We start from the raw sequence: 56,522 nt of genomic DNA, 5'->3' as shown, positions 1-56,522 counted from the left end.
ATCTTTCCCCCTTGACAATGACCAATCGCTAACACGATGTTGCGACAGATGCAATACGATATCCTATAGGATTTCTGATGAGGGTTTTGCTCAAGGAGGCGATGGAGATTGCGCAGGCGCTGCTTCTGGCGACGGGCGCTCCCTTGCCCAATGCCAGGACCCAGGCCACGCACCTGCTGGACGCAGAACTGCGCGGTCACCCTTCGCATGGCCTGTTGCGCCTGCCGCGCTTGCTCGATCGCATAGCGCGCGGCCTCGTCGATCCGCGCTCGCAGGGTCAGAGCTTCTGGAACCGGTCGGGCGAATTGCGCGTCGATGGACAGCGTGGCCTCGGGCCAGTGGTGGCTTTTGCCGCCATAGATGCCCTGCTCGAGCGCGTCGGCGACACAGGAATTGCCTTCGCTGCAATCCGCAATACCAATCATCTGGGCATGCTGGCAGGCTATGTCGATGCAATCGCCCGGGCCGGAAAGATCGGCATTGCCCTTTCCACCAGCGAGGCGCTGGTCCATCCCTTTGGCGGCACCAAAGCAATGCTGGGTACCAATCCCATTGCCATCGGCCTGCCCACGGGCAGGGAGCCTTTCGTCCTCGATCTGGCAACGAGCCTCGTCTCCATGGGCAAAATTCACGACCACGCCTTGCGCGGCGCGCCGCTGCAACCAGGTTGGGCCCTGGACGCGGACGGACTGCCCACGCTCGACGCCGAGCGCGCCAAGTCTGGATCGATCGCTCCTTTCGGCGAGGCCAAAGGCTATGGGCTGGGTCTGGCCTTCGAATTGCTGGTCGCGAGCCTCGTCGGTTCTGCCCTTGCGCCCCAAGTGCGCGGCACGCTGGACGCCGAGCATGTTGCCAATAAGGGCGACCTCTTTATCGTCATTGATCCCTCACAAACACCCAGCACCGCCTCCGGCATCACGCCCTATCTCGACAGCCTCAGATCCAGCCCGCCGGCCGACCCGGCGCATCCGGTTTCGATTCCGGGTGACAGGGGGCGGGCCCGCGCGCGAGCTGCGGAGCGCGACGGCTTTGACATCAATCCCGGCTTGTGGTCCGCCCTTAACGACCGGCTGGCCACGTCTTCAAAAACAGCGACGTCCATTCAGGAACTTCAAACATGAGCCTATTCGCCGCCCTCAGATTGCCGCGCGAGGTGCTCTTCGGCGCAGGACAACGACATGCTCTGGGCAAGGTCGCTGCCGGCCTCGGCAGTCGCGCCCTGGTCTGCACCGATGCCCGACTGGCGGGCGAACCCGTCTTCGCCGACATGATGACCCTGCTCAGGGATGCGGGACTGACGATTCTGATCGATGCCAGCGTCGAGCCCGATGTGCCTCGCGCCTCCTGCAACCGCGTCGCCTTGGCCGCGAGCGATTTTACGCCGGACCTGGTCATCGGCATTGGCGGCGGGTCTTGCCTCGATCTGGCTAAGACCGTGTCATTGCTCCTTTCTCATGGTGGCTCGCCAGAGCACTATTATGGGGAGGGCAAGGTGCCTGGCCCGATCCTCCCCGTGATCGCGGTACCGACCACCGCCGGGACCGGTTCGGAGGTGACGCCGGTGGCCGTTCTGTCGGACCCCGATCGCGCCATGAAGGTGGGAATTTCGAGCGCTCACCTCATTCCCGCGGCCGCCATCTGCGATCCCGAGCTCACGCTAACCTGCCCCGCGAGCCTCACCGCCATTGCCGGGGCCGATGCACTCACCCATGCCATCGAGGCGTTTACGGCCACTCGTCGTCAACCTGCCCCGATGCTGGCGCAGGAACGGGTCTTTGTCGGCAAGAGCGCCCTGACCGATCATTTTGCCCTGCTCGCCATCGAAATGCTTGGGCGCAGTCTCGAACGCGCCTACCGAAACGGCAGCGATCTCAAGGCGCGCGCCGATGTTATGATGGGGGCGCTCAGTGCCGGCATGGCTTTTGGCACCGCCGGTACCGCCGCCGCCCATGCCATTCAATACCCCATCGGCACGCTGACCCATACCGCCCATGGTTTGGGGGTTGCCTGCATGTTGCCCTATGTGATGACCTATAATCGCTCCCATGCCATGGCCGAATTTGCCGCTATCGGTCGGGCCATGGGCGCCGAGGCAGCCGATGACGCCGCGCTTGCCGATGCAGCGATTGCCAAGGTGCAGGCGTTGTTCAAAACGATAGGCATTCCCGTCACGCTCGACGCGCTCGGGCTGGAGGCGGACAAGCTGGACTGGACCTGCGAGCAGGCCATGACCATTGCCCGCCTCATCGACAACAATCCGCGTCCGCTCGACGCCGCCGCCATGAAACGCCTGGTCAGCGCCGCCCATAGCGGCAATCTGCAGAACGCGTCCTGAGCGAGAAGGAACCGAAAATGAGCCAAGCCACCATCCTGCCCCTCGAACAGTCCGGTCTTGATTGCAGCCGCTATGCCAAGGGGCTCTTTATCGGTGGCAAATGGGTTCCGGGCGCCGGCATTGCCGTGATCGACCCCTCCACCGAGGCTGTGCTCGCCGAAGTCGCCGATGCCGATGAGGCCGCTGCCCGCGCCGCAGTGGACGCCGCCGACGCCGCTGCACCCGGCTGGCGCAGCACGCCGCCGCGTCAGCGCGCCGAAATCCTGCTGCGCTGCCACACACTGATGCTCGAGCGGCTCGATGAGCTCGCGACCCTCATTTCGCTCGAAAATGGCAAGGCGCTCACTGACGCGCGGGGCGAGATCACTTATGCGGCCGAGTTTTTCCGCTGGTATGCCGAAGAGGCGGTCCGGATTGCCGGCGAGTACCGGATGGCGCCCTCGGGCAGCAATCGCATCCTGGTCGACATGCAGCCGATCGGCATTGCCGTGCTGATCACGCCGTGGAATTTCCCCGCCGCCATGGCCACCCGCAAGATTGCCCCCGCCCTCGCCGCAGGCTGCACCGTGGTGTTGAAACCCGCCAGCGAAACTCCGCTTACCGCCTATGCGCTCGCCGATCTCTATGCCGAAGCCGGTGTGCCGGCAGGCGTCGTCAACGTCATCACCACCACGCGCCCCGGTCCGGTCACCGCGGCCATGCTCAACGATGCGCGGGTGCGAAAGCTCTCCTTCACCGGTTCGACCGGGGTCGGTCGAACCTTGCTTGCCGAGGCAGCAAAAACCGTCCTCAGCTGCTCCATGGAACTGGGCGGCAACGCCCCGTTCATCGTCTTCGACGATGCCGATATCGACGCTGCGCTCGACGGCGCCATGGTCGCCAAGATGCGCAATGCCGGGGAGGCCTGCACCGCGGCCAACCGCTTCCTGGTCCAGGATGGTGTTTACGAGCGATTTGCCGAGGCTCTGGGCAAACGCATGGCGGCGCTGCGCGTCGGCCCCGGCACAGATCCAGCCACGGCCTGCGGGCCCATGATCACGAGAAAAGCTGTCGACAAGATCGAAACCCTCGTGACCGACGCCACGAAGAGGGGCGCCAGGGTTCTGGTGGGTGGCACGCGGCTGGAGGGCAAGGGCTTTTTCTATCCACCCACCGTCCTCGCCGACGTTTCTCCCGATGCCGCCATGGCCAAGGACGAAATTTTCGGTCCCGTCGCGCCGCTCTACCGGTTCAGCACCGAGGACGAGGCGGTGCGTCTCGCCAATAACACCGAATATGGCCTGGCCGCCTATGTCTTCACCACCGACCTCAAGCGCGGCCTTGCGGTGGCTGGTCGTCTGGAAGCCGGAATGGTGGCGCTCAATCGGGGGCTGGTGTCCGATCCCGCAGCGCCCTTCGGCGGCGTCAAACAGAGCGGCCTCGGCCGCGAGGGGGGCGTGCATGGCATCGCCGAGTTCATGGAACCCAAATATATCGCGGCCAGCTTCTGATGGACGATCCCTTCCGCACCCGCGATCACGTAGCTGATTTTGATCGCTATGTAGCGCTCTATGCCGAGCGCAGCACCGCCTCACGCGCACGGCTGCGTTCACAGCTGGACCTTGCCTACGGGCCGGGCGCAGATGAAAAGCTCGACTTGTTCTTCCCCGATGCGCCGTCGGGCGCGGTGCACCTGTTCATTCATGGCGGCTACTGGCGCATGTTCGCGAAATCGGATTTTTCCTTCATCGCCGACACGGTTACGGCTGCGGGCGCTATCGCAGCGGTGACGGACTATTCGCTGATGCCGGCCGTGCGGATGGAGACAATTGTCGACCAGGTCGAGAGCGCGGCATTATGGCTTTCCAGCAATGCCAGAGAGTTCGGTGGGGATCGCCTGCGCCTCTCGGTCTCGGGACATTCGGCCGGTGCCCATCTTGGCGCCCTGCTGCTTGCCCGCCAGCCGGGTCTGTTCAGCGACAGTTTGCTCCTCAGCGGCATCTACGACCTCGCTCCGCTGCAGACCTCGTTCCTACAGTCCCAGATCGGTCTTACCGACGCGGAAGTGCAGCATTTTTCGCCGCTGACCCATCCACCTGCGCCCTCCGGCACCATCCGAATTCTGGTTGGTGAGCACGAAACTGCCCCGTTCCGGGAGCAGGCGGCCCGCCTCGCGCAACGGGTGGACAGCAGCGTCACCAGCATTGCTGACGGCAATCATATGAGCGTGGCGCTCGATCTGGGCGACCCCGCTTCCGACACCGGCAAAGCGCTGTTCGGCATCTGTGCCAAAACGCCCGCATTGGGGCCTACCCAACGAGCGGCCCAGCAACAACAGCAGCAATAGGCGCGTTTGGGCGGCGGACCGCTAGGCTACCTTGCGGGCGCGACTTCGTGCTGCCAGCACATCCGGCAATGCCGGGCGTTCCACGATGCTGTGCGGGGTCTTGAACCAGTAATATGGCCATATTGCCAGCTCGAACAGCGCGCGCAACGTCGCCCAGGCGATCAGCAACCAGTAGATCGGCACGCTCAGCTGGGTGACCCAGAGCGACTTCTGGCCGATACGGTGCAGGCCGACAATATTGGTAGCAATAGCAGCGGTTTGCCCGATCAGCAGCGTGGTGATGCAGAGGATCGCCCAGGCATCCATGCGTGGCCAGTCGAGCAGGCCGGTGCCGTAGAGCAGGGCCAGCCCAAGCAGAAAACCGCCATGCAGCAGGGGCGCCAGGATCATGCCCAGCAGGATCACCTGAAACATTAGGGTTTGCCGCCAGCCCAGATCCGCCAGCAGGTGCCGCGGCCTTCGGTTATGCACCAGATAGGTCTGCATCCAGCCCTTCATCCAGCGCGTGCGCTGCCCCATCCACGATTTCAGCGCCACCGGCGCGTCCTCGAGCGTGAAGCTGGTATTGACGGCGCTGCGCAGCCCGCGCCGTGCCAGGCGCGCGCCGAGATCGGCATCTTCAGTCACGTTGAACGCATCCCAGCCGCCGAGCTGTCGCAGGGTGGACAGGCGAAAATGGTTGGAGGTGCCTCCCAAGGGCATGAACAGCCCCCAGCGCGCCAGGGCGGGCAGGATGACGGCAAACAGCCCGGCATATTCGCCCGCAAACACCGCCGGAAGCCAGCCGCGCCGGCCATTGGCGATGACCAGCCGGGCCTGTATGCATTCGACCATCGGCTCGCGGCGGAATTGGGCGACGATATCCTTGAGTTGGCGGGGATGAGGCCGGTCCTCGGCATCGTAGACGACGACAAATTCGCCGCGGCAAAGCGGCAGCGCAAAATCCAGCGCCTTGGGCTTGGTGCGTGGCAAGGCGTCGGGGACGACCAGAAGGCCAAAGCGCGGATCGCCAAGTCGCCGCTCCACCGCGGCGACAGTTTCGGGCGAAGCGGCCTCAACTACAAAAAGGATATCGAGCTTTTCAGCCGGATAGTCGAGCCGGGACAGGGCGTTGGCCAGTTGATCGACCATATTGGCCTCGTCGCGCAGCGGCAAAAGGATCGAATAGGTCGGTAGCGCGGCCTCTTCGACGGCCGCTTGGGCGGAAGGCGGTCGCTCCGGCATTGCCAGGGCAAAGACCCGCAGCGCGGCGGGCGCAAGCACAAGCACGGCCCAGAGCGGGAAAAGCCAGGCCTGGCCCAGTATGGGCGCTATCAGCAACAGGGCCAGCAGCGCCAGGACGCCAAATGCAAAGGCCCAGCGCACAAGCGCCGTCAGCTCCAGTTGCGCCACCGCATAGGGCCAGCGCCGCGACAATTCCTGGCGCGCATGGGCGATAAGATTGGGCGCCGCGACGCTGGCCAGAAAACTGCGCAAGGCACTATAGGGCACAAGGCAGAGTTTTCGGCTGAGCCCATCCGGCCCCATTCTCGCCCGGCGGAGGCGAAGCACGCCGAAAAAATCAGGAGCGGCGAAGGCGACGCGAATATCGAGCACACCGAGCGTGATCACCTGCACGCTGCCTAGCCGCGCAACCTGGATGGAAGCAGCATCGAGACGTGAGTTGCGCGGTACCACATCGAGATAGGCCAGTTCCGCCCAATCGGCGGCGCGCTGCATTATTTCGACTTCCGACAGAGCCAGATGCACTGCGCACCAGCGCATGGGATCCACATTGGCGTCCAGCGCTTGCGCCAGCATTGCTGCCACCTCGGCGCGATCGGGTCCCTGCCCCACCAGAGCCTGCATTAACGCCAAGGCATCGGACATATCGACCTCGTCAGCTTATTGCACGGGCAGGCGGTCTCCCTGGCGCAACTGGCGATGGCAAATGTCCGGGGCGAGCACGAGGCTCACCCCGGCGGCCCGCCGCGATGTTGGCCGAACTGTTCTGACGGAGGACGACTGGAGAGCGCCACGGCGTGCAAGCCGCAGCGCGCCGGCGCCCCTGCCCGAGAAGAAAAAGGCTGCAGACACGGCTGTGCTCCGCTGGCAGTCGCGTCGATTGGTCCACGCATAAAAGCGTATCCGATCGGCCCCAAGCGAGTTGCCAGTGGGGATTGCTCCATGCACGGAGCCGTCATGTTTTGTCTGCAGCAAGTTCCGGAAAGCCAGGCCCTGGCCACGCAAAGCGGCATGCCCGGTGAATTTGCTGGAGTTACCGAAGCCAAAAGGCGATGACGACCCAAAGGCTGCCCTGCCCGCGGTAAGGCGGACGATGTCGAACATCATCGTATTGCCTCCCCACAGGCGTCGGTATTCATGCCGCATTAGGCATAAGCCTATGGTGTAAGGGAATTCGTAAAATTCACAATAGCCAAGCGAAAGCTCGGCCCGATGATGTTGGAAATCAAGAAAAATTCGGCGACCTGACTTGGCCGCGAAGCGCCCCGGCCGAGGCTAAATCGGCCGGGGCAAAGTGACTATTGGTGAAAGTGGTTGGGGTTGAAACGGTAGGCGGTCGAGCAGAATTCGCAGACGACCTCGATTTCACCATTCACTGCCATTTCCTGGCGCTCTTCATCGGAGAAGCTGTTGGCCAGCATGTCCTCGATGCGCTCGGCCGAACAGGTGCAACGCTCCACCAGGGCCTTGGGCGGGAAAACGCGGACGCCTGTCTCGTGGAACAGGCGGAACAGCAGGCGTTCCGGCGAGACATCGGGATCAACCAGTTCGAGATCTTCCACCGTGCCCAGCATGACCTTGGCCTCGGTCCAGCCATCGGCCTCCACGAAGTCGGGATCGCTCATGCGCGGATCGTCGAAATCGCCATTGCCCGGCAGGTCAGCCATAGCCGCACCGCCATGGGCAGGCAGATGCTGGATCAGCATGCCGCCGGCGCGCCAACGCGGGCGATGGTCACCCTTGGTGCTCATCTGCGCCACCGCCAGGCGAACCTGGGTGGGAATCTGCTCGGACTGCTGGAAATAGGTGAGGGCCACCATTTCCAGCGACTTGCCGTCCAGTGCCACAATGCCCTGATAGCGTTCGGTATGCGGCCCCTGGTCAATGGTCATGGCCAGATGGCCATTGCCAAGCAGATCAGCCGAGCTGGTCTTGCCGGCCTCGGCCGCCTTGACCAGGGCATCCTGGTCGAAACGAGCATAGCCGCGCATGCCATCGGGCGCGTCGAAGTCGACGACGATCAGGTTCACCGGCCCGTCGGTCTGGGTCTGCAGAATGAAGCGGCCATCGAATTTGAGCGAGGACCCGATCAGGGCAGCCAGCACCACGGCCTCGCCCAAGAGCCGCGCCACCGGCACGGGGTAATCGTGGCGGCTGAGAATGGTGTCGAGCGCATGGCCCAGCCGGACGACCCGCCCGCGGCTGTCCAGCTTTTCGAGCGTGAACGGCACCACGGCGTCATCACCGGTCTCGGGGCGATCAAGGCCCATGGAGGAGAGCAGGTTCTCGGTCATTGTCGGTTCCGTGGTCATATCTTGGTCTTTCCTTAGGCTAAACCCTCGGAATGAAACGCGCCACAGCCCGGCCCATCCACGGCGTCATTCCCGCAGCAACCAGATCCTCGCCTGGGCGAGGAAACTGATGTTGCGGGCATGACCCGATCGCGATGGAACAGGCTCTTAGTTCGTATCGACCCCAAAGGCCCAGCACAGAACGGCTTTCTGGGCGTGGAGGCGGTTTTCGGCCTCGTCGAACACCACCGACTGGGGACCGTCGATCACCTCGTCGGTCACCTCGTCGCCGCGATGGGCGGGCAGGCAGTGCATGAACAGGGCGTCTTTGTTCGCCAAGGCCATTAGATTGTTGTTCACTTGGTAGGGTTTCAAGACCCGGCGGCGCTCGGCGGCATCGACGTCGCCCATCGACACCCAGGTGTCGGTAATGACGAGATCGGCACCCTCGACGGCTTCGCGCGGGTCCTCGATCAGCTTGGCGTACTTCCCGGCGCGGGTGATGTCCTGCATCAGGTCCTTTTCCGGGCTATATTCGTCCGGCACCGCAATGGTCAGTTCGCATTCGAACAGCTCGGCGGCGTTGACCCAGGAATGCAGCACATTGTTGCTATCGCCCACCCAGGCGACCTTGGCGCCGCGGATGTCACCCCGATGCTCTTCAAAAGTCATGAGGTCGGCCATGATCTGGCACGGATGGGCGCGACGGGTCAGCCCGTTGATCACCGGCACCGTCGCATTTTCCGCCAGGTCGAGCAGGTCGGCATGGCTGAGAATGCGGATCATGATGGCGTCGACATAACGGCTCATCACCTGGGCCGTGTCGGCCAGGGTCTCTTCGCGCGACAGCTGCATTTCCTGGCCGGATAGCATGATGGTCTCGCCGCCAAGCTGGCGCATGCCGACATCGAAGGAAACACGGGTGCGGGTGGACTGGCGCTCGAAGATCATCGCCAGGACCTTGTCCTTGAGCAGTTGCGGGCGATCGCCGTCCTTCAGGCGCTGCTTGAGCGCACCTGCCTGATTGAGCATGCCACGCAGTTCGGCGTAGGAGAAATCATCGATGGAAAGAAAATGCCTTGCGGTGCCGGTCGTCATTGGCCGGACTCCTTTTATTGACGCTGCATTGAATGGAGAACGCGCCGTCACCATGACTGATGACGGCTAACAAACCATGTCAGCGTCCTCGCCGCCGGCCGAAGTGATAAAAAGTCAGATACATCAGGACCCCGCAGCCGGCGTTGCCGCCTCGGCATCGATAGCGTCGAAAGCGGCGGCAATCTTGGCCATGGCCTCTTCGATATCGGCTTCCGACACGATCAGCGGCGGCAACAGGCGCAAGACGTTGTCGCCGGCGCTCATGGTGAGGATCTGATGATCGTCACGCAGCCGCGTGACCATGTCGCGCACCGGCGTCGCGATCTTGATGCCGGAGAGCAGGCCCTTGCCGCGCAGTTCGAGCACGTGGTCGGGATATTTCTGCGCCAGCTGCTGCAGGTTCCAGGCCAGCTTCTGGCCCATGGCATTGACCTGATCGAGGAAGCCGGGTGCCAGGACGCGGTCGAGCACGGCATTGCCGACGGCCGTTGCCAGCGGATTGCCGCCATAGGTCGAGCCGTGGGTGCCAGGCACCATCGAGGCCGCGACATCGCCCTTGGCCAGGCAAGCGCCCAGCGGGAAACCGCCACCGATGGCCTTGGCCACCGCGACGATATCGGGCGTGATCCCCGACCACTCATAAGCGAAAAAGCGCCCGGTCCGGCCGAAACCGCACTGCACTTCGTCGAGAATGAGCAGCATGTCATGCTCGTCACAGAGCGCGCGCAGCCCCTGCATGAACTCGTTGCTCATGGCCGTTACCCCGCCCTCGCCCTGCACCGGCTCGATGAGGATGGCGCAGGTCTGCGGGGAGATCAGCGCCTTGACGCTGTCGAGGTCGCCGGGCTTGGCATGCTTGAAACCGGGCGTCGCGGGCCCAAAACCCTGCAGATAATCGGGATTGCCGCCAGCGGCGATCGTCCCAAGCGTGCGGCCGTGGAAAGAACCGGTGAAGGCAATCACCTCATAGCGGTCCTGCTGGCCCTTGGCCCAGAAATAGTGCCGCGCCGTCTTGATGGCGCATTCAAGCGCCTCGGCGCCCGAATTGGTGAAGAAGACGCTGTCGGCAAAAGTGGCGTCGACAAGCCGCTGGCCCAGCCGTTCCTGCTCGGGAATGGTGAAGGTATTGGCCGTGTGCCAGACCTTGTCGGCGGCGGCCTTGAGGGCACCAACCAGATGCGGATCGCCATGACCCAGCGCATTCACCGCAACGCCGGAATGGAAGTCGAGATAATCTCGGCCATGCTGGTCGTATAGGCGCATGCCCTCACCCCGCTCGAAAGCGAGATCAGACCGGGCATAGGTGCCATAGAGCGCAGACATGGTGGACATCCTTCTGGTGTCGGGGTCAAAAATTCAATGTGACGGCGGGGCGTGGCAAAGCTGCCACAAAAACCAAAAACGCGCCGGGTCGGCAGCGCGTTTGGCCACGAGAATTAGTCGAAAAATGCGCGCCAAGTCAATGTTCTCCGGCCAAGCCCCTGATTTGACTCAAGGTTTGTTAGGACAATCTTAACCAATGAATAAACGGGGAAAATCCCGACCGACTCTTGATCCCGATTCCCGCGATGGCATAATCTGCGAGGCGTTGGGGACACGATATCTCGTGCGGCGGACCCGCTCAACATACGAGCTGTAGAGTCGAAAGGCTGCCAGGCCATTTTGGCGGCGCAATGAAGGATTCTGTTTTGACGATGGTTTCAGGAGCACAACCGGCGGGCTGGACTGACGAGCGCGTCGACCTTCTAAAGAAGCTTTGGATGGAAGGCCTGAGCGCCAGCCAGATCGCGGGCGAGCTCGGCGAAGGGGTGACCCGTAACGCGGTGATCGGCAAGGTGCATCGGCTCAAGCTGTCTGCCCGCGCCAAGCCGACCAACACCACGCCGCGCGCCCGACCGGCAGCGCCGCGTCCCGCGGCCCCGCGCCGTGTCGCCGGCCCTGCGCCCAGCATGAGCGCCAGCGCCTCCATCAACAAGCCACGGCCGTCCATGCCGCGGCCGCAGGTGATGGGCGCAACGGCGCTCGCCATGACCCCGGACATGCAGGCCGAGCTTTACGTGGCGCCCGCGACCTCCGAGCTGTTCATTCCCGAGGACAAGCGCCTCAGCCTCCTGCAGCTCAACGAACATACCTGCAAGTGGCCGATCGGCGACCCGCTGACCAAGGATTTTTATTTCTGCGGCCAGCACAGCCTGGAATCCGGTCCCTATTGCGAATTCCATTCGCGTAAGGCCTATCACCAGCTCGACAAAAAGCGCCGCTAGGGGTTGGCGACTTTGATGTAAAGAGGGCGTCCACGGCGCCCTTTTTCGTTTTTGACCTTGAGCCCGGACCAGGCGATGTCGGCACGCGATGGCAGACCATCCAGATTGAGACGCCTGACGGCCCTGGCCGAACAGGCGGCCTCGCGCGAACATATTCTCGAGCGTCTCAAGTCGGGCAGCATGCATGCCCTGCTCAGCGTTACTGCGGCGGTCGTCGCCTATATTCCGCCGAGTTCGCTGGGGCTACAGGAAGGTTTCTGGGCCGCCATCACCGCCCTTGCGGTCACCCAGGCGGAGTTGTCGGCAACCCATTCGACCGCGCGTGACCAGTTTCTGGGTGCTGCCATTGGCGGCGCAGTGGGCGCTGGATTCGCCTATATGCTCGGCCATAGCCTGCCGGTCTTTGCGCTGGCTGCCTTTATTGCGCTGGTGCTGGCCTGGCTTACAAATGTCCCTTCGGCAGCGCGGCTGGCCGGCATCACCGTCACCATCATCATGCTGGTGCCGCACAAGACAAGTGACCTGACGATGCTGGCCTCCCGCTTCGGCGAGGTCACCTGGGGGATCGTGGCGGCATTGATCGTCGCCACCCCGGTCAGCATGCTGCGCGCCCACCTCGAAGCCCGGCACCGTGAGGCCAGCGAGCGGCAGGCGGATTGACGCGCTTGCCCAAACCTTATGGCAGCAGCACTTCCACCCGCAGCCCTTCGCCGGCCCGGGCCCGCGACTTGATGACGATCTGGCCGCGATGGCGCTGGACGATGTGCTTGACAATGGCCAGGCCCAGGCCCGTGCCCTTCTTCTTGCGGCTGGTCTCCGCATCGATGCGATAAAAGCGCTCGGTCATGCGCGGCACGTGTTCGGGCTCGACGCCGGGCCCGTGATCGACGACGCTCAACTGATAGTGCAGTCCGGAGCGGTCGATCTCCACCAGGCTCACATCGACGCTTTTGCCGGTGGCGCCATATTTTATGGCGTTTTCGATAAGGTTTTCGGCCACCTCGTAAAGCTGCCCTCGATCGCCTGTCACCACCGCCGGCTTGGCCGGCAGGTCGAGAACGATCTCGAACTCGGCCGCCTTGGCCAGGCTCTGCAGGCTTTCCCGCACTTCCCGCAGGAGCCCCGAAAGATCCACGGAGCCGGTGGGCCGGACATGCTGGTGCATTTCGATCCGCGATAGGCTCAACATGTCGTCGATCAGCCGGCTCATGCGCTCGGCCTGGCCCCGCATGATGCCGAGGAATTTTTCGCGCGCCGCCGCGTCCTTGGCCGCCGGGCCCAGCAAGGTATCGATAAAGCCCATGAGCGAAGCCAGGGGTGTGCGCAGCTCATGGCTGGCATTGGCGATGAAATCGGATCGCAGCGCATCGACGCGCTTGAGCTCGGTGAGGCTCTGGACGGTCACCAGCAGGTTGCGATCCTCGTCATCGGCCCAGTCGCGGCACGAGCGACGCAAAGGAGACACCGCCACCCGGTTCCAGGTTTCCGAGGGCAGCGTTTCGTGCAACTCGAAGCTGCGCCCTTCGCCGGTACGCAGGGCCGTTTCCACCGAAGCAATCAGTTCCGGGTTACGCAGCGCCATGGTCAGCACCTTGCCCACCGCCAGATTGGGGAAATCCCGAAGCGCAGCAGCATTGCGATAGATCACCACGCCGCGCCGATCGAGAACCAGGCTAGGGTCGGCCAGGGCCTCGACGAAAGTGCCGATATCGTCATCCGAAGTCGCTTGCGGCGCAATGGGCAGGGGCGCGGGCGGCGGAGCCGCGATCGTCACCGTCGGCAGCGGCAAAGCGAGCACGAAGCCGCAAATGAGGATGAAGCCGAGAATGGCCAGATCCAAGCGCAAACCGCCCAGCAGCACGAAGCCGATGACAACCCCGACAAGCCCGGCCAAAAGCGGGGCATAGGCAACCAGCCGCCCCAATATTGCCTGAGAGCGCGTCAATGCAGGGTGGGCGTGTGCATCGTCCATTTCTGGCTGCCGACTCAACCGGTTACCCCGCCTCTTGCGCGGGAGGCGACTTCATAGCACGCTCATTATGACAGCGGAGAGACAGCGTGACCGACCCCATTGATGGCTTCGACATAGACAATCCGGACCTGCCCAAAGCCATCCGCAAGGCGGCGCTGGGTTCGGGTGAGTTCCCCTATGCGGAAAAGCTCGACGACGACGATTATGACACGCAGATGTATGGCTTGCAAAAGCAGCTTGTCGCCCACCAGGCCCATATGGCCAAGGCGGGCACGCGCGTTGTCATCATCTTCGAAGGCCGCGACGCCGCCGGCAAGGGCGGCACCATCAAGCGCTTCCTCGAAAATCTCAACCCGCGCTACAACATGATCGCGGCGCTGCCAAAGCCCAATGATCGCGAGCGCACCCAATGGTATTTCCAGCGCTATATCGACTGGCTGCCGGCCGCCGGCGAAATGGTGCTGTTCGACCGCTCCTGGTACAATCGCGCCGGCGTCGAACCGGTCATGGGGTTTTGCACGCCGGAGCAGACCGAACTGTTCCTCGATGAGGCGCCGGAATTCGAAAAGCGCCTGACCAATGACGGTATTCAGATCTTCAAGCTGTGGCTATCGATTGGTCGCGAAATGCAGCTCAAGCGCTTTCACGACCGTCGGCACGATCCGCTCAAGACCTGGAAACTCTCACCCATCGACCTGCAGGCGCTCGACAAATGGGATGCCTATTCTGAAGCGCGAGACCGCATGCTGGAGCGGACCGACAAAAAACATGCCCCCTGGACCGTGCTGCGCGCCAATGACAAGAACCGCCTGCGCCTCAACGCCATTCGCACCGTGCTGCACGCCCTGGACTATGAAGGCAAGAACGCCGACGAACTGGGCCAGATCGACCACAAGATCGTCCTCAGCGCCGACGAATTCATGAAGATCGACGGGGAGTAGAGGCGGCTAGCTCTGGCGCCGCACCTGCCTCCACCTGCCCGTCACCACCCGGCTTGACCGGGTGGTCCATTGATGCCGTCACGAATGGATTGCCCGGTCAAGCCGGGCAATGACGATCATAAGGGGCCAGCTGCGCGTGTTCCCTCATAATGAGCATCAAAACGCCCATTCGCCCCGGCGCATGACCGGCTCGGTCGTGCCGTCGGCGTGGATGCCGTCGATGTCGACCTGGTCGGAGCCGATCATCCAGTCGATATGGATGAGGCTCTTATTGCCGCCCTGGGCAAAAATCTGGTCGGGGGTCAGCGTCTTGCCGTTCTCGAAACAGTCGGCATAGCACTGGCCCATGGCGATGTGGCAGGAAGCGTTCTCGTCGTAGAGCGTATTGTAGAACAGGATGCCCGAGGCCGAAATCGGCGAGGAGTGCGGCACCAGTGCCACTTCACCCAGACGGCGGGCGCCTTCATCGGTGTCGAGCACCTTGTTGAAGACGTTCTCGCCCTTGGTGGCCTTGAGCTCGACCAGCCGGCCCTCCTCGAAGCGCGCCTGGATGTTCTCGATCAGCGTGCCGTTGTGGCTGAGCGGCTTGGTGGCGGCCACGGTGCCTTCGACGCGCAGGCGGTGCGGGGTGGTGAACACTTCCTCGGTGGGAATATTGGGATTGCAGGTGATGCCGTTCTTGGCCTCGGACGCGCCACCCTTCCAGCGGTGGCCATCAGCCAGACCGATGGTGAGGTCGGTGCCGGGCCCCTTATATTTGAGCGCGGCGAATTTCTTGCCGTTGAGCCAGGTCCAGCGGGCCTTGAGATTGGCATTGTGCGCCTTCCAGGCGGCGATCGGATCGTCCTGATCGACGCGCGAGGCCTTGAAGATGGCGTCGGCCAGCTTGGCGATGGCGACATCTTCGGGATCGTTGGGGAAGACCAGCTTGGCCCAGTTCGGGGTCGGATAGGAGACGATGTTCCAGTTGATATCGAAACCGGTGATCAGCTCCAGCGCCGGACGATAGGCGGCGGAATTGGCGCGGTTGGCGCGCGAGACCTTGTCCGGATCTTCATTGGCCAGCATCATCGGGTTGTCGCCGGAGATGGCCAGGCGAGCGGCATTATTCTTGAAGGCCTCGGCCATGCCGGCATGGAGCCAGCCGGCAGCCCGGTCAAAACTGGCATCCTTGGCATAGCGGAAGCGCGCGAGGGTGGCTTCCTCATCCGAGTAAATCGTGCTGACGAGACCCGCGCCGGCCTTATAGGCATGCTCGGTGATACGGCGCACCAGCGGTGCCGCGGTCATCGGCGCGGTGATGATCAGGTCCTGGCCCTCGGCCAGCTGCAGGCCGACCTTGATGGCGACTTCGCCGAGTTTATCGAGCTTGACCGGATCGATGGGGGAATTGCTCATGGGGCAATGCCTTCTTGTTCTTGAATCGCTGCGGCGGAGCCTATCGCTCCCGTTCGCACTATGCCACCCGGCCAATTCGCAAAAACGGTTGACCTAGGTCAAAGCTTCCCGACGCGGCAGGTGGGACAGAAAAGCCAGCAATTCTGGAGGCTTTCATGTCCACGACATTCATCCTTGCCCTCATCCTCTTCATCTTCGGCACCTTCGGCGCCGCCCTCGCCTATGCGCAGATCGTCGCGCATGGGATTGTGGCGCCGGGCGGCCGCAAGCCAGACTGATGGCGTGAGACGCACCGGGCATTCTGTGTCCGGGCGCCTGTGACCCAACTGCATCATTGACCGCCATCGGCGCATTTCCGCCATTGGCAAAGACGGACGGTTTGGCTACAAACCGTCCGTCGCTTCATTTTCGAGACACAGGGAGGCGTTGCATGACAGCATTTATAGACGTCCCCCACATGGACAAGCCGCGACCTTAACGCGCTTGCCCCCGTGGCCCTCCCGGGCAGGACCCGTGGACCCGCCACCAGCGGTTTTCCGTTTCCCAGGCAGTTACGCTTTCGTCGAGGGCCCCGTTGTCCTCCCGTGCTGCCTCCCCTTTAGTCCTTTTCAAGGAACCGGACGCCGGAGAACGGCGCCGGCCAGTCTTATGAGTCGCAAAAAGCTCGATTTTCGTGCCGATGCCTTCCGCAATGTGCTCGGCTTCACCTTCCGCCACTGGCAGAAGCAACCCGTCCGCATCGTCGCCATCGCTCTGCTGGTGCTCGGCGCTACCCTCGCCGAAGCCGCCAGTCCTATTTTCGCCGGCCGGCTGGTTGACGCGGTGGCCACCGGCACCACCAGCTGGGACGCTGCCATTGCCGCCTTCTGGCTGATGTCGGCACTCTATCTGGCTTCGGTGACCTTGCGGCAGCTGGTGTTTCTCAACATCATTCCGCTGACCCTCAAGATGATGAGCGATATCGCGGCAGACGGTTTCCACCGCGTGCAACGCTTTTCCACCGACTGGCATGCCAATAGCTTCGCCGGCTCTACCGTGCGCAAGATCACGCGCGGTATGTGGGCGCTCGACCTGCTCAACGACACGCTGCTATTGGCACTGTTCCCCTCGGTGGTGATGCTGCTCGGCGCCACGCTGATCCTGGGTTCGTCCTGGCCGGTGATGGGACTGGTGGTGGGCCTGGGCTCGCTCATCTATATCTCCGTTACCGTCTGGCTGTCGGTCGGCTTCGTGGCGCCGGCCGCAACGCTCTCCAATGCCTGGGACACCAAGGTGGGCGGGGCACTGGCCGATGCGGTGAGCTGCAACAGCGTGGTCAAGGCCTTTGGCGCCGAAACGCGCGAAGACGGGCTGATCGCCAAGGTGGTGGGCAAGTGGCGCAAGCGCACGCGTCGGACCTGGCGGCGCGGTACCTTCAATGGTGGCGTGCAGGGCGTGATGATGGTGGCCATGCAGACCGCCATTCTGGGCACGGCATTGCTGCTGTGGCAGAGCGGGGCGGCCACGGCCGGCGACATCACTTTCGTGCTCACCATGTTCTTCCTGCTGCAGGGGCACCTGCGCGACGTGGGTCAACACATCCGCAACCTGCAGAAGTCGGTCAACGACATGGAAGAGCTGGTGGGTCTGCATGCCCAGCCCCTCGGCATCGAGGACAAGAAGGGGGCTCAGCCGATCGCGATCAGCGATGGCGGCATCCGGTTCGACAATGTGACCTTCCAGTACGGATCACACCTGACCCCGCTCTATCGGGATTTCTCCGTGACCATCAAGCCGGGTGAACGCATTGGCCTTGTAGGGCACTCCGGCTCAGGCAAGACCACCTTCGTCAAGCTGATCCAGCGCCTCTATGACATCAATGGCGGAGCGATCACCATTGATGGGCAGAACATTGCCGATGTGCAGCAATCCTCGCTGCGCAACCAGCTCGCCATCGTGCAGCAGGAGCCCATTCTGTTCCACCGTACGCTGGCGGAGAACATCGCCTATGCAAGGCCCGGCGCCAGCCGTGCCGAAATCATCGAGGCGGCCAAACAGGCCAATGCGCATGATTTCATCGTCGCTCTGCCCAAGGGCTACGAAACGCTGGTGGGCGAACGCGGCGTCAAGCTTTCGGGTGGTGAACGCCAGCGCGTGGCCATCGCCCGGGCCTTCCTGGCCGACGCACCAATCCTCATTCTCGACGAGGCAACCTCGAGCCTCGACAGCGAGAGCGAGGTGATGATCCAGGAAGCCATGGAGCGGCTGATGGAAGGGCGCACCACGCTGGTCATCGCCCATCGTCTTTCCACCGTGCGGGCGCTTGATCGGCTCCTGGTGTTCGACAAGGGCAAGATCGTCGAGGAAGGCGATCACGACGCCCTGATCCGGCTCAGCGGCGGCATCTACCGGCGCCTGTTCGAACGCCAGGCGCTCGAACTGACCAAGGGGCTGGTGGCCTAAAAAGCAAAAACCTCCGGACGCGAGTCCGGAGGTTTTTCTTAGATACAGTTCTTCTCAGGTACTCGACGCCTTGGCATTGGCCTGGGCGACCAGCTCGTCGGGAATGTCGTCGAAGCTGGCATAGTTCATGTTGTAGAGCTTGGAATAGAGCCCGCCCAGCGCCATCAACTGGTCATGGTTGCCCTCTTCGATCTTCTCGCCGTTCTGCAGAACGATGATGCGGTCGGCCCCGCGAATGGTGGCGAGCCGGTGGGCAATGACCAGACCGGTGCGGCCGTCGAGCAGGATTTCGAGCGCCTTCTGGATCTGCCGTTCGGTATAGCTGTCGATATTGGCCGTGGCCTCGTCCAGCACCAGAATCTTGGCGTCGGCCACTAGCGCCCGGGCGAAGCTCAGCAATTGCCGCTGGCCCAGCGACAGGTTCGAACCGCGCTGTTCGAGCTGGCTGTCATAACCCTGCGGCAGCCGCTCGATGAATTCATGCGCGCCCACCGCCTTGGCAGCGGCGATGACATCCTCGCGGGTGGCGGACGCCTTGTTGTAGCGGATATTGTCGAACACCGAGCCGGTGAACAGGAACGGTTCCTGCAGCACCATGGCCACCTGTTCACCCAGGCTCTCCTGGGTGACGTTGCGCACATCGTGCCCACCCACCAAAACGGCGCCGCCCTGCACTTCGTAAAAGCGATGCACCAGGGCCATGGCGCTGGTCTTGCCCGAACCGGTGGGACCGACCAGAGCCACGGTCTCGCCCGGATTGACGCGGAACGAGACATTCTTGAGCACCGGCCGGTTCGGATCATAGCCGAAGACCACGTCGTGAAAGGCCACCGAGCCGTCCATGTCGCTGGTCAGCGTCACGGCATTGGGCTTGTCGGTAATGGTCACCGGCAGGTCCAGCACCTCGGTGATGCGGCGGCCCGAGGTCATGGCCCGCTGCATGATCGAATATTGCATGGTCAGCGAGCGGATGGGGTCGAAGAAGCGCTGGATGTAGAACAGGAAGGCGACGATGACACCCACCTGCAGCGAACCATTGAGCACCAGCGAGCCACCGACCAGAACCACCGTGGCCATGGCAATACCGGTCAGGGTGTCGACGATCGGGACCATGACCTGGGCATATTTCGAGCCGGTGAGCTGGGTACGCAGATTGTGGTAGGCCTTGTCGTCGTAGAGGTCGAAATTGACCTTTTGGCGATCGAGATTCTGCACCGTGCGCACGCCATTGATACCTTCGGCCATGGCGCCATTGGTCACCGAATTGCTTTCATGCGCCGCCCAGAAGGCCCGCTTGGCCGGGGGCAGCCAGAAAATGCGGACGATGAACAGCACCGGCATGGTCAATAGCGTCAGCACGCCCAGCCATGGGTCGAGCGTCAGCAAGACGATGACGATGCCGAACAGCAGCACGATATCGCCCACCGAGATCACCGAGGTCTCGAGGAATTCCTGCATGGAATTGACGTCGCCTTGCAGCCGGCTCATCAGCCGGCCGACTTCGGTCTTGTCCATGAAACTCAGCGAGACGCGCTGCAATTGCGCGAACATGGCGCGCCGCATGTCGAACAGCACATTTTCGGCCACCTCGCCCACTTGTGTTTCCTGCACATAGGAGGCGCCGAAATTAAACAGCACCGCCACCGCAAAGGCGAATATCGCCCAGGTGAGATTGGTCAGATTGCCGCCGGCAGCCATGCCTTGGTCGATGGCCCAGCCGATGATCAGCGGAATGGCCAGCTGAGTGGCGGTGAACACCAGAACGGCGACCACCGAGAGATAGATTTTGTGCCGATAGGGGTGCACATAGGCCCAGATGCGCCGCACGGTCTGCGGGTCATAGGCCTTGCCGAACACCTCTTCCTCGACCCTGTGGCTTCCCACCGAGGCGCGTGGCGGACGCTGTCCCGGAAAGGCGGCGCTGTCGCGTTCCTCGTCGTCCATGACGCTCATTGCGCGGCCCTTTCGATATCGGTTTCGTCAGTCGGCCGGGTCTGGAGATGATAGAGCGCGGCATAGCGCCCACCCAGCGCCAGCAGCTCCTCATGGCTGCCGCTTTCCACGATATGCCCATCCTCGAGGAACAGGATCTTGTCGGCATCCATCAGCGAAGACAGCCTATGGGCGATGACGATGGTCACCCGATCCTTGGCGTAGCGGCGGATGGCACTGCGGATGCGGTGCTCGGTGCCGGCATCGATGGCGGCCGTCGAGTCGTCGAACACCATGACCGCCGGCTTCAGTACCAGGCTGCGAGCGATGGAGAGGCGCTGGCGCTGCCCGCCGGACAGCGACACGCCGCGTTCACCCACAACCGTGTCGTAATCTGAGGGCAGGCCCATGATGTAATTGTGCAATTGGGCGCTTTCTGCGGCCTTCTCGATCTTGGTTTCCTTGGCCCATGGATCGCCATAGGCGATGTTGTTCTCGATGGTAGTGGTGAAGAGAAACCCGTCCTGCTGCACCACGGCCACCGCCCGCCGCAGCGATTGCAGCGTCACATCGCGAATATCCTGTCCATCGAGCGTGATCCGCCCGGATGTCACGTCGTAAAAGCGCGGGAGCAAATGGGCGATGGTCGACTTGCCGCTGCCGGGGGCGCCGACAATGCCGATGGTTTCGCCCGCCCGACCTTCGAAGCTGATGCCATCAAGGGTGGGATGGGTGGCGCCGGGATAGGTGAAGCCGACATTTTCAAAGCGCATCACGCCATCGGTCAGCTTGAGCGGTACCGCGCCGGGCTTGTCCTCGATCTCGACGGGTTCGTCGATAAAGGCATAGAAGCGTTCCCCGCAGGTGGAGGCACGCGCGAAGGAATTGACCATCAGGCCGAGCTGGCGCACCGGCATCTGCAGGATGGTCATAAAGGTGAGGAAAGAGGCGAGCGTGCCAACGCTCATTTCCCCGGCGATCACCTTATTGCCCCCGACCCAGAGCACCAGCCCCATGGCGGCGAAGAACGAGAAGGTCATCATCGAGGTGGCGCGCACGCGAATGCCGACGCGCTCATGGGCGAGTTTCAGCGCATCCTGGGAGGCGCCTTCGAACTTGCCGAGCTCGAACTTCTGGCCCGAAAAGGCGCGCACCACGCGAATACCGCCGAGATTTTCCTCCATCACCCGGGTGAGAATGGAGAGCTTGTTCTGCAAAACCAGCCAGGTAGCCCGCAGCGCCAGTTGCGCGGTGGAGGAGCGCCAGGCGACGAAGGGCACGAAGCTCAAGGCCAGAAATGCCAGCAGGGCATCGGTGGTGAACAGCAAATAGGCGCCGACGCCGATCAGCACCGACAGCAGCACCACACGGATCAAGCCGGTGGCAAAGAACATGCGGACGCCATCGAGATCGAGCAGGCCGACAGTGATCAGATCGCCCGAATGCACGCGGTCATGATAGGAATAGGAGAGGCGCTGCACCTTGTCGTAGAAGGCCAGCCGCAGCTCGTAGCCCACATGATGGCCCACCGATTCCGAAAAGTAGTTCTGCACCAGCGTGAAGAAGCCGCGCGCCACCGACACGGCGAGCAGCGTCATCGCGGTCCAGAACAGCGCCTGCTCGGCCCCCTCGGCTGCGACGCTGAGCACATTCTGCGCCTGGTCCACTGCATGACCCAATAGGCGCGGGATCGACAATTGCAGCACCGAGGCGATGATGGTCGCGCCTATGGCGAAACCGGCCTGCCAGGAATGGCGGAGGGAATAAAGCGTGATGCGCATGATCGGGCCGAGACCTTTGCCCGCATGCGCGGCGGCCACGTGAGCCCGAGCATCGCCGCGTGCACGATCGCGGCCAGCCTTGAGGGAAACCAAGGGAGTATCCAGACGTCAATAAGTGGGACCCGAAGGGGCGCGGAAACCGGCGACCGGGAATCGGGCAAATTAAACCTACGCCGCCTATAAAATGCGCATTTCACCTACCATTCAAGACGCAATCTGTAGAAAAACGCAGATATGACGCCCAGCCTCCAGGCATGGGCCCATGCCGAAGCGGCGCTGGCTCGGAGACGCCGTTTGGCCCATCCAGAGACATGGAGGCATCGCCATGACAAGTCTTGGACTGGGCATCACAGTTGCTATAGCCGTCCTGCTGACATCGACCCTTTCGGGCATATTCGGCATGGCGGGCGGCCTGGTGCTGCTGGCGGTATTGCTGACCCTGCTTCCGGTGGCAACAGCCATCGCGGTGCAGGGCGCGATCCAGATCGTCGCCAACGGCTCGCGGGCCTGGTTCTCGCGCGAATTCATCGATTGGCGCATTCTCGGCATGATCTGCATCGGCCTTTTGGGCGCAGCCGTCCTTCTCTATCTCGTGCGCTACATTCCCGACCTGGCCACGGTGTGCATCGCCATTGGCCTCATGCCGATCCTGGTGTGGATTCCCAAGCATTGGCTGGCGCTCGATGCCAGCAAGCCGCTGCATGCCCTGCTCTGCGGCTTCTTCGGCGGCGGACTCAACCTCGCGGTCGGCGTCTCCGGCCCCACCGTCGACATCTTCTTCATCCGCACCCAGATGGACCGCCGCAAGTGATCGCCACCAAGGCCGCCACCCAGGTGGTCTCGCACGCGTCCAAGGTGGTGTTTTACGGCTCCACCGCCTCGGCCATGGTCGCGGGCGACTGGATGCTGGTGCTGATCGCCGCGCCCTTCGCCATCGCCGGCACCAATCTGGGCTACCATATTCTCCAGCGTATGACCGACGACAATTTCCGCCGCTGGACGCGCTGGGTGGTCACCGCCATCGGCATTTTTTATCTCCTGCGCGGCTTGTCCTTGCTCCTGGGCTGGTGATCGCTATGGTGCCGGTGGGAGACGACATGGCACCTTTCGACAGCGTAACTGCACGCCTCATTCTGCTTTTGGCCGAGACCGGCTCGATCGGCCGCGCCGCCGAGCGCGAAGGCATTGCTTCATCGGCCGTCAGCCGGCGGGTATCCGATCTCGAGGCCCGGCTGGGCGTGGTCCTGTTCGACCGCTCCGCCCATGGCGTCAAGCTGACACCAGCCGGCGAAGCCTATGCCGAAGGTTGCCGCACCGTGCTGCGCGCCATTGCCGATCTCGATGCCGTCATGGCCGATTTCGGCTCGGGCCATCGCGGCAGCCTGCGCCTGGCCTGCACCAGTTCGGCTCTCACCGGCCGCCTGCCGGAGCTGCTGGCCCGCTATGCCGGCAAGTATCCGGGCATCGATATCGCCATTGCCGAAATGGGCGCGGCCAAGGCATTGCTGGCGCTCGACGAAGGCCGTGCCGATGTCGCTATCGTCTCGGATAATTACGACTTCACCCGCTTCGACATCCGCCCCTTCGAAGACGAGCGAATCTGGGTGCTGGCCCCACCGGATCATCCGCTCTCCGCCCAGATCGAACCGCGCAAATCGCTGTCGTTTGATGCGGTCACGCCCCATGCCATAGTCGGCGTGCATCACAGCGGCTCGCTCGATCGGCTGCTGGCGGAAGCGGCAGCCAAGGCGGGGCGCCCGCTCGACGAAGCCCTGCGGGTCGAGAGTTTTCCGGCGCTGGTGCGCATGGTTGAGGCCGGCTTCGGCATCGGCTTCCTGCGCTCGACGAGCCTCCATCTCCTCGCCGGCACCGACCTTGTCTGCGCACCCCTGGCCGAGACTTGGGCCATGCGCCAGCTTCTGGTGGCCCGACGCAAGTCGAGCCCCCTGTCGGCGGCGATGAAGAGCTTTATCCAGCTCTGCGACGAGACCTATCTGCCCTCCGCCTGAGCGCAGGCAACCTGGGATCAGGCGATCCGCGTCTCGATGAGTTCGCGCTCGAGTTCGAGACCGGTCCATTCATGCGGATGCTCGGCGTCGAAGATCAGCGTGTAGGGGCCCTTGTAGCCGGCCTCTTCGGCCGCCTGCACGCAGAGGCCATAGTCGAGCTCATCGAGCTGGCCATCGACGAAATTGGCCTTGGCATGGCAGAGCGAGGCCCGCGGGAAGATCGAGCGCAGCGCCTCATATTTGTCTTCGCCGGACCAGTTGCCGAAATCGGCCAGTAGCCCGATCTGACCCTCGGTCTGGTCGAGCAGGGCATGCACCGCCTCGGGATTGATCAAGAGCTTACCCCAGTTCTCGGTGACGAGACGCACCGAAGAGCCGGCATTCCCAGCCGCAAGCTGACGGAGCGCCGTGGCGGAACGGGCAATGGTCTCCGGGGTCGGCGCCTGCTGGCCGGCGATGATGCGGGCATTCTCGGCGCCCAGCTGATTTGCCACCTCGATCCAGCCGGCAATCCAGCGCGTGTCGCGCGCGCCGTTGACGGGATCGGTGATGTCGCCGGCATCGATCAGTAGCGTCTGCAGGTTCACCCCCGCGACGTCGAGCTGGTTGCGCAATTCGCCCAGATAGATCGGGTCGCGACTGCGCAGGTGGAAGGAGACGATTTCGAGCCGCTTATAGCCGTGATTGGCCAGCACCGAAGGCAGGCCGAGCAGCGATTCGCTGCCTTCGCCATAGGTCTCGACCATCTCGCCCACCGCATCGGTGGTGAGATCGTGCGGATAGGTCGAGCCCAGCAGGCGGTGCAACGACCAGGTGGATACGGCGATGCGTTCTTCAGACTCGGCCATGCTAAACTCCTCTAGAAACTAAGATTTTCACTGCGGATTTGGGGTGTCAAGCTCGGGATAGATCAGCGCCGAGCATTGACGATTATTGGCTTCGAGCTTGGCCTGGTCGCCGGCGGAGATGAGGCCGGTAAAGACCGGCTCCCACAGATCGTCGCGCTTGATCCCCTCTAGCCCGCACTGGCAATAGTTGGCGCAGAGCGCTGCGGTGGTGTCGGTGGCTTCGCAGGTGGCCTGGCAGGAGGAGAGGAATTGTACCTCCTGGCTTTGCTGCTGCACCCCGGTCACCCCGGCAAGCGGGGCGATGATCCCGAGCAAAATCGGCTGATGCACCAGATAGATAACCAGGCTCCAACGGCCCATGAAGCCGAGGATTCTGGCCGGCAGATTGTGCGGCTGTATGGTGGCGAGGCGCTCGAACAGGCCCATTTTCCTGGCCAGACGAGCGGCCAGAATCCCCAGCAGCGCCACGCCGAACCAGGGAAAGACCGGCACCAGATCATTGGCCGGCGGCGGCACGTCCCAGAAGCCGAGCCAGGACAGTGCCTTCTGGTTGAACGCACTATGAACGAAAAATAACGGCGGCAGGATCAGCGCCAGTGCAGCGAGCCCCGTCGCCCAGAGCGGCGTGAACAGAAAGGGCAGGCCGAACAGGCTGAACAGCGCGATGGCATGCAGCACGCCGAAATAGACGAAGCTGTCCGGGAAAGTGACATAGGTGCCGATGGAAATCAGCACCGCCCCGCCCGCGACCAGCAACCAGCGTCGCCAGAAGGGCCGCCAGCGTATGCCTTCGCCATGGCCGAGCACGAGCCCGACGCCGGCAAGGAAGATGAAGGCGAAGAGGATGGAGCGGGCGAAGAACACCCAGCGCGGATCAAAGCCCACATCGGCAGTGATGAAGCCGAAATACCAGAGGTCCCAGCACAGGTGATAGGCCATCATGGCGATAATGGCGACGCCCCGGACGATATCGATCACCGGCATGCGCGGGCGCCTGGCCCGCTGTTCTGTCATTTCAGGGGCCATGCCGGACATGTTCAGCCTTCGAAATTGCGCACGACGGTGAGGAAATCGTCGCCATAGCGGTCGAGCTTGCCCTGCCCCACGCCCGGCAGGTTCAGCATGTCGTGCGGATGGGTGGGCCGGGCCAGCGCCATGGCCTTGAGCGTATTGTCATGAAAGATGACATAGGGCGGCACGCCCTGCGCCTTGGCCAGACGCGTGCGCTCGACACGCAAAGCCTCGAACAGTGGCCGTGCATGCTCGGGCACATCGACCGAGCGCGCCAGGGCCCGCCTGATCTCGATGGACTTCTTCGGCCGATCCTTGCGCAGGGTCACCCGGCGCTCATGCTTGAACACCGCGCGGGCGCCTTCGCCGAGCGTGAGCGCGCCATGATTGGCGTGATCGACCACGATCAGCCCCATGGCCGTCAATTGCCGGACCACCGACTGCCAGGCCTTGGCATCGAGATCGCGACCTTCGCCAAAGACCTTCTGGTGCTGATGGCCAAAGCGCAGCACCTTTTCTGTTTCCTTGCCCACCAGCACGTCGATGACATGGGCCGCGCCGAAGCGCATGCCGGTGCGGTAGATCGCGGCCAATGCCTTGATTGCCGCCTCGGTGCCGTCCCAGCTTTCCACCGGCGAGCGGCAGGTGTCGCAATTGCCGCAAGGCTGGGGATAGACCTCGCCGAAATGAGCCAGGATAGCCTGGCGACGGCAGGAGGCCGTCTCGCAGACGCCCAGCAGCGCATTGAGCTTGCCGTGTTCGAGCCGCTTGATCTCGTCGGGGGCATTGCCCTCGTCGATCATGCGGCGGCGCTGCACCACATCGGCCATGCCATAGCTCATCCAGGCATCGGCGGGCTGGCCATCGCGCCCGGCGCGACCGGTTTCCTGGTAATAGGCCTCGATCGAGGAGGGCAGGTCCATATGGGCGACATAGCGCACATCGGGCTTGTCGATGCCCATGCCGAAGGCCACGGTCGCGACGAGGCAAAGCCCTTCTTCCTTGAGAAAGGCATCCTGGTTGGCGCTGCGCAATTCGGCCGACATGCCCGCATGGTAAGGCAGCGCGCGAATACCCTTGCCACTCAGCCAGTCGGCGATGTCCTCGACCTTGGCGCGGGAAAGGCAATAGACGATGCCGCTATCGCCCTTGTGGCCGGCCAGGAAATCCAGCAATTGCTCGCGCGGCTTGTCGCGCTCGACGATGGAATAGGAAATATTGGGGCGGTCGAAGCTGGTGGTGAAGACCCGCGCCTGTTCCAGCCCCAGGCGTTCGATAATGTCTTCGCGCGTCGTGGGATCGGCAGTAGCGGTGAGGGCGACACGCGGCACGCCGGGATAGAGCTCAACCAGATGGATGAGCTCGCGATATTCGGGGCGGAAATCATGGCCCCACTGGCTCACGCAATGGGCCTCGTCGATGGCAAAGAGCGCGATCTCGATGCCGGAAAGCATATTGGCAAAGCCGGGGGTCGCCACCCGTTCCGGCGCCACATAGAGCAGGTCGAGTTCGCCATTGCGCAATTGCCGGCGCACCTCGGCCGATTCCTGCGGCGAGAGCGAGGAATTGAGCGCAGCGGCCGCCACGCCCGCCTGTTTCAGCGCCTCGACCTGGTCGCGCATCAGCGCAATCAGCGGCGACACCACGATACCAACGCCAGGCCGACAGATGGCCGGTATCTGGAAGCACATGGACTTGCCCGCGCCGGTGGGAAACAGCACGACCGCATCCCCGCCGCCGACCAGGTGATCGACGACATCGGCCTGCTGGCCGCGAAAGCTGCGATGACCAAAGATATCGCGCAGCACCATGAGCGGCGAGGGCCGTTCGTGGCGATGGGGCGAGAACAGATCTAGAGACTCAATGGCTTCCACGCGCCTGTTGAATCATGGCGGGGCGAGTGTGGCAACCGGGCGCCCCTGTGACGATTGTTACAATTTGCATCAAATCGCTTTGGTATCGGCACTTTTCAGCTAACCGATCCGGCCTATTTCTTGAGCCATGGAACGCCGTCGTCAAAACCGCGAAATCGTCCGCATCGCCGCCACCGCTGTCTCGGATAGTGGGCTGGAGCGCATGCCGCTCACCATTACCAATCTGACCCGTTCGGGCGCGATGGTGGAATGGAATGGCGGCCATCTGCCCAGCCAGTTCTATGTGCTGTTCGGCCACTCGATGGAGCCCTGCCGCGTCGTGTGGCAGCAGGGACAGCGCGCCGGTCTGGCCTTCGCCTGATCTTAATTTCCAGCGCCTTCAACGCAAGGGGCGACTGAGGAACGGCGATCCCTGAAGCACGAAGCGCCAGGGCGTCTCGGCGCCCTTGGTGATGCCGATGCGCGCGCCCACCCCGATAGCGTGTTCCTGCTCCGCTGCCCGGATTTCGAAGGGAAAGGCGTCGAGCGGCATTCCGTTATGACCGAGACCGATGCCCAGCGCCTGCGCGAGCTTTCCGGGGCCGGAGCAAAGTTGCTTCTCGCCCATCAGCCCGCGCCGCTCCACCATCGTCCCGACACCCTCGCTGGGCTCGAGGGCGCGGATCAACACAGCGCTGCCCTTTTGGCAAACGATGTTGAGACAGAAATGGATACCGTAGATCTTGTAGACATAGGCATGCCCCGCCGGACCGAACATGGCGGCATTGCGCGGGGTGGGGCCGCGAAAACTGTGCGACGCAGGATCGGTGGCGTCATAGGCCTCGACCTCTACGATCCGCCCGCCCACGCCGGCGACGAAAAGACCGGCGCCGATCAGTTCGCGCGCGATATCGGTCACCGGCCGATCGAAATAGGAACGGGGCAAGGACACTACGATATCGGCTCCAATGGGTCGGGCGGCATCATAAAGGCGGGCGGCACGCTCATGCATTATCACATTCGGCCCAGCTTGCGCGGCGGCGTTGGATCGATAGTAATTGGCGCATCAGGGAGTTCTGCATGTCCGATAGCGTCGAGATCATTTCCCCCGTCGATGGCCGGGTCTATGCCACGCGCCAGCTGGCTAGCCCACCCGAAATCGACAGCGCCATGACCCGCGCCCGCTCGGCACAACGTGCCTGGCGCGCCGTGCCTGTCGCCGAGCGCGTCGCCGCCGTCGGCCGCATGGTCGATGCGCTTTTGGCCATGAATGACGAGATCGTGCCCGAACTGGCCTGGCAGATGGGTCGCCCGGTGCGCTTCGGCGGCGAAAAGCGCGGGGTGGAAGAACGCTCGCGCCACATGCTGGCTATCGCCGAGGCCTCGCTGGCGCCTTCGATGCGCCCCGACAAGCCGGGCTTTACGCGCTATATCAGCCGCGAGCCGATGGGCGTCGTCATGGTAATCGCGCCCTGGAACTACCCGTTCCTCACCGCCGCCAATTCCATCGTGCCGGGGTTGGTCGCCGGCAATGCGGTGGTGCTGAAACATGCCAGCCAGACCCTGCTCGCCGGGGAGCGCTTTGCCCAGGCCGCCGCGGCCGCGGGGCTACCTGCAGGCCTCTTCCAGAACCTGGTGCTCGGCCATGCCGATACCGAAAAGCTGATTGGCTCGGGCCAGATCGACCACATCAACTTCACCGGTTCGGTGGAAGGCGGGCGGCGCATCGAAAAGGCCGCCGCCGGCACCTTTGCCACGCTGGGGCTGGAACTGGGCGGCAAGGACCCCGCCTATGTGCGCGCCGATGCCGATCTTGATTATGCGGCGGAAAACCTCGTCGATGGCAGCTTCTTCAATTCCGGGCAGTCCTGCTGCGGGGTCGAGCGCATCTATGTGCATGAGGACGCCTATGACGGCTTCGTCGAGCGCTTCATTGCCCAGGCCAAAGGCTGGACGCTGGGCGATCCGCTCGATCCCGACACCATTGTCGGGCCAATGGCGCGCGGCAATTTCGCCGATCTGGTGCGCCAGCAGACCGAGGAGGCCGTGCGCGGCGGCGCCACACGGCACCTCAACACGCGGCACGCCAAAGACCAGGCCGGCTCGCCCTGGCTGGCGCCGGAAGTGCTGACCGGGGTCAACCACCAGATGAGCGTCATGCGCGAGGAGAGTTTCGGACCGGTGGTCGGCATCATGAAGGTGGCCGACGACGCCGAGGCCGTGACCTTGATGAATGACAGCCCCTATGGCCTCACCGCCTCGGTCTGGACCGCCGATCTCGATGCTGCGGCCCGCCTCTGCACCGAAATCGAGACCGGCACGGTCTTTGCCAATCGTTGCGATTACCTCGATCCGGCGCTGGTCTGGACCGGGGTCAAGGACACCGGCAAGGGCGGGGCGCTGAGCGAAATCGGCTATGCCAATTTGACCCAGCCCAAAAGCTTTCACCTCAAGGCTCAATGAGAGACGGCACAAAATGACAAAAGCCAACTGGAATTACCCAACCGCCGTCAAATTCGGCCCCGGCCGCATCGCCGAATTGCCCGAGGCGCTGAAGTCTGCCGGGATCAGCAAGCCGCTCCTGGTCACCGATGCGGGGCTGGCCAATCTGCCGGTGACGCAGAACACGCTGGCACTGCTGCGCAATGCCGGCGTCGATGTCGGGCTGTTTGCCGAGGTCAAGCCGAACCCGATTTCGGCCAATGTCGAAGCCGGCATCAAGGTATTGCGCGAGGGCGGCTATGACGGGGTCATCGCCTTTGGCGGCGGGTCCGGTCTCGACACCGCCAAGGTCATCGCCTTCATGGCCGGGCAGACGCGGCCAATGTGGGATTTCGAGGATATCGGGGACTGGTGGACCCGCGCCGATCCCAAGGGCATCCTACCCATCATTGCCGTACCCACGACCGCCGGCACCGGCTCCGAAGTGGGCCGCGCCGGGGTGATCACCGACGAGACCACCCATACCAAGAAGGTCATCTTTCATCCGCTGATGATGCCCAAGATCGTCATCGCCGATCCTGAACTGACCGTGGGCATGCCGCGCTTCATCACCGTGGGCACCGGCATGGATGCCCTGGCTCATTGCCTCGAGGCCTATTGCGCGCCCGGCTATCACCCGATGGCCGATGGCATCGCAGTCGAAGGCATTCGCCTCGTTTTTGAGAACCTGCCCAAGGTGGCGGCTAATCCCAATGACGTGGAGGCGCGCGGCCATATGATGAGCGCGGCGGCCATGGGCGCGACAGCGTTCCAGAAGGGGCTCGGGGCCATTCACGCCCTGAGCCATCCGGTGGGCGCGCTCTACGACACCCATCACGGCATGACCAATGCGGTGTTCATGCCCTATGTTCTGGTGGTCAACCAGTCTGCCATCGAAGGGCGGATCGCCCGGCTTGCGGCCTATCTTGGCCTCGCCCCCAATTTCGACGCTTTCCTGCACGCTGTGATCGGGCTGCGTTTGCGGCTCGAGGTTCCGCATACTTTGCGGGACTTCAAGGTGGACGACAGCAAGCGCGACAAGATCGGCGACATGGCCATTGTCGATCCGACGGCGGGCGGCAATCCCATCGAGCTGACCAAGGCGCGCGCACTCGACATCTTCGACCGGGCGCTGGAGGGGCGCGTCTAGCCCATGGTCTTGCCGAAACTGACGACTGTCGTGGCCGCGCTCATCCTGGCGGTGGGCGCGGGACCGGCGCTGGCGCGCGATATCTGCACGCTGGTGGCCGATCCGGTCAGCCGCACCGTGCTCTTGGCGGATGGCGATTGCGAGAGCCGGGTCACGCCGGCCTCGACCTTCAAGATTCCGCTGGCGGTGATAGGGTTCGACGCAGGCCTGCTGCTCTCTCGCAGCGAACCGGTGATGACCTTCAAGCCCGGCGAGCCCGATTGGGGCGGCGCGCCCTGGAAGGGCGATGTCGATCCTGCAGGCTGGATGCGCCATTCGGTGGTCTGGTATTCGCAGCGGCTGACGCGGCAGCTCGGTGCGGAACGGCTCAGCGACTATTTGAGCAAGCTGGGTTTCGGCAATGCCGATTTCTCCGGCGATCCCGGCTTCGACAATGGCCTCGAACGCGCCTGGATTTCCTCCTCGCTCAAGATTTCACCGCTGGAACAGGCGGGGTTCACCGCCGCGCTGATCGAGGGGCAATTGCCGGTATCAGCGGCAGCGATGAGCGGTGCGATCAGTCTGGTTGAAAGCGCTGGCACGGAGGCGGACTGGACGCTGTGGGGCAAGACCGGCTCGGCCTATCCGCGCCGCGCCGACCGCAGTTTCGATTATGCCAAGGGCTGGGGCTGGTATGTCGGCTGGGCAGAAAAGGACGGCAAGCGCCTGGTCTTTGCGCGGCTGGCCCAGGACGAGGCCCGGCACGAAAAAAGCGGAGGCCTTCGCGCCCGCGACGCTCTCCTAGCCCAATGGCCTGCTCTCGTGGCGCGGCTGGGGCTCTAGTTGCAGCCGCGCGACTTTTCGACCTCGGCAATAGTGGCCACGTTCTTGCGCTCATAGACATTGAGCTTGACCGCACCCTGATCGTTGATCCAGCAGCCGGCATTGCTGAACACCTTGCGGGCACGATCGCTTTGGAAGCAATAGCCGTTCTGCTGGTAGATCATGTTGCGCACTTCCCACAGCGACTGGCAGGACAACTGGCGCAGCTGCGGCTTGGAGAAATAGGCGCTGTCGTCGCAGCCCAGGCCCTCATAGCAATTGGCCATGGCAGCGCCGGTACCGGCGAGCAGTGCCAGCGTCAGAACAAAACCCCTGAGCATCACAGAGTCTCCTCGTTTGCAGGCGCCAGCAAATCACGAAATCGCTGCGCCGGATAGGGGCGTCCTTCCGCCGCGCGCAAGCGGGAAGACGGGGAACAAAGGCCGTCCCCGGCGCTTTACAGCTTGGGCTGCCGCCTCCAAGGTGGCGCCGATTTTACTGTCAGCGGAGAGCGTCATGCAGGGACCGGAAAACTTCATCGCATTCTGGTTTGTCGATCACGGCTACGAAGACTGGTTCGGCGGCGAGCCCGCCTTCGACGCCAAATGTGCCGAGCGCTTCGGCGAACTGCATGGCCAGGTGGCGCGCGGCGAAGCCTGGGAATGGCGCGCCACGCCCGAAGGTCGCCTCGCCGAAATCGTCGTGCTCGACCAGCTGTCGCGGCAATTGCATCGCAACAGCCCCGTCGCCTTCGCCCAGGACAAGATGGCGCTGGCACTGGCGCAGGAAGCGGTGGCGATGGGCGCCGATGACGCGGTGGAGCGCGATTGGGCGACCTTCTTCTACATGCCCTACATGCATGCGGAATCGCTGGTGGTCCAGAACGAGGGCGTACGGCTGTTCGAGTTGCACGGCGACGAGAAATCGCTGGAGTTCATGATCGCCCATCGCGACACCATTGCCCGCTTCGGCCGCTTCCCCTTCCGCAATGCCGCTTTGGGTCGCGACAGTACGTCCGAAGAAATCGCCTATATGCAGGAACAGGAAGGCCGCGTGTTCTGAGGCCTAGAGATCTTCCACCGCGCGCATGCGTTTGCTCGCGGTGGACCAGGACTGTTCCGTCACCCGCGCGATCAGCGCCTCGACCACGCCGAACAAAGCCCCATTGGCATCCCAGGCGCGACCGGTCTGGGTGTGGCAGGGCAGCACATAGCGCGCATGGCGGGCCGCCGGGCTCAGCCATTCATCGGTGATCAGCACGATATCGACGCGGTGGCGCGCCAGCACCGCCGCCACATCGGCTACCGCCGGATCATAGCGGCGGACGTCGAACAGTATCGCCATATCCCCGGCGCGCACATCGAGTAATTGATCGGCGCGGGTGGCGGGGCGGCCATCGAAACGGCGCAGGCCGGGGCGGATGACCCGCATATGGGCCTCGAAATAGCCGGCGAGAAAATCGGTAAACCGCCCACCCATCATGTAGCAGGCACCCTTGCCGCTCGCTAGACGCATGGCCACCGCCTCGAATTCGGATTCGGGAATATGGCGGAGCGTATCGGCCAGCCGGGTCTGCGCCTGATGCAGATAGCGCGCAAGGAATGCCCCATCGCTAGGCTCGCCCTCGGGCGCCGCGCCGCGCTGAAGCGGTGATTTCGAGCGCTGCTCCAATTCGTCGCGCAGGGCGCGCTGGAATTCGGGATAAGACCTGAACCCCAGTTGCGCCACGAAGCGCACAATGCTGGCGGCGCTCACGCCTGCCGCCTCGGCGAACTCGGCGACCGGCGCCAGCCCGAGCAGCGGATAGTTCCCCAACAGCCCCCGCGCCGCCTTGCGGCCTGATGCCGTCAACTGGTCATTGAGATCGTGAATGCGGCCTGCAACGCTCTTGCCGTCCATCGCGGCTCCTGAATGTTTCGTTTCAGCATTGACAGATTTCGCGCTTATGCAACTACTGTTACAGAAGTTAACGCTTGGGGGCCATCGGCAAATGGACGCGGCAGGGGAGCCGGCAGTGATCGTCAGCAACAGGGAGGGCATCTCGCCCTTCGTGCTGGTCTGCGATCACGCCTCCAACCGCATCCCGCCCCAATATGGCGATCTCGGCCTCACCGATGCCGAACGGGCGAGCCACATCGCCTGGGACCCCGGTGCCCTGCCGCTCAGCCAAGCATTGCGCGATCTACTCGATGCGCCCCTGGTGGAATCGACGGTGTCGCGCCTGATCATCGACGCCAATCGCGATCACGACGCGCCCGACCTGATCTGGACGCTATCGGAAGCCACCCGCATCGCCGCCAATGAAAATCTCTCTGCATCCGAGCGGCAGTTTCGAATTGCGAACTACCACCAGCCCTATCACGCCGCCATCGACGCGGTGCTGACCGAACGCCAACAGGCTGGTCGCGAGACGATCCTGGTCTGCGTTCATTCCTTCACCCCGGTCTATCTCGGCAAGGCCCGCCCCTGGCCGATCGGGCTGATCCACGGCACCGATCAGCGCTTCACCCGCGCCCTGTTCGAGGCGCTCAAAGGCGAAGCGCCGGAGATGAATGTGGGCTGGAACGAGCCCTATGCGGCACTCAACGGGGTGACGCTCACCCTTGAAAAACACGGTGATATCAGGGGGCTCGACGCCACCATGATCGAGCTGCGCAATGACGAAATCCAGACCCCCGATGGGGTGGCGCAATGGGCCGAACGGCTCGGCCGCTGCCTCGCTCGGGCCCGGCAGGCCCTCAGGCAGGGATAGAGGCGCAATGACCATAAGCCCGCGACAAGGACGTAGCCCATGCCGAAAGTGATCCGGCTCTATGTGCACTTGGTCGATCGGGTGAACCGGGCCATCGGCCGCGTCGCCATGTATCTGCTGTTCGTCATGGGCGGCATCCAGCTCTATTCCACCTTTTCGCGCCTGCTGACCGGCATGCCGGTCAATTGGGCACTGGAGATGACTCAGTTCCTCCTGGCCACCTATTTCCTCATCGGCGCCGCCTATTCCATGCAGGAAAACGCCCATGTGCGCATGGACCTGCTCTATGGCCAGCTGCGGCCGCAGCGGCAGGCCATGGTGGATGTCATCACCATCCTGTTCGTCATCTTCTATCTCGTGGTGATGGTGCGCGGCGGCTGGTCGAGCACCGAATACGCCATCACCTATAACCAGAAGAACTATTCGTCCTGGTCGCCGCCCATGTGGCCGGTGAAGCTGTTGATGACCATCGGCATCTTCCTGATGCTGCTGCAGGCTATCTCCAATCTCTTCAAAGACATCGCTATCGCCCGCGGGAAGCCGATCGCATGAGCTCGGAACTGATCACGTTCTTCATGTTCGCCTCGATGCTGCTGCTGATGATGACGGGGCAGCGGGTGTTCGGGGTCATCGGCTTTGTCGGCTCTGCCGCGGCGCTCTGGCTCTGGGGCAATGGCGCAGCGGAAATGCCATTCAACGCCGCCATCCAGGTGATGAACTGGTTCCCGCTGATCACCGTGCCCTTCTTCGTCTTCATGGGCTATATGCTGTCGGAAACCGGCATCGCTTCCAATCTCTACCGCATGTTCCACGTCTGGTTCGGGCCGATGCGGGGCGGTCTCGCCATCGGCACGGTGGGGCTGATGGTGATGATTTCCTGCATGAACGGGCTTTCGGTCGCCGGCATGGCCATCGGTGCCACCGTCGCCCTGCCCGAGCTCTTGCGCCGCGGCTATGACAAGGTGATGGTGACAGGCGTCATCCAGGCCGGCTCGTCGCTCGGCATTCTTATTCCGCCCAGCGTGGTGCTGGTGCTCTATGCGATGATCGCGCGCCAGCCGGTGATGCAGCTCTGGCTGGCCGGCATTCTGCCCGGCCTGATGATGGCGGCGCTGTTCGCGCTTTACATCTATATTCGGTGCCGCATTCAGCCCGAGCTCGCCCCTGCTTTGCCCGAAGAAGAACGCCGGGCCCTGTCGACGTCGGAAAAGCTGGTGCTATTGCGCGAGGGCCTGCTGCCGGTCGGCATTTTCGGCGCCATGATGGGCCTGTTTCTCACCGGCATTACCAGCCTGGTCGAAAGCTCGGCGGTTGGCGCCTTGCTCGCGACGCTGGCGGCGCTGTTCACCCGTAGGCTCAACTGGAAAATCCTGGAATCGGCGACGCGCAACACGCTTCTGGTGTCGTGCATGTTCCTCTGGATCATCATGGCGGCGCTGTGCTTTTCCTCGGTCTATGACGGGCTGGGAGCGATCAAGGCGATCAGCAATCTCCTGCTCAACACCTGGGAGCTCGATCCCTGGGGCATCCTGATCGTCATGCTTTTGAGCTTCGTCGTGCTGGGCATTTTTCTCGACGATACCGCCATGCTGGTGATCGTCGCGCCGCTCTATATTCCGCTGGTCATCTCGCTGGGCTTCAACCCGATCTGGTTCGGCATCCTCTACACGATCACCTGCCAGATCGCCTATATCACCCCGCCCTTCGGCTATAACCTGTTCCTGATGCGCGCCATGGCGCCGCCCGAGATCAGCCTGATGGATATCTATCGCTCGATCTGGCCCTTCTTTCTTCTGATGGTGCTCTCGATGATCATCGTCATGATCTTCCCCGAAATCGCGCTCTGGTTGCCCCGCTTGGTGACGGGCCGCTGAGACAGACAGCAAAGGAGCTGACCACCTATTGCGAGTGGGTACACCGCCGGGAGGGACACGGTCGCTGAGGGGCGCCGTCCGGCACATTTCAATGAAAGGGAACGACTGAAATGAGCGATACCACCAAGATCAACAAACGCGAATTCTTCAAGCGGGCGGGCCTTGCCACCGCCGGCGCCGTCGGCGCCACTACCCTGGCCATGCCGCATGTGCGGGCCCAGGCGCCCATTCGCTGGCGCCTGCAGACCTATGCCGGACCGGCGCTGGCCGAGCATGTGGTGGCCAATGCCATCGAATGGTTCAACACCGCCGCCAATGGCGAGATGGAAATCGAACTCTATACCGCCGACCAGCTGGTGCCGCATGGCGAGCTGTTCCGCGCCGTCCAGCAGGGCACCATCGACGCCGCCCAGTCGGACGACGACTCAGCCGCTGCCCCGGTGGACGTAAAAGTATTCGGTGCCTATTTCCCGCTCGCCTCGCGCTACTCGCTCGACGTGCCGGCGCTCTGGCATTGGCGCGGCCTCAAGGAAATCTGGGAAGAAGCCTATGCCGAAATCCCCGGCGTCACCTGGCTGTCGACCGGCGCCTGGGACCCATGCAATTTCGGCACCACCAAGCCCATCAATTCGCTGGCGGATCTGCGCGGCTTGCGCGTCTATACCTTCCCCACCGCCGGGCAGTTCCTGTCGCGCTACGGCGTCATTCCGGTGTCGCTGCCCTATGAAGACGTGGAGCCGGCGCTGCAGACCGGTGAACTCGACGGTATTTGCTGGTGCGGCATTACCGAATTGCACACGGTGGGCTGGGCCAATGTGCTGAAATACTACCTGACCAATCCGCTCTCGGGCGCCTGGGCCGGGTCCTATTTCGTCAATTCCGACAAGTGGAATGCGCTGCCGCCGCATCTGCAGCAGCTCTACCGCATGATGATCGACAGCTCCCACTATTACCGCCAGCACTGGTACTGGGCCGGTGAAGCCAGCTACCGCATCAACGGCAATCTCGAATTGACCACCATCCCGGCAGCGGAGTGGAAGCAGGTCGAAACCGACGCCGTCGCCTTCTGGGACGAAATCGCCGCCCAGTCCGAGCGCAGCGCGCGCGTGGTCGAAATCATCAAGCAATATAATGCCGACATGGAAAAGGCCGGCGCGCCCTATCGCTACTGATCCTCCTCCCCGAGCCGCCCGGCCGCGTCCGCGCGACCGGGCACAGCAGGACCAAAAAACACAAGAAGAAGTGGACTGACCGATGGGCGCCTATTCGCTGGAAAAATTGCGGGAGGATGTTGAGGCCGGGCGGATCGACACCGTTCTGGTGGCGTTCCCCGACATGCAGGGGCGCCTGATCGGCAAACGGTTCCTGGCGCAATTCTTCCTCGAGGGCGCGCTGGAAGAAACCCATGGCTGCAACTACCTGCTCGCCGACGATATCGACATGGAGCCGGTGCCCGGTTACGAGGCCGCCAATTGGGGCAAGGGCTATGGCGATTTCGTCATGAAGCCAGACCTCTCCACGCTGATGCAATGCACCTGGCTCGAGGGCACGGCGCTGGTCATCGCCGATCTGCTCGACCATCACGACCACACCCCCATTCCGCATGCCCCGCGCAATGTGCTGAAAAAACAGCTGGCCCGGCTCGAGGCCATGGGGCTCAGCGCCAATATGGCGAGCGAGCTCGAATTCTATCTGTTCGACGACAGCTTCCGCACCGCCTTCGACAAAGGCTATCGCGACCTCAAGACCGCTGGCTACTATATCGAGGATTACCACATCTTCCAGACCACCAAGGAAGAGGATGTGATGCGCGACCTGCGCAACAAGCTGCACACCTCCGGCATTCCGATCGAGAATTCCAAGGGGGAATGGGGTCCGGGCCAGGAAGAGATCAATGTGCGCTATGCCGAGAGCCTGGTCATGGCCGACCGGCATGTGGTGCTGAAGAACGCCACCAAGGAAATCGCCTTCGCCCATGGCAAGGCGGTGACCTTCATGTCCAAATGGGCCTATGACCTGGCCGGTTCATCGAGCCATATCCATATGTCGCTGGCCAGGGACGGCAAGAACCAGTTCATCGACGAGAGCGACGAATTCGGCATGTCCGAGCTGATGAAACAGTTCATGGCGGGCCTGCTGACCTATGCCGGCGACATCACCTATTTCCTCGCGCCCTACATCAATTCCTACAAACGCTTCCAGGTCGGGACTTTCGCGCCGACCAAGGCGATCTGGAGCCGCGACAACCGCACGGCCGGCTTCCGCCTTTGCGGAGAAAACACCAAGGGCATCCGCGTCGAATGCCGTATCGGCGGCGCCGACCTCAATCCCTATCTCGCCTTTGCCGCGCTGCTTGCCGCCGGGATCAAGGGCATCGAGGACAAGCTGACGCTCGAACCGGCCTTTGCCGGCGATGCCTATTCGGGCGAAAAACTTCGCGAAGTGCACAAGACCCTGCGCGATGCCACCGCGGCGCTCAAATCCAGCACCATGCTGGCCGAAGCCTTTGGGCAGGACGTAGTCAACCACTACGCCCACACCGCCGACTGGGAACAATTCGAATATGACCGCCGCGTCACCGACTGGGAACTCAAACGCGGCTTCGAGCGGAGCTAATCCACCCGTCCCCGCGCCGCCACCGGCACGGTCTCGACCAGTTCCGTGCCGCGCACCAGATTGACGACATCGAAGAGATTGCTGACCGGGCAGCAATGGTTGGGGATGATGCGGATTGTGTCGCCGATATTGGGCTTGCTCGCCGAGGCCGAGAAATCGAGCGTGCCGTGTTCCTCGCTGAGGTCGACAATGCGCGCCTCGGGATAGCCGAGCACATAGCCGTGGCCGGTCAGCCCCAGCAGGTCGCTGGTCAGCGTCTTGGAGCCGGCATCGATGATGATGCGGTTTTCCGTGGGGCGGGAAACAACGGTCGCCAGCACGGTGAGGGCGCAATCATCATAGCTGGCGGCCCCGGCGGCGACCTGCGAGCGGTCCATATAGATATAGGTACCGGGCCGATATTCGGTCGCGACCCCGGCTTCGTCTGCGTGCCAGATATCGGGCGTGCCGCCGGTGGTGATCTCGGGCAGAACGATGCCCTCGCGGTCGAACAGCGCCTTGGCGTCGGCCAGCCATTGCGCGGATTCGCGATATTTTCCAGCAGCCGGATAGGTCATCAGCCCGGCCAGCTTCAGGCCCGGCGCGGCCAGCACCCGGCGTGCCAGGTCCAGCGCACCCTCGGGCGATTGCACGCCACAGCGCCCCATGCCGGTGTCGCATTCGATGAACACGCCGAGCGGATGGGATGGGTCGGTGAAAGCAGCGGCAAGCCCATCGACGGAAGCAGCACTATCGGCCACGACGCGGATGGTCACCCGCTGATGCAACGCCTTGAGGCGCGCCAGCTTTGCAGCGCCGATAATGTTGAAGGTGAGGAGAATATCGTCAATGCCGGCATCGGCCATCACCTCGGCCTCGCCCAGCTTCTGCACGGTGATCCCCACAGCGCCCAGCTCCAGCTGCCGCTTGGCGAAGCGCGGCAGCTTGTGGGTCTTGATATGGGGCCGCAGTTTCAGCCCGGCAGCGTCGGCAAAGGCCTGCGCCTTTTTGAGATTGGCCTCGACCCGGTCGAGATCGATGAGCACGCAGGGCGTTTCGAGATCGGCGATAGCGGTCATTTTCCCCTCAGGACGTCATCGACAAAGCGCAGATTGCCGGCGGTCAGGCCGGCATCGACCGGCAGTACCGTGCCGGTAATACCAGAGGCGGCGTCCGAGCACAGGAACAGAGCCGCATTGGCCACCTCGACAGGCGTCACCATGCGCCCCAGCGGATAATGCGGCAGCACGTTGTCGAGAAGGCTCGGATCGGCCGCCAGGCGATGATCCCAGGCCGGAGTGCGCACCGAACCGGGCGCCACCACATTGGCACGCACGCCCTCGCCGCCCCGCTCGACCGCGATCGCCTTGGCATAGGCGACGAGCCCGGCCTTTGCCGCCGCATAGGCGGGATTGCCGAAATGCTGCAGCGCATTGACCGAGGAAATGAACACCACGCTGCCCCGCCCGCGCGCCGCCATGGCGTTGACGATCGGGTCGGTCAGCGCATAGGCGCCGTTGAGATTGATGGCCATTTCCGATGCCCAGACCGCATCATCGACCTGGCCGAAATGCTCGGCGCGGGTGAAGCCGGCATTGGAGACCACCGCATCGACCACGCCATGGGCGGCGATATCGGCGGCAATGGCAGCGCGTGTCGCCGCGCTATCGGCCTGATCGAACAGGACCTGCCGGACCAGCGACAATCCCTCGAGCATGGACGCTTTCCGGTCGGCACCAACCACAGCCGCGCCGGCGGCCTGGAAGGCGGCGACCAGTGAGCGGCCGATGCCACCCCCGGCGCCAGTGATCAGCACGGTCTTGCCATCGAGGCGAAAAGGGGAGTTCTGGCTCATTGCGCGGTCTCGCTGCTTGTCTCGGCCTTACGGCCCCTTATAGGCCACAAGGTCGATCTCGACCTTGCAATCGACCATCATGCGGCTCTGTACGCAGGCGCGGGCCGGCGGATGTTCGCCAAAATAGCTCTTGTAGATGCCGTTAAAGCTCCAGAAATCGCGGGGATCGTCGAGCCAGACGCCGACACGCACCACATGTTCGAGCCCGTAATCAGCCTCTTCGAGAATGGCGAGCACGTTCTTAATCGTCAGATGCGTCTCATCAACGATGCTGCCCTTGACGATCTCGCCATCCTTCATCGCCACCTGGCCGGAAACATAGAGCCAGCCACCGGCTTCCACGGCGCGGGCGAAAGGCAGGTTCTGGCCACCGGCTCCCGACTTTTCGGCTCCGTAACGCTTGATCGGCATGGGCTCACTCCTGATATTTTGAAAGTCAGTTTCTTAAATCACCGCAAGAATAGCTTATTTCAGGGTGAATTGGGCGAAATCTGCGCGGCACAATGTAAATTTCTTACGTGAATGCGCCATGGAGTTTTGCTAGCGTGGTGTCGGCGCCCCGCTTGGCGTCCGCCCTTGCCTTGAGCTCCGGAAATCCTGCCGTGCGCATCTTCACTGCCGCCCTCGCCACCGAAACCAACACCTTTTCGCCCATTGCCATCGACAGGCAGGCATTTGAGGCCTCCCTCTATGCGCGCCCCGGCGAACACCCGGCGACCCCGACGCTGTGCACGGCGCCGATCACGGTGGGACGCACAGTGTGCGCGCGCGAAGGCTGGACGCTGATCGAGGGCAGCGCCAGTTGGGCCGATCCGGCGGGCCTTGTTGCCAAGGCGACCTATGAAGAGCTGCGCGATGAAATTCTCGGCCAGTTGCGCCAGGCGCTGCCCGTGGATGCGGTGGTGATGGGGCTGCATGGGGCCATGGTGGCGCAGGGTTATGACGATCCCGAGGGGGACCTGCTGACCCGGATACGCGATATTGTTGGACCAGACATCCTGGTCTGCGCCGAGCTCGACCCCCACAGCCATCTGACCGCCAAGCGCGCTGCGGCGGCCAATTTCTTCGTCTATTTCAAGGAATTCCCACATACCGATTTCGTTGATCGGGCATACGATCTCTGGGATATTGCGGTGCGCACGCTCAAGGGCGAGGTCAAGCCGGTCATGAGCATTTTCGATTGCCGCATGATCGACGTGTTTCCCACCTCCAAGCAGCCGATGCGCGGTTTCGTCGATCAGTTGATGGCGCTTGAGGCCAGCGAGCCCGACGTCTTGTCGCTGTCGGTAGTGCACGGCTTCATGGCTGGCGACGTGCCCGAAATGGGCACCAAGCTGGTCGCCGTCACCAATGACCGCGCCGCCAAGGGTGCTGCCCTGGCCGAGCGGCTGGGCCGTGAACTCTATGCCATGCGCGGCACCTTCATGGTCAGCCAGGTGGACGAAAGAACCGCCGTCGATGTCGCCCTAGCCGCGACCAAAGGCCCGGTCGTCATCGCCGATGTCTGGGACAATCCCGGCGGCGGCACGGCGGGCGACGCCACCGTCATTCTCGCCGAACTGATCGCGCGCGGTGCCACCGACGTGGCAGTCGGCACCATCTGGGACCCCATCGCGGTACAGATCTGTTTCGCCGCCGGCGTCGGCGCACAGATCCCGCTGCGCTTCGGTGCCAAGTCGGCACCTGACACCGGCAACCCAATCGACAAGATCGTCACCATCAAGGCGCTGAAAAAGAACGCCGAGATGAAATTCGGCGCCAGCTTCGCCCCGTTCGGCGATGCGGCCTGGATTTATTTCGACGGCATCGACGTCATCCTCAACTCCACCCGGGCGCAGAGTTTCGACCCCAGCCTGTTCTCGGCCCTGGGCATTGATCCGACCAGCCGCAAGGTGCTGCTGATCAAGTCGACCAACCATTTCTACGATTCGTTCTCCAAGATCGCCTCGGAAATCGTCTATTGCTCGGCGGGAAAGCCCTATCCCAACCGCCCGGCGGAAACCAATTACCGCAAGGCCCGCAAGGACATCTGGCCGATGGTGGAAAATCCCTGGTTTTGAGCCAGATCGAAGTCACCCCACCCGGCCTCCCCCTGAAAAAGGGGGAGGAGTAGAAGGGTATCGCTGAGGGCTTTGGTGCGCTGGATCGGCCCCTCCCCCTTTTTCAGGGGGAGGTTAGGTGGGGGTGCCTCAGTTGCCCTCAGATAGCCTGCTCGACGTTTCCATACATGATCGGCATGAGCCCAACGAGCGCCTTGAAGCGCTCCCAGCTCTTGCGCTCGGGCAGGGTCCAGCCGGCTTCGGCCACGGCCGAGAGACGCGGGAAGACCAGACGGTCGAAGATGGCGCGATCGGTCATGCTTTCGGACCAGATACAGGACTGGACGCCGATCAGGTGCTTCAGCCCCGCTTCCGAGAAACCCGCCCTCGCCTCGAACTCATAGGTTTCCTGCGGGCCCGACCAGCCGGCCCAGCCAGCGCCCGGCTCGGCCCAGGAGACCGAATTGGCCATGTCGAGATAATAGCGCTGGCCCGGCGACACCACGATGTCGAAGCCGCGTTCGGCCAGGGCGGCATTGATCTCCACATTGCGCCAGCCGATGACATAGGACTTGTCCTTATCAACGGCATCGCCATGCGCCGCCTCTTCCCAGCCGCCGGTAATGGCGCCCTTGGAGGTGATATAGGCATGCACGCGCTTGATGAACTCGGCCTGCAGGATCGCGGTGGGCGAGCCTTCGATTTCATCGGCGCCGTGGTGATTGCCGAGCTGGTTATACTGCGCCTCGTGCTTCTTACGCATCGCCGGACCGGCCATGGTCTCGATCATGTCGAGCGCCAGCGGCGACCCGGACCAGGCGGCCAGCGGCACTTCGTCGGCACCCAGGTGGAAAATGCCGGCGGGGAACAGTTCCAGCGTCTCGTCGATTACCGTCTCGACGAATTTGTAGACCGGCTCATGCGCGGGATTGAGGCTGTTATTGGGAAAGCCCTGCACCGACTGATATTCGCCAGTCTCATTGGGATCGCGCAGTTCCGGCAGCGCCTGCAGCGCCGCGTAGAAGTGGCCGGGCATGTCGATTTCGGGGATGACGGCAATGGCCAGGTCATCGGCCAGCGCCACGATGTCGCGCACCACGGCCTTGGAATAATAGCCGCCGGCCGGCTGCGGGCCCGAGCCGAGCAGCGGCGGCAGCGCCTTGCCGTGGCCGCGCCAGGCGGCGATTTCGGTGAGCGCAGGATAGGCGTCGATCTCGAGCCGCCAGGCCTCGTCCTCGGTGAGATGCCAGTGGAACTTGTTGAGCTTGTTCCAGGCCATGATGCGGATCAGGCGGCTGACTTCCGCTCCGGTATAGAACTGGCGCGCCACGTCGAGATGGGTGCCGCGAAAGGCAAAGCCGGGTTCATCATTGATGGTGCCGCCGGTCGGCCAGGTGAAGGTCGCCGGATAGTGCCGTGCGCCGCGCAGCATGTGGCCGAGGGTCACTAGGCCATAAAACAGCCCGGCATGGGTGGAGGCGGAGACCCCGGCGCTATTGTCGCTGAAGGCGATTTCGTAGGCCTCGCCGCCCAGCCCGGCCTTTTCGGTGACATAGACGGTCATGCCGCCCTCGGCGGCCGGGCGGACAATGGCTTCGACCGGGAACAATTCGGCGGTGAGGTCGGCAAAGGCGTCGGCGGCGCGGATCGCCAGATCGCCTTCCGGCTGGAGGTCGAAACCCACCGGGGCAATGCGATTACCGCTGGTGTCGACATGTTTGGGCCAGGGGATGATCGAATGGCTGACCGGCGCTTTGGCGGGAACCGGGAAGCGCGCCGCGCCCTTGAGCAGCGGAGCATTATGCCCCTTGCCCTTGGTCGGGGCCGTCGGAATGGCAACCAGGCTACCATCATCGAGCACAACATAAGCCGAATTGGCGCCGTCGCTCCAATGGCGCAGGCCATAGGAGAGGCCGCGCGCCGTCGCCGTCCAGGTCTGGCCGGGTTCGAGCACAAAGCCCTCGGGCGGCGCGATCAGCGTGTGGTTGGAGAGGCGCTTCAGCAGTCTGCCGTTTTCGAGCGTTGCATGCGGATCGATACGCGCCGGCCCCGAAAAGCCCAGCTGGAAATTGCTGACCGGCTTGTCGCCGGTATTGGTCAGCTCGATGCCATAACCGAGCGGTTCGCCGTCCGTTGCGGGCGTCCAGGTGGTGACGAGGGTAAAAGACATTACAGGGGTCCTAACAGTGCGAATTTTTGCCCCCACCTAACCTCCCCCTACAGGAGGGGGAGGAACCGATCGCGTGCATTGCAAAATCGGCGTCAGGCACAATGCCGTCCCTCCCCCTTCTTCAGGGGGAGGCTAGGTGGGGGTGATGGATGTTTATGACTGGCATCAATCCCCCAGCGGCTGGCCGTCTTCGCCGTCGCGATTGACGACAAGCTGGTGCTTGATGCGCCGCATGCTGGTGATGGCGCTGGCGCCAAGGCGGGTGGCGATGGTTTGCGAGAGAATGTCGAGGGTGGCGAGAAAGGCGTAGCGGCCCGGCGTGGGCCGAAGGATGTCCTGGTTTTCGCGCCAGTGGATAGGCAAAAGAATATCGGCCTGTTCGGCCAGCAGCGAGCCGGGACGGGTGACGACGATACGGGTAATGCCATATTCGCCCGCCACATCCAGCGCCTTGGCCATGGGCAGATTATTGCCCGAGAGCGAAAAGGCCATGACCACGCTGCCGACGGGGGCGGCGGCGGCGCGCATCATCTGCACCTGATGATCGGTGGAGGAAGAGACCTTGAGGCCGAGCCGGAACAGGCGCGCTTCGGCTTCGGTCGCCATCATCGACGACGACCCGCCCGAACCGAAGGTCAGCACGAAACTGGCATGGCCCAATGCATCGGCGGCGCGCTCGATGGCGTCGAGATCCAGCCGTTCGAAGGTCTCGTAAATGGTGGACTGGATGCCGTTGACCACGCCCTGGGCAATCTCGCGCACGCTGGAAGGGCCAGTGGTAGGCGCCAGATAACGCTGGCCGACAAAACGCGACTGGGCCAGGCGCACCTTGAAATCGGCGTAACTGTCGCAGCCAAGGCGCCGACAGAACCGCGTGACCGTGGGCGGCGACACATCGGCCTGCGAGGCGAGGTCGACGATCGACATTTTCAGCACGCTGTCCACGTCGGCCAGCACGATCTCCGTCAAGGCCCGCTCGGAGCGGGTGAACGCCTCTTTTTCAGATTGCAGCAGTCCAACCAGATCGAGCATTGCGTGTCCCCTCGCGCGCCAATGGCGCGTTAATACACGGCGAGACCCTTGGCGTCGAACAGGTGCACCCGGCTCTTGGCAAAGCTCATGCGCACCGGCTTGCCTTCCACCAAGTCGGGATTGCCCTCGAACAGCGCGGTAAAATGCTCGCCGCCCGGCAGCGTGGAATAGGTGATGGTGTGGATGCCCAGCTGTTCGACAATGTTGGGCGTGGTTTCGAGCGCGAAATCACCCTCACCGAGCGTCAGATGCTCGGGACGAATACCCAGCGTCACGTCCTGACCGGCAATGGCGGTGCTGCTGCGCGGCAATTCGATGGTGCCGAGCGAGCCCAGATCGACCACCGCCCGCGTCCCGTCGGCACTGCGCACCTTGCCGGAGATGAAATTCATCTTGGGCGAGCCGATAAAGCCGGCGACGAAGAGATTGTCGGGCTTGTGATAGAGGTCGAGGGGCGAGCCCACCTGGGCGATGGTGCCGGCATCGAGCACCACGATCTTGTCGGCCATGGTCATGGCTTCGACCTGGTCGTGGGTCACATAGATCATGGTCGAGCCGAGCCGCTTGTGCAGCTCCATCAGCTCGATGCGCATTTCCGAGCGCAGGGCGGCGTCGAGGTTCGACAAGGGTTCATCGAACAAAAAGATCTTGGGCTGGCGCACGATGGCGCGGCCAATGGCGACACGCTGGCGCTGGCCGCCGGACAATTGGCCGGGGCGGTGCTGCAAACGGCTTTCCAGCTGGAGCACCTTGGCGGCGGCGGAAACGCGCTTGTCGACCTCGGCCTGGGGCAGTTTTTCGACGCGCAGCGGGAAGGCGATGTTCTCGTAGACGCTCATATGCGGGTAGAGCGCATAGGACTGGAACACCATGGCAATGCCGCGCTGCACCGGGGGCAGGTCGTTGACAGCCTTGCCGCCGATTTCGATCTGGCCGGACGAGACATCCTCGAGCCCGGCGATCATGCGCAACAGGGTGGACTTGCCGCAGCCGGAGGGTCCGACAAAGACAACGAATTCGCCTTCGGACACTTCAAGGTCGATGCCTTTGATGATGCGCGCTTCGTTGAAAGACTTTTCGAGGCGCTTGAGGCTCAATTGCGACATGGTTCGCGTCTCCGGCGAGATGGGGTCGGGGTGGTTGCCGCCTCCCGAAGGAGACGGCAACCCGGTCAGGGGAGGACCTTACTTGTACTGCTCGAGTTCGGCGGCAGCCTTTTCGAGGGCAGCCTGAGGCTCGGCAGCGCCGGTCACGACCGACTGAACCATTTCGATCATGGTGTTCTGCAGACCGATATAGTCGTTGAACAGCGGCTCGGGGCCACCGAATTCGATACCGTCGAGGAAGGGCTTCCAATAGGGCTTCTCAGCCAGAAGTTCACCAGTCTGCGGCTCAAGCGGACGCAGCGGGGTGAGGCCCTGGGCCATTTCGGCATCCCACTGGCGCTGGCCGTCGGTGAGGAACTTGGCAAGGCTGATGGCCTGGTCTTCGACGCCGGTGCCCTTGAAGACAGCGAGCGCGTCGGTGATCAGCAGTGTGCCGGGACCCTTGGCATCGGGGCCGAGCGGCAGGTTGGCAACGCCCCAGTTCATGCCGGCTTCTTCGGCGCGGATGGCAGCACCCGGAGAGGCTTCGATCATGGCAACGCCGCCATCGAGCCAGATGGCGCGCACTTCGTTCTGTTCGTAGGCGGTCGGGCCTTCTTCGGAATAGGGCACGATGTCCTTGAGCGCGGTCAGAGCGGCCAGGACCTGCGGCGAATTCAGGGTGATGTTGCCATCGGCATCGATGACCAGACCGTCATTGGTGTAAACCCAATGCAGGAACTGGTGCATGGTGTTGTCGAAGGTCTTGGCGACGAGGCCATAGCCGGCGGCATCGGTCTTTTCGGTGATCTGCTTGGCAAAAGCGATCTTTTCTTCCCAGGTCTTGGGCGGGGTTTCCGGATCGAGGCCAGCGGCTTCGAACAGGTCCTTGTTCCAGAACAGGGCCTTGGTGGAGAAAGCCACCGGAACGCCCCACTGGGTGCCGTCGAAGGTGACGGTTTCGGGCACGTAGTTATAATAGGCGGCCTTTTCCTCGTCGGTCATCGGCACCGGAACGATCAGGTCGTTCTGAGCAAACTGCTTGAGGGTGCGCGAACCGACATAGGCCAGGGCAACCGGGGTGCCGGCGGCAGCGAGCGTGGTCACCTTATCCTGACACTGGCCCCAGCCGACGATCTCGGGAACCACCTTGAAGCCGGGATTGGCCGCTTCCCACTCGGCGAAGCTCTCGGCATAGCCTTCGGTCAGGCTGTCGCCGCAATTGATGAAGCTGATTTCCTTGTCCTGCGCGAACGCCGCCGGGGTCGCGATGGCGAGTGTCAGCATGGACACGGCAACCAGACCAATAGTCTTTTGCATGGTAGTCTCCCTTGATGCGGGCCCCCTCGGGCCCTTTCCGGTGCCGTTCCGCCTTGCGAACCGAACGGCTCCAAACCTTGTTTTCAGCGCCGTCGCCCTGGGCACGAGGCCTGGGGCGGCCGCGCTTGCCTACTGCTTCACGGCGCCTGCGGTCAGACCGGCGACGAGATAGCGCTGCAGGAACACGATCACGATCATGACCGGCAGGATTCCGACGAAAGACGCCGCCATCAGCTCGTTCCAGATCACCTCCTGCTTGCCGAAGAAGGCGAAGAGCCCGATCGGCAGCGGCATGAATTCGGTCTTGGAGTTGAAGGTCAGCGCGAAGATGAACTGCTGGGCATAGGCGCCGATGAAGGTCATGATGGCGACCACGACGATACCCGGCATGGCCAGCGGCAGGATGACCCGGCGCAGGGTATAGAGGCGGCTGGCGCCGTCGACCCAGGCGGCTTCGTCCAGCTCGCGGGGAATGCGCAGCATATAGGTGCGCAAGAGCCAGATGGACGATGGGATGAGGAAGGCGGCGCCCGGCACGATCATGGCCCAATAGGTGTTGAGCAGGCCCATCGACCGCATCAGGCGGAACAGCGGGATGAGCAGCACGGCGCCCGAAAACATGTTGACCGCCAGGAACCCGGCCAGCATCAGTCCCGACCCACTGAAGTTGAAGCGGGCAAAGGCATAGGCGGCCGGCACGACGATGACGACGACGATCAGCGTCACCACGCTCGAGATGAAGAACGAGTTGAAGATATGCAGGCCCAGCGCGGGAACCGACTGCCACATGGTGAAATAGGCGTCGAACGACCAGACCTTGGGGATGAAGTTGTAAGGGCGCGAGAACAGCTGCGACAGCGGCTTGAGCGACACCAGGAACCCCTCGATGAAGGGGGCCAGCACGAAGAACAGGAATACCGCGATGCCGGCATAGATGGCCGCGACTTCGTACCACTTGTAGCGATCGATCATCGGCTTGGCACTGGCGACGCGGATCTTTGCCTTGGGGGCGGTGGCCGTGGCTTCGGCGGCGGGAAGGCTGGCCTTGGAGGTTTCGACGCTCATTTGGCTTCTCCCTGCTGCAGCTTACGGACGGCGCGGAAATAGGTGATGCAGAAGATGGTGACGAAGATGGAGATCACCACGGCGCGGGCGGCGCCTTCGCCATATTTGCGCGAGCCCATGGCGGTCTTGTAGGTGTCGATGATCATCGTGGTGGTCGAGCCGGACGGACCGCCCTGGGTCAGGATCCAGATGATGTCGAAGGAATTGAAGGTGGCGATGAGCGAGAGCAGGCTCATGGTGACGATGGCCGGGATCATCAGCGGCACGGTGATGCGGCGGAAGCGGTAGAGACGCCCTGCCCCATCGGTCCAGGCAGCCTCGTAGAGATCCTTGGGGATCGACTGCATGGCGGCCAGGAAATAGATGGTGACCATGGGCACGCCGATCCACACATCGGTGACGATGGTGGCCCAGAAGGCCGTATTGCCATAGGCGAGGAAGGCGATCGGACCCTTGGTCAGCCCGACATTTTCGAGCAGGCCCGAGATCATGCCGAACTGGCCGTTATACATCCAGCCCCACATGAAGATGCCGATGGCCATGGGGACGATCCAGGGCGGCATGGTGAGGATGCGGAACAGCACCTGGCCGGGCACGGCGGCATTGAGCAGCACGGCGCCGCACATGCCGATGATCATCTTGAGGCTGACCGAGAAGAAGGTCCACACGAAGGTGCGGATGATCACCTCGGTGAAATTGCCGGCAGTGAAGATGCGCTGATAATTGGCCCAGCCGACGAAATCATAGTCGGCCCGCAGCGAGGCATTGGTGAAGGACAGGATGATCGTGTCCACCAGCGGGTAGGCCACGATGGTCAGGATATAGATCAGAGCCGGGGCGAGCAAAGCGAGAGCAAAAAGGGTGGCGCTTCTGGTGCTGGTCATCGGCTCGTCTCCCTTACTTGCCTCGGCCAAGGGCAGCGTCAAAGCGCTGCCAGATCGGGGCCATGTCGACCACGGACTTATTGTGCATGGCCTCGTCCATGGAGAGCGCCAACAGGCCCGCCTCCAGCGCGTCGGTTACCGAAACCGGCAGCGGCGCGCCTTCGGTCAGGTGCTTGAGGATATCGGCAGCCATCTGCTCATCGGCGCCGTAATGGTCGGACAGGGGACTGGCCTGGTAGCTCTTGTCCTCGATGCGCTCGGAGGTGCGGCTGTCGGTGACCTTGAAGTAGTTGCGGACGAAATCGCCTTCCGCCATGCCCTTGGCGCCGATGACGGCGAAGCGACGGAAGTCGTCGGGCACATTGATATTGGTGTGGAAGGTCAGCGCTGCGCCGTTCTCGTACTGCACGATAGCGGTTTGAAAATCGATGATGTCGCCGTCGCTGTCGAAGACCTTTTCCGAGCCCTGCCAGCCCGAGGGCTTACGGTGATAGACCTCGAGATCGTTGGCGCCGCCGCCCTGGGGGGCATTTTCCGGCGTGAAGGAACGACGACCGCCGAAGCTGGCGACGAAACGCGGCCGGCAGCCCATGACCCCATTATAGAGGTCGAGGTCGTGGCAGCATTTTTCCAGCATGAAACTACCGGCATATTTCTCGTAGCGACGCCAGTCGCGCATGAAGAAGGCGCCGTGATAGGGCGGAATGTGCTCGGAGGCCTCGATGGAGGCGACCGGCCCCAGCCGGCCCTCGGCCTGCGCCTTGCGCAGATCGACATAAAGGGGGGCGTAACGCAGCACCAGGCCGACCATGACCCGGTCGGATCCATACTGACCGATCAGCTCGGCCAGGGCCATGGTGTCTTCCACCGTGGTCACGACCGGCTTTTCGGCAAAAATCTTCATGCCGCGTTCGAGACCGATGCGGATGTGGTCGAGATGCAGGTGATTGGGCGAGCCGACCATGAGCAGGTCGAGCTTGCCTTCGTCGATCAGCGCTTCGAGCGTATCATATTGCTTGCCAGCTGACAGGCCAGCGTCATGGACGCGCTGCAATCCAGCCGGAGCGGGGTCGACATAGCCGACAATCTCGAAATCGTCGCGAGCCTGCGAAAAGACGCGCGCCAGATAACCCAAACGAAAGCCGAGGCCGATAATGCCCACACGCATAGCGACGATGTTCCCTGCCTTATTAGACCGCCAGCCTCTTGATGGGCCGGTGCCGTTATGTAAACGGTTTTCAAGACTAGTCAGCTTGATGACACAATGTCAACACAGATTCTGGCGCAACACAATACCAATTTAAGCCACCCGCGAAATCTGCCCAATCCTCCGGCATTGTGCCGAATTTTACGGCCATTTCCGCGCCAATTTGCTGCATTTCGCAGTGGACAAAAGCGCCCCTCTGTCGCAGCATGCCGCAATTGGTATCTTTGTGGCCTCATATGCCAAAGAGGGAATGGATATCACTTGTGAAAATTTGGTACAGAAAAGCGGCACGTGCCTCACTGTCCCCCATCAGCCGCGAGCGCTAGACATATGAGCCTTTCAACAAACCCCTTCCCCGGCGATGCCGACCGCAGCGCCATCTGGACCATGCTGGTTCCGCGCGACATCAAGGCCTTTGTGGAGGCCGACTGGTCGATGGTCGAAGACGATTTTGCCGCCGATGACTTCATGGGCATTCACGGCAATAGAAGCGACAATCCCGATGGCTGGAGCATCAGCTTTCCGACTCTTGCCAGCTATCGTGACGAATGGCTGCGCCAGGCGCATGAAAGCCAGAAGGTGGAGTTCGCCGAGGACCAGGAAGCCGGCATTCATCGCGCGACCAGCCTCACCGAGATCGAGATCACAGGCGAGCGCGCCCTTGCCCGCAAGAAATTCGATGGCGAGATCAAACTGGCCGATGGCGGCGTCGACCGGCTCAACTGGCAGACGCTCTATCTCTGCCGCAAGATCGACGGCGCCTGGAAGTTGACCGGCTTTATCGGCTACCTGCCCTATCCGATGGGCAAGCCGATCTCCCGCTAGGGCGAATGGCTCCGGTGGAGCCATTCAAGGGGGCAAGACCGGAGGAGTTGTGCTCGACCGGTGGCGCCGCCAATCCGCACACCGGTCACCGAGGTCACGTCATGTCCCTGCTCAGCTCCCAACGTCTTGTCATGCTCGTGTTCTTCCTGCAGCCCGTGGCGTTCGGCTCGTGGTTGCCGCGCATTCCCGAAGTGCAGTCGACCCTGGGGCTGGGGCCCGCGGCGCTTGCCGTGGCGCTGCTGGGCATGCCGGTGGGCACCCTGCTGACGCTGCCGATTGCCGGGCCCTTGGTAGGCCGCATCGGTGCCCGCACCGCCATCCTTATCGGTTTCGTCTTCTATTCCATCGCCGTCTGCCTGCCGGTGCTGGCGCCAGACCCCATAATGCTCTTCGTCGCTCTGATGCTGGCGGGCTCCTCGATTTCCTTTGTCGAACTGGGGATGAATGTCGAGGCCAACCTGGTCGAAAAGGCCAGCGGCAAGCTGATCATGAACACTTCGCATGGCTGCTGGTCGCTGGGGATCATGGCCGGCAGTCTCATCGGCTCGGCCATGGCGGGCCTCGGCGTCGCCCCCGGCATCGCCCTGCCGCTGGTGGCGTTCATCGTCCTGCCCATCGCGCTTGCCGTGGGCCTGTCGCTGCCCACCCTGCGCGACACGCCACACGAGGGTGCGGAACAACGCTCGGCCTGGTCGCTGCCCAGCCCGGCGCTTCTGGGCATCTGCCTTTTCGTTTTCGGCATTACCATGACCGAGGGCGCCATGGCCGACTGGTCGGCGATCTTCCTGCGCGACGCGCTCACCGCGGGCACGGGCCTTGTGGGGCTTGGCTATTCGGTTTTTGCCTTCATGGTCGCGGCAGGCCGTTTCGGCGGGGACTGGCTCAAGCGCCGCTTCGGCGCCGTGGGCACGGCCCGGCTCTGCGGCAGTCTTGCTATCCTGGGCGGGCTGGTGCTGTTCGCCGCGCCATCGGTCGAAATCGCCCTGGTCGGCTTCGGCATTATCGGGGTGGGCGTATCGGTCGGCTTTCCGCTCGCCGTTACTGCCGCTGCGGGGCTCGGTGATCGTCCGGCCTCCGCCAATGTGGCAGTCCTGTCCTTCGTGGCCCTCACCGGCTTTCTCATCGGCCCGCCGCTGATCGGTTTCGTCGCCGAGCACAGCGACATCCGGGTGGGCGTAGCCTGCGTCATCCCCATGCTGGTGCTGAGCCTGTTGCTCACCGGGCGCCTCAGGCAGCAGGCTCAGCCTGCGCATGAGGCCGCAGGCCCTGCCCACACGCCAAAATCCTTAAAGCCTTAGCCTTGGAGTCCTTTCATGCGTATCGCCGTTGCCGGTCTGCACACCGAATGCAGCACTTATAATCCCGTTCTCTCCGGCGATGCCGACTTCCGCGTGCTGCGTGGGCCCGCCATGCTGGCCGATGGCTATTTCAATTTCCTCACCCATTTCCCCGCCGAGTTCGTCACCGTGCTGCATGGCCGCGCGCTGCCCGGCGGCCCGGTGGCCCGCGCCACCTATGAAGCCCTCAAGGCCGAGGCGTTGGCGGGCATCGAGGCGGCGCTGCCGGTGGATGGGGTCTATCTCGCCATGCATGGCGCCATGTTCGTCGAGGGCCTGTTCGATGCCGAAGGCGATTTCATCTCGGCAGTGCGGGCGCTGGTCGGACCCGACATGCTAATCGCGGCCAGCTATGACCTGCATGGCAATGTCAGCCAGACCATCATCGACAATCTCGATATTTTCTCCACCTACCGCACCGCGCCCCATATCGACGTGCCGGACACCATGCGCCGTGCCGTCACCATGCTGGTGCGCGCGCTGCGCACTGGTATCAGGCCGAAACTGGTCTGGGCACCGGTGCCGGTGCTGCTGCCGGGCGAACGCACCTCCACCCAGGACGAGCCGGCCCGCAGCTTCTACACCCAGTTGCACGAAGTCGAAGAGCCGACCGGCATCTGGGATGCCTCGTTCCAGGTCGGTTATGTCTGGGCCGACGAGCCCCGTACCACCGCCTGCGCCGTGATCACCGGCACCGACATGGCCGCGATGGAACAGGCAGCGCTGCGCCTCGCCCAGAACTATTGGGATCTGCGCGAAACCTTCGTCTTCGGCATGGAGACCGGCTCGATCGCCGAATGCGTCGCCCGCGCCATCGCCAGCCCCAGCCATCCGGTGGTGTTGGCCGAGTCAGGTGATAATCCCACCGGCGGCGGCGTGGGTGACCGCGCCGAAGTGCTGGCCGAACTGATTGCGCATAATGCCCAGGGCGTCATCTTCGCCGGCATCACCGACGCTGATGCCACCGAGAAGGCCTATTCGGCTGGCGTCGGCGCCCGGGTCACGCTCCATATCGGGGCCAGCCTTGATCCGTCCAGCACCCCGGTCGATGTCGAGGCCGAAATTATCTTCCTGCTCGAAACCGATGAGCAGCGCCTGCGCGAAGCGGTGGTGCGCATCGGCGGCATCGACCTGGTGCTGACCGCAAGGCGCCGCCCCTTCCACAACCTCATCGACTTCACCCGCCTGGGTCTTGATCCGCGCGCGGCAAAAATCATCGCGGTCAAATCCGGCTATCTCTCGCCAGAACTCGGTCCCATCGCCAATCCCGGCATCATGGCGCTGTCGCCCGGCGTGGTCGATCAGTTCGTCGAGCGCACCATGCGCCGCCACACGCCGCGCCCGAGCTATCCCTTCGACAAGGGTTTTGCCTTCACCCCGGTGGCGAAGCGCTCGGCCCGGGCATAAGCGCGGCTCAACCGGGGAATAAGCCAATCTTTTCCTCCCACCTGCTTTCGTTTATGCACGGAACGAAAGCAGGTGACGCGTGACCACACCATCGATGCGACAGGCCCAGATCGTCGAACTCGCCCGCCAGATGGGCGAGGTGACGGTCGAGCATTTGGTCGAAACCTTTGCGGTGACGCCGCAAACCATCCGCAAGGATCTCAACACCCTGTGCGATCGCGGTGCGCTCAAGCGCACCCATGGCGGGGCAATGCACCCCTCGGGCGTCGAGAATGTCGAATATGAAGCGCGCCGCCAGATTGCCCCGGCGGAAAAACGCGCCATCGGCCGCGCCGCTGCGGCGCTGATCCCCGACAATGCCTCGCTGTTCATCAATATCGGCACCACCACCGAAGCGGTGGCGCAGGCGCTGAGCCAGCATCGCGGGCTCATGGTCATCACCAACAACATCAATGTCGCCAACCATCTGCGGCTGGCGCCCAACATGGAAGTCGTGATCGCCGGCGGGGTGGTGCGCGCCACCGATGGCGGCATTGTCGGCGAAGCGGCGGTGGATTTCATCCGCCAGTTCAAGGTCGATTTCGCCGTGATCGGCGTCTCGGCCATCGATCCCGACGGCTCATTGCTCGATTTCGATTATCGCGAGGTCAAGGTGGCGCAGGCGATCATCGCCAATGCGCGCCATGTCATCGTGGTGTCGGACAGCACCAAATTCACCCGCACCGCGCCGGTGCGCATCGGCCATCTCAGCCAGGCCCATAGCTTCATCACCGATGCCTGTCCGCTCAAGTCTATCCGCGACCTCTGCGCCGAAGCCGGGACGCAACTCGTCGAGACCGGCAGCGGCGCCTAGCCCGTTTCACGTTCTGGTTGACGCGGCTCCATCGCCCCCTCCCCCCTTGAGGGGGAGGGCCGGGG

The 56,522-nt window shown here is 63.1% G+C and carries 52 protein-coding genes (1 of these 52 running past the window's edge); 27 read left to right on the top strand and 25 right to left on the bottom strand.

Going from position 1 to position 56,522, the window contains the following annotated elements:
* Positions 1-2: a 2-nt sliver of a GntR family transcriptional regulator gene (locus DEVEQU_RS03010; protein ID WP_126149092.1), read on the bottom strand. Its footprint begins 703 nt before the window's first position; a 2-nt sliver of its 705-nt coding sequence is all that appears in the window; only part of the start codon is in view: it crosses the left edge, with 2 bases visible at positions 1-2; its stop codon lies off the left edge, out of view.
* A 75-nt stretch (positions 3-77) separates the two neighbouring features.
* On the opposite strand from DEVEQU_RS03010, the gene DEVEQU_RS03005 reads away from it, so the two are divergent.
* From DEVEQU_RS03005 to DEVEQU_RS02990, 4 genes are read left to right on the top strand one after another with little or no spacing between them, the layout of a single operon-like run.
* A complete protein-coding gene (locus tag DEVEQU_RS03005; protein ID WP_126149091.1) occupies positions 78-1,121 on the top strand; it encodes an Ldh family oxidoreductase in 1,044 nt (347 codons plus the stop codon).
* On the top strand, positions 1,118-2,335 hold the full coding sequence (locus tag DEVEQU_RS03000; protein ID WP_126149090.1) for an iron-containing alcohol dehydrogenase: 1,218 nt from the start codon (positions 1,118-1,120) through the stop codon (positions 2,333-2,335). The genes DEVEQU_RS03005 and DEVEQU_RS03000 overlap by 4 nt, the downstream gene beginning before the upstream one ends.
* Positions 2,336-2,352: 17 nt before the next feature.
* Positions 2,353-3,825 (top strand): NAD-dependent succinate-semialdehyde dehydrogenase, encoded by a 1,473-nt coding sequence (locus DEVEQU_RS02995; RefSeq protein ID WP_126149089.1) that lies wholly within the window; start codon positions 2,353-2,355, stop codon positions 3,823-3,825.
* Positions 3,825-4,661 (top strand): alpha/beta hydrolase, encoded by an 837-nt coding sequence (locus tag DEVEQU_RS02990; RefSeq protein WP_126149088.1) that lies wholly within the window; start codon positions 3,825-3,827, stop codon positions 4,659-4,661. The genes DEVEQU_RS02995 and DEVEQU_RS02990 overlap by 1 nt, the downstream gene beginning before the upstream one ends.
* A 21-nt stretch (positions 4,662-4,682) precedes the next feature.
* Here DEVEQU_RS02990 and DEVEQU_RS02985 read toward each other — a convergent pair whose 3' ends face one another.
* From DEVEQU_RS02985 to DEVEQU_RS02970, 4 genes are all read right to left on the bottom strand, one after another.
* Positions 4,683-6,530, bottom strand: coding sequence for a glycosyltransferase (locus DEVEQU_RS02985; protein WP_126149087.1), 1,848 nt, complete (start codon positions 6,528-6,530; stop codon positions 4,683-4,685).
* 653 nt (positions 6,531-7,183) lie between these two features.
* The gene (locus DEVEQU_RS02980; protein WP_126149202.1) at positions 7,184-8,179 is read right to left on the bottom strand and encodes an Hsp33 family molecular chaperone; all 996 of its coding nucleotides are present in this window, start codon (positions 8,177-8,179) and stop codon (positions 7,184-7,186) included.
* Positions 8,180-8,344: 165 nt separating this feature from the next.
* Positions 8,345-9,274: an ornithine carbamoyltransferase gene (gene argF / locus DEVEQU_RS02975; protein ID WP_126149086.1), complete on the bottom strand. Its 930-nt coding sequence runs from the start codon at positions 9,272-9,274 to the stop codon at positions 8,345-8,347.
* 123 nt (positions 9,275-9,397) lie between these two features.
* A complete protein-coding gene (locus DEVEQU_RS02970; protein ID WP_126149085.1) occupies positions 9,398-10,606 on the bottom strand; it encodes an aspartate aminotransferase family protein in 1,209 nt (402 codons plus the stop codon).
* A 362-nt stretch (positions 10,607-10,968) separates the two neighbouring features.
* On the opposite strand from DEVEQU_RS02970, the gene DEVEQU_RS02965 reads away from it, so the two are divergent.
* Together DEVEQU_RS02965 and DEVEQU_RS02960 are read left to right on the top strand one after the other, a co-directional pair.
* Entirely contained in the window at positions 10,969-11,538 is a 570-nt protein-coding gene (locus tag DEVEQU_RS02965; RefSeq protein WP_126149201.1) for a GcrA family cell cycle regulator, read from the top strand.
* A gap of 105 nt (positions 11,539-11,643) precedes the next feature.
* Complete coding sequence (locus DEVEQU_RS02960; protein ID WP_164550211.1) at positions 11,644-12,198, top strand: FUSC family protein; 555 nt, start codon at positions 11,644-11,646, stop codon at positions 12,196-12,198.
* A gap of 16 nt (positions 12,199-12,214) precedes the next feature.
* Here DEVEQU_RS02960 and DEVEQU_RS02955 read toward each other — a convergent pair whose 3' ends face one another.
* On the bottom strand, positions 12,215-13,510 hold the full coding sequence (locus DEVEQU_RS02955; protein ID WP_126149083.1) for a sensor histidine kinase: 1,296 nt from the start codon (positions 13,508-13,510) through the stop codon (positions 12,215-12,217).
* A gap of 86 nt (positions 13,511-13,596) precedes the next feature.
* On the opposite strand from DEVEQU_RS02955, the gene ppk2 reads away from it, so the two are divergent.
* Entirely contained in the window at positions 13,597-14,451 is an 855-nt protein-coding gene (gene ppk2, locus DEVEQU_RS02950) for a polyphosphate kinase 2 (protein ID WP_126149082.1), read from the top strand.
* 156 nt (positions 14,452-14,607) lie between these two features.
* On the opposite strand, the gene DEVEQU_RS02945 is transcribed toward ppk2, so the two are convergent.
* Complete coding sequence (locus DEVEQU_RS02945) at positions 14,608-15,849, bottom strand: aminopeptidase (RefSeq protein ID WP_126149081.1); 1,242 nt, start codon at positions 15,847-15,849, stop codon at positions 14,608-14,610.
* Positions 15,850-16,004: 155 nt separating this feature from the next.
* Between DEVEQU_RS02945 and DEVEQU_RS20205 the strand changes: the two genes are divergently transcribed.
* The gene (locus tag DEVEQU_RS20205; RefSeq protein ID WP_268907370.1) at positions 16,005-16,127 is read left to right on the top strand and encodes a hypothetical protein; all 123 of its coding nucleotides are present in this window, start codon (positions 16,005-16,007) and stop codon (positions 16,125-16,127) included.
* 370 nt (positions 16,128-16,497) lie between these two features.
* Positions 16,498-18,291, top strand: a complete 1,794-nt coding sequence (locus tag DEVEQU_RS02940; RefSeq protein ID WP_126149080.1) for an ABC transporter ATP-binding protein — start codon at positions 16,498-16,500, stop codon at positions 18,289-18,291.
* 54 nt (positions 18,292-18,345) lie between these two features.
* On the opposite strand, the gene DEVEQU_RS02935 is transcribed toward DEVEQU_RS02940, so the two are convergent.
* On the bottom strand, positions 18,346-20,244 hold the full coding sequence (locus tag DEVEQU_RS02935; RefSeq protein ID WP_126149079.1) for an ABC transporter ATP-binding protein: 1,899 nt from the start codon (positions 20,242-20,244) through the stop codon (positions 18,346-18,348).
* Positions 20,241-22,004, bottom strand: a complete 1,764-nt coding sequence (locus tag DEVEQU_RS02930) for an ABC transporter ATP-binding protein (RefSeq protein ID WP_126149200.1) — start codon at positions 22,002-22,004, stop codon at positions 20,241-20,243. The genes DEVEQU_RS02935 and DEVEQU_RS02930 overlap by 4 nt, the downstream gene beginning before the upstream one ends.
* 325 nt (positions 22,005-22,329) lie before the next feature.
* Between DEVEQU_RS02930 and DEVEQU_RS02925 the strand changes: the two genes are divergently transcribed.
* The 3 genes from DEVEQU_RS02925 to DEVEQU_RS02920 are packed head-to-tail and all read left to right on the top strand — an operon-like array spanning position 22,330 to position 24,013.
* Positions 22,330-22,815, top strand: a complete 486-nt coding sequence (locus DEVEQU_RS02925; RefSeq protein WP_206437778.1) for a TSUP family transporter — start codon at positions 22,330-22,332, stop codon at positions 22,813-22,815.
* A complete protein-coding gene (locus tag DEVEQU_RS19995; protein ID WP_206437777.1) occupies positions 22,812-23,075 on the top strand; it encodes a hypothetical protein in 264 nt (87 codons plus the stop codon). Before DEVEQU_RS02925 ends, DEVEQU_RS19995 begins: the two co-directional genes overlap by 4 nt.
* 26 nt (positions 23,076-23,101) lie before the next feature.
* Positions 23,102-24,013: a LysR family transcriptional regulator gene (locus tag DEVEQU_RS02920; RefSeq protein ID WP_164550210.1), complete on the top strand. Its 912-nt coding sequence runs from the start codon at positions 23,102-23,104 to the stop codon at positions 24,011-24,013.
* Positions 24,014-24,030: 17 nt separating this feature from the next.
* Here DEVEQU_RS02920 and DEVEQU_RS02915 read toward each other — a convergent pair whose 3' ends face one another.
* The 3 genes from DEVEQU_RS02915 to recQ are packed head-to-tail and all read right to left on the bottom strand — an operon-like array spanning position 24,031 to position 27,683.
* Positions 24,031-24,861 (bottom strand): sugar phosphate isomerase/epimerase family protein, encoded by an 831-nt coding sequence (locus DEVEQU_RS02915; RefSeq protein WP_126149077.1) that lies wholly within the window; start codon positions 24,859-24,861, stop codon positions 24,031-24,033.
* 27 nt (positions 24,862-24,888) lie between these two features.
* A complete protein-coding gene (locus DEVEQU_RS02910) occupies positions 24,889-25,896 on the bottom strand; it encodes a heparan-alpha-glucosaminide N-acetyltransferase (protein WP_126149076.1) in 1,008 nt (335 codons plus the stop codon).
* Between the two features lie 2 nt (positions 25,897-25,898).
* Entirely contained in the window at positions 25,899-27,683 is a 1,785-nt protein-coding gene (gene recQ, locus DEVEQU_RS02905) for a DNA helicase RecQ (protein ID WP_126149199.1), read from the bottom strand.
* 190 nt (positions 27,684-27,873) lie between these two features.
* On the opposite strand from recQ, the gene DEVEQU_RS02900 reads away from it, so the two are divergent.
* Positions 27,874-28,107 carry a hypothetical protein gene (locus tag DEVEQU_RS02900; RefSeq protein WP_126149075.1) on the top strand — a complete coding sequence of 78 codons (234 nt, stop codon included), beginning with the start codon at positions 27,874-27,876 and terminating at the stop codon, positions 28,105-28,107.
* Between the two features lie 18 nt (positions 28,108-28,125).
* Here the strand turns inward: DEVEQU_RS02900 and DEVEQU_RS02895 are convergent, their stop codons facing one another.
* The gene (locus DEVEQU_RS02895; RefSeq protein WP_223214086.1) at positions 28,126-28,671 is read right to left on the bottom strand and encodes a DNA-3-methyladenine glycosylase; all 546 of its coding nucleotides are present in this window, start codon (positions 28,669-28,671) and stop codon (positions 28,126-28,128) included.
* A gap of 134 nt (positions 28,672-28,805) precedes the next feature.
* On the opposite strand from DEVEQU_RS02895, the gene DEVEQU_RS02890 reads away from it, so the two are divergent.
* The 3 genes from DEVEQU_RS02890 to blaOXA are packed head-to-tail and all read left to right on the top strand — an operon-like array spanning position 28,806 to position 32,178.
* Positions 28,806-30,188: an aldehyde dehydrogenase family protein gene (locus tag DEVEQU_RS02890; protein ID WP_126149073.1), complete on the top strand. Its 1,383-nt coding sequence runs from the start codon at positions 28,806-28,808 to the stop codon at positions 30,186-30,188.
* Between the two features lie 13 nt (positions 30,189-30,201).
* Entirely contained in the window at positions 30,202-31,356 is a 1,155-nt protein-coding gene (locus tag DEVEQU_RS02885; RefSeq protein ID WP_126149072.1) for an iron-containing alcohol dehydrogenase, read from the top strand.
* A 3-nt stretch (positions 31,357-31,359) separates the two neighbouring features.
* Positions 31,360-32,178 (top strand): class D beta-lactamase, encoded by an 819-nt coding sequence (gene blaOXA, locus DEVEQU_RS02880; RefSeq protein WP_126149071.1) that lies wholly within the window; start codon positions 31,360-31,362, stop codon positions 32,176-32,178.
* On the opposite strand, the gene DEVEQU_RS02875 is transcribed toward blaOXA, so the two are convergent.
* Positions 32,175-32,498 (bottom strand): YARHG domain-containing protein, encoded by a 324-nt coding sequence (locus tag DEVEQU_RS02875; RefSeq protein ID WP_126149070.1) that lies wholly within the window; start codon positions 32,496-32,498, stop codon positions 32,175-32,177. The genes blaOXA and DEVEQU_RS02875 overlap by 4 nt on opposite strands.
* Positions 32,499-32,673: 175 nt before the next feature.
* On the opposite strand from DEVEQU_RS02875, the gene DEVEQU_RS02870 reads away from it, so the two are divergent.
* Positions 32,674-33,219, top strand: a complete 546-nt coding sequence (locus tag DEVEQU_RS02870; protein ID WP_126149069.1) for a DUF924 family protein — start codon at positions 32,674-32,676, stop codon at positions 33,217-33,219.
* 3 nt (positions 33,220-33,222) lie between these two features.
* Here the strand turns inward: DEVEQU_RS02870 and DEVEQU_RS02865 are convergent, their stop codons facing one another.
* The gene (locus DEVEQU_RS02865) at positions 33,223-34,056 is read right to left on the bottom strand and encodes a MurR/RpiR family transcriptional regulator (protein WP_164550209.1); all 834 of its coding nucleotides are present in this window, start codon (positions 34,054-34,056) and stop codon (positions 33,223-33,225) included.
* A gap of 115 nt (positions 34,057-34,171) precedes the next feature.
* Between DEVEQU_RS02865 and DEVEQU_RS02860 the strand changes: the two genes are divergently transcribed.
* From DEVEQU_RS02860 to DEVEQU_RS02840, 5 genes are all read left to right on the top strand, one after another.
* Positions 34,172-34,909: an N-formylglutamate amidohydrolase gene (locus DEVEQU_RS02860; protein WP_223214080.1), complete on the top strand. Its 738-nt coding sequence runs from the start codon at positions 34,172-34,174 to the stop codon at positions 34,907-34,909.
* Positions 34,910-34,948: 39 nt separating this feature from the next.
* Entirely contained in the window at positions 34,949-35,461 is a 513-nt protein-coding gene (locus DEVEQU_RS02855) for a TRAP transporter small permease subunit (protein WP_126149066.1), read from the top strand.
* A complete protein-coding gene (locus DEVEQU_RS02850) occupies positions 35,458-36,783 on the top strand; it encodes a TRAP transporter large permease (protein WP_126149065.1) in 1,326 nt (441 codons plus the stop codon). The genes DEVEQU_RS02855 and DEVEQU_RS02850 overlap by 4 nt, the downstream gene beginning before the upstream one ends.
* Before the next feature lie 110 nt (positions 36,784-36,893).
* Positions 36,894-37,955 carry a TRAP transporter substrate-binding protein gene (locus DEVEQU_RS02845; RefSeq protein ID WP_126149064.1) on the top strand — a complete coding sequence of 354 codons (1,062 nt, stop codon included), beginning with the start codon at positions 36,894-36,896 and terminating at the stop codon, positions 37,953-37,955.
* An 82-nt stretch (positions 37,956-38,037) separates the two neighbouring features.
* Positions 38,038-39,399 carry a glutamine synthetase family protein gene (locus tag DEVEQU_RS02840; protein ID WP_126149063.1) on the top strand — a complete coding sequence of 454 codons (1,362 nt, stop codon included), beginning with the start codon at positions 38,038-38,040 and terminating at the stop codon, positions 39,397-39,399.
* Here the strand turns inward: DEVEQU_RS02840 and DEVEQU_RS02835 are convergent.
* From DEVEQU_RS02835 to DEVEQU_RS02825, 3 genes are read right to left on the bottom strand one after another with little or no spacing between them, the layout of a single operon-like run.
* Complete coding sequence (locus DEVEQU_RS02835; RefSeq protein WP_126149062.1) at positions 39,396-40,457, bottom strand: D-TA family PLP-dependent enzyme; 1,062 nt, start codon at positions 40,455-40,457, stop codon at positions 39,396-39,398. The two genes, DEVEQU_RS02840 and DEVEQU_RS02835, sit on opposite strands and share 4 nt — an antisense overlap.
* Positions 40,454-41,233: an SDR family oxidoreductase gene (locus DEVEQU_RS02830; RefSeq protein ID WP_126149061.1), complete on the bottom strand. Its 780-nt coding sequence runs from the start codon at positions 41,231-41,233 to the stop codon at positions 40,454-40,456. Before DEVEQU_RS02830 ends, DEVEQU_RS02835 begins: the two co-directional genes overlap by 4 nt.
* A gap of 27 nt (positions 41,234-41,260) precedes the next feature.
* Positions 41,261-41,644: a RidA family protein gene (locus DEVEQU_RS02825; RefSeq protein WP_126149060.1), complete on the bottom strand. Its 384-nt coding sequence runs from the start codon at positions 41,642-41,644 to the stop codon at positions 41,261-41,263.
* 191 nt (positions 41,645-41,835) lie between these two features.
* Here DEVEQU_RS02825 and DEVEQU_RS02820 point away from each other — a divergent pair, with 191 nt between their 5' ends.
* Positions 41,836-43,293 carry a M81 family metallopeptidase gene (locus DEVEQU_RS02820; RefSeq protein WP_126149059.1) on the top strand — a complete coding sequence of 486 codons (1,458 nt, stop codon included), beginning with the start codon at positions 41,836-41,838 and terminating at the stop codon, positions 43,291-43,293.
* Between the two features lie 139 nt (positions 43,294-43,432).
* Here DEVEQU_RS02820 and DEVEQU_RS02815 read toward each other — a convergent pair whose 3' ends face one another.
* From DEVEQU_RS02815 to DEVEQU_RS02785, 7 genes are all read right to left on the bottom strand, one after another.
* Positions 43,433-45,442: a beta-N-acetylhexosaminidase gene (locus DEVEQU_RS02815; RefSeq protein ID WP_126149058.1), complete on the bottom strand. Its 2,010-nt coding sequence runs from the start codon at positions 45,440-45,442 to the stop codon at positions 43,433-43,435.
* Between the two features lie 165 nt (positions 45,443-45,607).
* Complete coding sequence (locus DEVEQU_RS02810) at positions 45,608-46,474, bottom strand: MurR/RpiR family transcriptional regulator (protein WP_126149057.1); 867 nt, start codon at positions 46,472-46,474, stop codon at positions 45,608-45,610.
* A 29-nt stretch (positions 46,475-46,503) separates the two neighbouring features.
* Positions 46,504-47,580 carry an ABC transporter ATP-binding protein gene (locus DEVEQU_RS02805; protein ID WP_126149056.1) on the bottom strand — a complete coding sequence of 359 codons (1,077 nt, stop codon included), beginning with the start codon at positions 47,578-47,580 and terminating at the stop codon, positions 46,504-46,506.
* Between the two features lie 78 nt (positions 47,581-47,658).
* Positions 47,659-48,879 carry an ABC transporter substrate-binding protein gene (locus tag DEVEQU_RS02800; RefSeq protein ID WP_126149055.1) on the bottom strand — a complete coding sequence of 407 codons (1,221 nt, stop codon included), beginning with the start codon at positions 48,877-48,879 and terminating at the stop codon, positions 47,659-47,661.
* A gap of 129 nt (positions 48,880-49,008) precedes the next feature.
* Positions 49,009-49,851, bottom strand: a complete 843-nt coding sequence (locus DEVEQU_RS02795) for a carbohydrate ABC transporter permease (protein WP_126149198.1) — start codon at positions 49,849-49,851, stop codon at positions 49,009-49,011.
* Between the two features lie 89 nt (positions 49,852-49,940).
* Positions 49,941-50,828, bottom strand: coding sequence for a carbohydrate ABC transporter permease (locus tag DEVEQU_RS02790; RefSeq protein ID WP_126149054.1), 888 nt, complete (start codon positions 50,826-50,828; stop codon positions 49,941-49,943).
* Between the two features lie 13 nt (positions 50,829-50,841).
* Positions 50,842-51,996 (bottom strand): Gfo/Idh/MocA family protein, encoded by a 1,155-nt coding sequence (locus DEVEQU_RS02785; protein ID WP_126149053.1) that lies wholly within the window; start codon positions 51,994-51,996, stop codon positions 50,842-50,844.
* Between the two features lie 369 nt (positions 51,997-52,365).
* Between DEVEQU_RS02785 and DEVEQU_RS02780 the strand changes: the two genes are divergently transcribed.
* From DEVEQU_RS02780 to DEVEQU_RS02765, 4 genes are all read left to right on the top strand, one after another.
* Positions 52,366-52,860, top strand: a complete 495-nt coding sequence (locus tag DEVEQU_RS02780; protein WP_126149052.1) for a hypothetical protein — start codon at positions 52,366-52,368, stop codon at positions 52,858-52,860.
* A 101-nt stretch (positions 52,861-52,961) separates the two neighbouring features.
* The gene (locus tag DEVEQU_RS02775; RefSeq protein WP_223214079.1) at positions 52,962-54,158 is read left to right on the top strand and encodes an MFS transporter; all 1,197 of its coding nucleotides are present in this window, start codon (positions 52,962-52,964) and stop codon (positions 54,156-54,158) included.
* A gap of 15 nt (positions 54,159-54,173) precedes the next feature.
* On the top strand, positions 54,174-55,604 hold the full coding sequence (locus DEVEQU_RS02770) for a M81 family metallopeptidase (protein WP_126149051.1): 1,431 nt from the start codon (positions 54,174-54,176) through the stop codon (positions 55,602-55,604).
* Positions 55,605-55,698: 94 nt separating this feature from the next.
* Positions 55,699-56,457: a DeoR/GlpR family DNA-binding transcription regulator gene (locus DEVEQU_RS02765; protein WP_126149196.1), complete on the top strand. Its 759-nt coding sequence runs from the start codon at positions 55,699-55,701 to the stop codon at positions 56,455-56,457.
* Positions 56,458-56,522: the final 65 nt, after the last annotated feature.

It is taken from the genome of Devosia equisanguinis (assembly GCF_900631955.1).
Classification (GTDB): domain Bacteria; phylum Pseudomonadota; class Alphaproteobacteria; order Rhizobiales; family Devosiaceae; genus Devosia; species Devosia equisanguinis.
The sequence above is the reverse complement of the archived record's forward strand: the minus strand, read 5'-3'. Positions and strand labels throughout refer to the sequence as shown.

Excerpts from the sequence above, each read along its gene's own strand:
- DEVEQU_RS03005 (WP_126149091.1), top strand. The coding sequence starts at position 78 with ATGAGGGTTTTGCTCAAGGAGGCGATGGAGATTGCGCAGGCGCTGCTT.
- DEVEQU_RS03000 (WP_126149090.1), top strand. The coding sequence starts at position 1,118 with ATGAGCCTATTCGCCGCCCTCAGATTGCCGCGCGAGGTGCTCTTCGGC.
- DEVEQU_RS02995 (WP_126149089.1), top strand. The coding sequence starts at position 2,353 with ATGAGCCAAGCCACCATCCTGCCCCTCGAACAGTCCGGTCTTGATTGC.
- DEVEQU_RS02990 (WP_126149088.1), top strand. The coding sequence starts at position 3,825 with ATGGACGATCCCTTCCGCACCCGCGATCACGTAGCTGATTTTGATCGC.
- DEVEQU_RS02985 (WP_126149087.1), bottom strand. The coding sequence starts at position 6,530 with ATGTCCGATGCCTTGGCGTTAATGCAGGCTCTGGTGGGGCAGGGACCC.
- DEVEQU_RS02980 (WP_126149202.1), bottom strand. The coding sequence starts at position 8,179 with ATGACCGAGAACCTGCTCTCCTCCATGGGCCTTGATCGCCCCGAGACC.
- argF (WP_126149086.1), bottom strand. The coding sequence starts at position 9,274 with ATGACGACCGGCACCGCAAGGCATTTTCTTTCCATCGATGATTTCTCC.
- DEVEQU_RS02970 (WP_126149085.1), bottom strand. The coding sequence starts at position 10,606 with ATGTCCACCATGTCTGCGCTCTATGGCACCTATGCCCGGTCTGATCTC.
- DEVEQU_RS02965 (WP_126149201.1), top strand. The coding sequence starts at position 10,969 with ATGGTTTCAGGAGCACAACCGGCGGGCTGGACTGACGAGCGCGTCGAC.
- DEVEQU_RS02955 (WP_126149083.1), bottom strand. The coding sequence starts at position 13,510 with ATGGACGATGCACACGCCCACCCTGCATTGACGCGCTCTCAGGCAATA.
- DEVEQU_RS02945 (WP_126149081.1), bottom strand. The coding sequence starts at position 15,849 with ATGAGCAATTCCCCCATCGATCCGGTCAAGCTCGATAAACTCGGCGAA.
- DEVEQU_RS20205 (WP_268907370.1), top strand. The coding sequence starts at position 16,005 with ATGTCCACGACATTCATCCTTGCCCTCATCCTCTTCATCTTCGGCACC.
- DEVEQU_RS02940 (WP_126149080.1), top strand. The coding sequence starts at position 16,498 with ATGAGTCGCAAAAAGCTCGATTTTCGTGCCGATGCCTTCCGCAATGTG.
- DEVEQU_RS02935 (WP_126149079.1), bottom strand. The coding sequence starts at position 20,244 with ATGAGCGTCATGGACGACGAGGAACGCGACAGCGCCGCCTTTCCGGGA.
- DEVEQU_RS02930 (WP_126149200.1), bottom strand. The coding sequence starts at position 22,004 with ATGCGCATCACGCTTTATTCCCTCCGCCATTCCTGGCAGGCCGGTTTC.
- DEVEQU_RS02925 (WP_206437778.1), top strand. The coding sequence starts at position 22,330 with ATGACAAGTCTTGGACTGGGCATCACAGTTGCTATAGCCGTCCTGCTG.
- DEVEQU_RS02920 (WP_164550210.1), top strand. The coding sequence starts at position 23,102 with ATGGCACCTTTCGACAGCGTAACTGCACGCCTCATTCTGCTTTTGGCC.
- DEVEQU_RS02915 (WP_126149077.1), bottom strand. The coding sequence starts at position 24,861 with ATGGCCGAGTCTGAAGAACGCATCGCCGTATCCACCTGGTCGTTGCAC.
- DEVEQU_RS02910 (WP_126149076.1), bottom strand. The coding sequence starts at position 25,896 with ATGTCCGGCATGGCCCCTGAAATGACAGAACAGCGGGCCAGGCGCCCG.
- recQ (WP_126149199.1), bottom strand. The coding sequence starts at position 27,683 with ATGGTGCTGCGCGATATCTTTGGTCATCGCAGCTTTCGCGGCCAGCAG.
- DEVEQU_RS02900 (WP_126149075.1), top strand. The coding sequence starts at position 27,874 with ATGGAACGCCGTCGTCAAAACCGCGAAATCGTCCGCATCGCCGCCACC.
- DEVEQU_RS02890 (WP_126149073.1), top strand. The coding sequence starts at position 28,806 with ATGTCCGATAGCGTCGAGATCATTTCCCCCGTCGATGGCCGGGTCTAT.
- DEVEQU_RS02885 (WP_126149072.1), top strand. The coding sequence starts at position 30,202 with ATGACAAAAGCCAACTGGAATTACCCAACCGCCGTCAAATTCGGCCCC.
- blaOXA (WP_126149071.1), top strand. The coding sequence starts at position 31,360 with ATGGTCTTGCCGAAACTGACGACTGTCGTGGCCGCGCTCATCCTGGCG.
- DEVEQU_RS02875 (WP_126149070.1), bottom strand. The coding sequence starts at position 32,498 with ATGCTCAGGGGTTTTGTTCTGACGCTGGCACTGCTCGCCGGTACCGGC.
- DEVEQU_RS02870 (WP_126149069.1), top strand. The coding sequence starts at position 32,674 with ATGCAGGGACCGGAAAACTTCATCGCATTCTGGTTTGTCGATCACGGC.
- DEVEQU_RS02865 (WP_164550209.1), bottom strand. The coding sequence starts at position 34,056 with ATGGACGGCAAGAGCGTTGCAGGCCGCATTCACGATCTCAATGACCAG.
- DEVEQU_RS02855 (WP_126149066.1), top strand. The coding sequence starts at position 34,949 with ATGCCGAAAGTGATCCGGCTCTATGTGCACTTGGTCGATCGGGTGAAC.
- DEVEQU_RS02850 (WP_126149065.1), top strand. The coding sequence starts at position 35,458 with ATGAGCTCGGAACTGATCACGTTCTTCATGTTCGCCTCGATGCTGCTG.
- DEVEQU_RS02845 (WP_126149064.1), top strand. The coding sequence starts at position 36,894 with ATGAGCGATACCACCAAGATCAACAAACGCGAATTCTTCAAGCGGGCG.
- DEVEQU_RS02840 (WP_126149063.1), top strand. The coding sequence starts at position 38,038 with ATGGGCGCCTATTCGCTGGAAAAATTGCGGGAGGATGTTGAGGCCGGG.
- DEVEQU_RS02835 (WP_126149062.1), bottom strand. The coding sequence starts at position 40,457 with ATGACCGCTATCGCCGATCTCGAAACGCCCTGCGTGCTCATCGATCTC.
- DEVEQU_RS02830 (WP_126149061.1), bottom strand. The coding sequence starts at position 41,233 with ATGAGCCAGAACTCCCCTTTTCGCCTCGATGGCAAGACCGTGCTGATC.
- DEVEQU_RS02825 (WP_126149060.1), bottom strand. The coding sequence starts at position 41,644 with ATGCCGATCAAGCGTTACGGAGCCGAAAAGTCGGGAGCCGGTGGCCAG.
- DEVEQU_RS02815 (WP_126149058.1), bottom strand. The coding sequence starts at position 45,442 with ATGTCTTTTACCCTCGTCACCACCTGGACGCCCGCAACGGACGGCGAA.
- DEVEQU_RS02810 (WP_126149057.1), bottom strand. The coding sequence starts at position 46,474 with ATGCTCGATCTGGTTGGACTGCTGCAATCTGAAAAAGAGGCGTTCACC.
- DEVEQU_RS02805 (WP_126149056.1), bottom strand. The coding sequence starts at position 47,580 with ATGTCGCAATTGAGCCTCAAGCGCCTCGAAAAGTCTTTCAACGAAGCG.
- DEVEQU_RS02800 (WP_126149055.1), bottom strand. The coding sequence starts at position 48,879 with ATGCAAAAGACTATTGGTCTGGTTGCCGTGTCCATGCTGACACTCGCC.
- DEVEQU_RS02795 (WP_126149198.1), bottom strand. The coding sequence starts at position 49,851 with ATGATCGATCGCTACAAGTGGTACGAAGTCGCGGCCATCTATGCCGGC.
- DEVEQU_RS02790 (WP_126149054.1), bottom strand. The coding sequence starts at position 50,828 with ATGACCAGCACCAGAAGCGCCACCCTTTTTGCTCTCGCTTTGCTCGCC.
- DEVEQU_RS02785 (WP_126149053.1), bottom strand. The coding sequence starts at position 51,996 with ATGCGTGTGGGCATTATCGGCCTCGGCTTTCGTTTGGGTTATCTGGCG.
- DEVEQU_RS02780 (WP_126149052.1), top strand. The coding sequence starts at position 52,366 with ATGAGCCTTTCAACAAACCCCTTCCCCGGCGATGCCGACCGCAGCGCC.
- DEVEQU_RS02775 (WP_223214079.1), top strand. The coding sequence starts at position 52,962 with ATGTCCCTGCTCAGCTCCCAACGTCTTGTCATGCTCGTGTTCTTCCTG.
- DEVEQU_RS02770 (WP_126149051.1), top strand. The coding sequence starts at position 54,174 with ATGCGTATCGCCGTTGCCGGTCTGCACACCGAATGCAGCACTTATAAT.
- DEVEQU_RS02765 (WP_126149196.1), top strand. The coding sequence starts at position 55,699 with ATGCGACAGGCCCAGATCGTCGAACTCGCCCGCCAGATGGGCGAGGTG.